The organism is Citrobacter sp. Cpo100, assembly GCF_030332595.1.
Classification (GTDB): domain Bacteria; phylum Pseudomonadota; class Gammaproteobacteria; order Enterobacterales; family Enterobacteriaceae; genus Citrobacter; species Citrobacter portucalensis.
Map to the genome: position 1 here is coordinate 1 of NZ_JAOWHM010000022.1, position 57,671 is coordinate 57,671.

Here is a 57,671-nt window from a genome sequence, read left to right on the forward strand (position 1 = left end):
CGGTAGTTCAGTTGGTTAGAATACCTGCCTGTCACGCAGGGGGTCGCGGGTTCGAGTCCCGTCCGTTCCGCCACTTATTAGAAAATTAAGCCTGCTACTAAGCAGGCTTAATGATAAGAAGATTTAGGGGCGTAGCTCAGTTGGTAGAGCACCGGTCTCCAAAACCGGGTGTCGCGAGTTCGAGTCTCTCCGCCCCTGCCAGAAACAATCCTTAGCATTATTGCTAAGGATTTTTTTTTACCTGTAATTTGAGTTTTTCCTTCTTTCTATTTTACTCCCGGCATCCTTGCCAGCGTTTTCCTTAATCTTCCAGAATATTCGTTCTCAGCAGATCGCAAATCAGCGCATGTTTATCGCTATTTTGCAGCCAAACTGCATATAACGGGCGTGAAAGCGTTGTACTGTCGGTAACCGTATGGAGATCGCTTTTACCTTTAGCCCAGCTGACCGGTAGCCAGCTAAAACCTTTGAGGACTGAAAGTTGCTGCCTGGCTAATTCTGCCGAACTGGTGGTAAGTACCGGCACTTCATCTCCCGCAATCAATCCAGCCTCGTGTTGCTGAAAGTCAGGTCCCCATTCCAGACGCAGATAATTCAGTTCATCTTTGGTTTGTGAAGGAGAACTGCAATAGAGCGCCAGCGTGAAATATCCCAACAGTTGGCTGCTAAATTCGTCCATTTTGGGCGTTTCGGTAGTAATCAATAGATCAAGCTGTCGTTCATGAAGCTGTTTTACTAACGACTGTCGCTGCGCGATCCTCGCTTCAAATTGCAGGCTGGATTGCGGCTCCTGGGATTGGTACAAACGCCCCAGCCAGCCATTAAGCATGCATTCCCAGAGGGATGCGCTGGCACCAATAGAAAACTCGTTATGCCGCGAGGTATTCGCAACCTCCTTACGTGCTGCTTGCCACGTATTCATCAGCGTTTCAGCGTAAGGTAATAATTTTTCACCTGCAGCGGTTAAACGGATATTGTTTCTGTGTCGGGTGAACAGGTTTACACCCAATTGATTTTCCAGTTGTCTGATCCGAAAACTAACCGCTGATTGGGTCAGATAGAGCGCTTCAGCAGCCCTGCCAAAGTGGCGTGTCCGGCTAACTTCCAGGAAAGTTTTTAACAATTCCGTATCCACAACTCGCTCCATAAAATTATTTGTCGTTATGATTTAAATCTTTTGTTTGACGCTCTGTCAAGCGTAACTAATACTCCGCGCCATAAATAGCTCGGCCAAAGAATTAGGAGCGTGCAGGATGGCGGAAAGCTTTACGACGACTAATCGATATTTCGATAATAAATATTATCCCCGCGGATTCTCCCGTCATGGTGATTTCACCATTAAAGAAGCACAACTGCTTGAGCGTCACGGTTATGCTTTCAACGAGCTGGATCTGGGCAAGCGTGAGCCGGTAACGGAAGAAGAAAAACTGTTTGTTGCGGTATGCCGTGGTGAGCGCGAACCGGTTACCGAAGCTGAACGTGTGTGGTCCAAATACATGACGCGCATTAAGCGTCCAAAACGCTTCCACACGCTGTCTGGTGGGAAACCTCAGGTGGAAGGTGCGGAAGACTACACCGAATCTGATGATTAATAAAAAAGGGCGAAAGCCCTTTTTTTATGCCAGTAGTTTCTGCAAATGAATGAGTAATCTGTCTATCGCCCGATACCCAACAGCCTCCTGTAAGTGCTGGCGAGAGATATGGTCAGATTGTTCTATATCCGCGATCGTTCGAGCGACCTTTATCAGGCGTAACCATGCGCGGATGGATAATCCGAGATGCGCGAGCGTTTCTTCAAGCCATTGCGCATCGTCGCTACGCAATGGACAGTATTTATGGATATCCTGACTGTCCAGGTGCGCATTTAACTTATTCTGCCGCTGATACTGACGCTCTCGTGCTGCCATAACGCGTTGCTTCACCGTTGCGCTATCTTCCCCTTTTACCTGGCTCTGGCTGAGTATGCCGGGCGGCGGTAAGGGGATTTCGAGGGAGAGATCGAAGCGGTCAAGAAATGGACCTGATAATCGATTGAGGTAGCGTAGCGTCTGCTCTGGGGTACAGCGGTTATGGTTCCCCTGATAATGTCCTGTTGGGCTGGGATTCATGGCAGCAATAAGCTGAAAACGCGCGGGGTAAGTTATTTTTGCCCGAGTGCGGGATAAATGAATCTGCCCGGACTCAATGGGCTCTCGCAGTGCATCCAGCGTGCGCCGCTCAAACTCGGGAAGTTCATCCAGAAACAGTATGCCGTTATGCGCCAGAGATATCTCGCCTGGCGCAGGAATAGAGCCTCCACCGACCATGGCGGTTAATGAAGCACTGTGATGCGGCGAACGAAAAGGGCGTTGTTTCCACTGTTTTTGTAGCGTGTCGGAATTGACCAGACTTAGAATCGCGGCGCTTTCCAGTGCCTCATCATTACTCAGTGGCGGAAGCAATCCTCTCAGGCGACTGGCCAGCATGGTCTTACCCGTTCCCGGCGGCCCGATGAGTAAGAGGTTATGACCGCCAGCTGCGGTAAGTTCCAGTCCGCGTTTACCCTGTTCCTGGCCGATAACATCGCTCAGATCATCTGCTAATGCGCAGGGGGTAAAATCTGCCGATGATGGTCTGTCTAAATCATGCTTACCTTCGAGAAATGCGCATACGGCCTGTAGATGATCGGCTATCAGGCACCCTTCACCGTGTATCAGTCCCACTTCAGCTGCATTCTCTTTTGCGACAATAATTCTCCTGCCTGCGCGAATAGCTTCAGTTGCACTTGATATCGCACCGGGAACGCCGCGTAACGCGCCTGTAAGCGCTAATTCGCCTACCAGCTCATATGTATCGAGGTTATGGGTTGTAAGCTGCTCAGACGCTGCCAGAAGCGCAACTGCGATAGGTAAATCATATCGTCCCCCTTCTTTCGGGAGATCGGCCGGAGCGAGGTTTATGGTTATCTTCTTTGCCGGGAATTCATAACCGCTATTAATAATCGCACTGCGAACTCGATCGCGAGCCTCTTTTACCGTTGTTTCGGGTAATCCCACCATGGTTAAACCAGGCAAACCATTGCTGATATGTACCTCGATGGTAATGGCTGGCGCATTCACGCCCAGCGCAGCGCGTGTGTGAACAATCGATAGTGACATAAGCCCTCCTGATGAAAGCATTATGTCGCAATACATCGCGGCAAGATTTCACATAATTACGGTTTTTAGAGGCTTATTCCCGTGTTTTTATGTAGCTCAATACTGCTTGCATAAAGCCTGGAATAGCGCTCGCAAACACTTTTGAATAACGTTTTTAGTAGGAAACGGGTTGCCGAGAATCACCTGAGACGTGAAATATTTTCACTTTTGATTTTTTGTATAAAAAACAATGATATTTATCTAAACCGTTAACGGCGTCAGAAAAACGAATAAAAAAATATCTTGTGTCATTTGCAAATTCTATGGTAACTCTTTAGGTATTCCTTCGAACAAGATGCAAGAAAATACAAAAATGACAGCCCTTCTACGAGTGATTAGCCTGGTCGTGATTAGCGTGGTGGTGATTATTATCCCACCGTGCGGGGCTGCACTTGGACGAGGAAAGGCTTAGAAAACAAGCCTTAACGAACTAAGACCCCCGCACCGAAAGGTCCGGGGGTTTTTTTTGACCTTAAAAACATACATGAGGAGCAGAAAGTGAACGGTAGCATAAAATTCTGTTTCTCAAGATTTACGGCGGGGATGTAACTATGAATGGGGCACAGTGGGTGGTACATGCGTTGCGTGCACAAGGGGTTCAAACCGTCTTTGGTTATCCTGGTGGCGCAATTATGCCGGTTTACGATGCGTTGTATGACGGCGGCGTAGAACACCTGTTGTGCCGACACGAGCAGGGCGCGGCAATGGCGGCAATTGGCTATGCCCGTGCGACCGGTAAAACCGGCGTGTGTATCGCCACTTCCGGACCTGGTGCTACTAACCTGATCACCGGCCTTGCCGATGCGCTGTTAGATTCTGTTCCTGTGGTGGCGATCACCGGTCAGGTGGCCTCACCTTTCATCGGAACGGATGCGTTCCAGGAAGTGGACGTTCTGGGTATGTCTTTGTCCTGCACCAAACACAGTTTCCTGGTGCAGTCACTGGAAGAGCTGCCGCGCATCATGGCAGAGGCTTTCGCTGTGGCGAACTCCGGTCGTCCGGGTCCGGTTCTGGTTGATATCCCGAAAGACATCCAGCTGGCCAGCGGTACGCTGGAGCCGTATTTTACGACCGTCGAAAACGTAGAGGATTTCCCGCACGCTGACGTTGAGCAGGCACGTAAAATGCTGGCGCAGGCGCAAAAACCGATCCTGTACGTCGGTGGCGGCGTTGGTATGGCGCAGGCGGTCCCGGCCCTGCGTGAATTTATCGCGGTAACCCAAATGCCGGTCGCCTGCACGCTGAAAGGTCTGGGCGCAGTAGAAGCTGACTACCCATACTATTTGGGTATGTTGGGAATGCATGGCACTAAAGCGGCAAATTTCGCGGTGCAAGAATGTGATTTACTGATTGCAGTGGGCGCGCGTTTTGATGACCGGGTGACCGGTAAGCTGAATACCTTCGCACCGAACGCCAGCGTGATCCACATGGATATCGACCCTGCGGAAATGAACAAGCTGCGTCAGGCGCACGTAGCATTGCAGGGTGATTTAAATTCTCTGCTGCCGGCATTGCAGCAATCTCTGAAGATTGACGCATGGCGTCAGCATAGCGCTGAACTGCGCACAGAGCATACCTGGCGCTATGATCATCCCGGTGAGGCTATCTACGCGCCACTGTTGTTGAAGCAGTTGTCCGATCGCAAACCCACGGACAGCGTAGTGACAACGGATGTTGGTCAGCATCAGATGTGGTCGGCGCAGCATATGACCTACACCCGCCCGGAAAATTTCATCACCTCGAGCGGTCTGGGTACGATGGGCTTTGGCCTGCCTGCAGCGGTTGGCGCGCAGGTTGCTCGCCCGAACGATACGGTAATCTGTATCTCCGGTGACGGCTCCTTCATGATGAATGTACAGGAGCTGGGCACCGTAAAACGCAAGCAGTTGCCGCTGAAAATAGTTTTACTCGACAACCAGCGGTTAGGCATGGTGCGACAATGGCAGCAGCTGTTTTTCCAGGAACGTTATAGCGAAACCACCCTTACTGATAACCCCGATTTCCTCATGTTGGCCAGCGCCTTCGGCATACCAGGTCAACACATCACCCGTAAAGACCAGGTTGAAGCGGCACTCGACACCATGCTGAACAGCGAGGGGCCATACCTGCTTCATGTCTCAATCGACGAACTTGAGAATGTCTGGCCTCTGGTACCGCCAGGTGCCAGTAACTCAGAAATGCTGGAGAAATTATCATGATGCAACATCAGGTCGCCGTTGAGGCTCGTTTCAATCCGGAAACGTTAGAACGTGTTTTACGCGTGGTACGCCATCGCGGTTTTCAGGTGTGCTCCATGAATATGGAAGCCGCCAGCGATGCGCAAAATATAAATATCGAATTGACCGTTGCCAGCCCCCGGTCGGTCGACTTACTGTTTAGTCAGTTAAGTAAACTGGTAGACGTTGCACATGTTGCTATCTGCCAGAGCACAACCACATCACAACAAATCCGCGCCTGAGCGCAAAAGGAAGAAAAATGACGACGAAAAAAGCTGATTACATTTGGTCTAATGGCGAGATGATTCGTTGGGAAGACGCGAAGGTTCACGTGATGTCCCACGCGCTGCACTACGGTACTTCAGTATTCGAAGGCATCCGTTGCTACGATTCTCACAAAGGGCCGGTGGTGTTCCGTCATCGCGAACATATGCAGCGTCTGCGTGATTCAGCCAAGATCTATCGTTTTCCGGTTTCTCAGAGCGTTGATGAGCTGATGGAAGCTTGCCGCGAGGTGATTCGTAAAAACAATCTGACCAGCGCCTATATCCGTCCGCTGGTGTTTGTTGGTGACGTGGGGATGGGCGTTAACCCGCCAGCGGGATACACCACCGACGTGATCATCGCCGCGTTCCCGTGGGGTGCTTACCTTGGTGCAGAAGCGCTGGAGCAGGGGATCGACGCGATGGTTTCATCCTGGAACCGCGTGGCGCCGAACACCATCCCTACTGCTGCTAAAGCGGGCGGTAACTATCTGTCTTCGCTGCTGGTGGGTAGCGAAGCGCGTCGTCATGGCTATCAGGAAGGCATTGCGCTGGACGTGAATGGCTACATCTCCGAAGGTGCGGGCGAAAACCTGTTTGAAGTAAAAGACGGCATTCTGTTTACCCCGCCGTTTACCTCTTCTGCACTGCCGGGTATTACCCGTGACGCGATCATTAAGCTGGCGAAAGATCTCGATATCGAAGTCCGTGAGCAGGTGTTGTCCCGTGAATCACTGTACCTGGCTGACGAAGTGTTCATGTCCGGTACCGCGGCTGAAATCACCCCAGTACGCAGTGTCGATGGTATCCAGGTGGGCGAAGGCCGCTGCGGTCCGGTCACCAAACGCATCCAGCAGGCCTTCTTTGGGCTCTTCACCGGTGAAACGGAAGATAAATACGGCTGGTTGGATTCAGTAAACCAATAACAAAATTAATATTTCCCCAAAATAATTCACGTTGCAGGAAGACGGCAACGCAGCAAGTCCCAGGAGCTTACTGCAGTAAGTGACTGGGGTGAGCGAGGCGGCCAACGCACCTGCGGCGTGAAGTATGCAGGGGAAAGACAGACGGGAGTTAATCAAGCATGCCTAAGTATCGTTCTGCTACCACCACCCACGGTCGCAATATGGCGGGTGCCCGCGCATTGTGGCGCGCCACCGGGATGACCGATGATGACTTCGGTAAACCGATTATCGCTGTGGTGAACTCCTTTACCCAGTTTGTGCCGGGTCACGTCCACCTGCGCGATCTCGGTAAGCTGGTTGCCGAACAAATCGAAGCCTCAGGCGGCGTGGCGAAAGAGTTCAACACCATTGCTGTGGATGATGGTATCGCCATGGGTCATGGCGGCATGCTGTATTCACTGCCGTCGCGTGAGCTGATCGCTGACTCCGTTGAGTACATGGTTAACGCCCACTGCGCCGATGCGATGGTCTGCATCTCCAACTGCGACAAAATCACCCCCGGGATGTTAATGGCCTCTTTGCGCCTGAATATTCCGGTGATCTTTGTTTCCGGCGGTCCGATGGAAGCCGGGAAAACCAAGCTCTCTGACCAAATCATCAAGCTCGACCTGGTTGATGCGATGATTCAGGGTGCTGACCCGAAAGTTTCCGACTCACAAAGCGAGCAGGTTGAACGTTCCGCCTGTCCGACCTGCGGCTCCTGTTCCGGTATGTTCACCGCTAACTCGATGAACTGCCTGACTGAAGCGCTGGGCCTGTCGCAGCCGGGTAACGGTTCACTGCTGGCGACTCACGCCGACCGTAAAGAACTGTTCCTCAACGCAGGTAAGCGCATCGTCGAGCTGACCAAACGCTATTACGAGCAGGACGATGCTTCCGCGCTGCCGCGCAACATTGCCAGCAAAGCGGCATTTGAGAACGCCATGACGCTGGATATCGCCATGGGTGGCTCCACCAACACCGTTCTGCACCTGCTGGCAGCCGCGCAGGAAGCGGAAATCGACTTCACCATGAGTGATATCGACAAGCTGTCCCGCAAAGTCCCGCAGCTGTGTAAAGTGGCGCCGAGTACGCAGAAATACCATATGGAAGACGTGCACCGCGCAGGCGGCGTACTGGGTATTTTAGGCGAACTGGATCGTGCTGGACTGCTGAACCGCGACGTGAAAAACGTGCTGGGGCTGACTCTGCCGCAAACGCTCGATCGGTATGACGTGATGTTGACCAAAGACGACGCGGTGAAAAAAATGTTCCGTGCTGGCCCGGCCGGCATTCGTACAACCCAGGCATTCTCACAGGATTGCCGTTGGGATACGCTGGATGACGACCGCGCTGAAGGCTGCATTCGCTCGCTGGAGCACGCTTACAGCAAAGACGGCGGTCTGGCAGTTCTGTACGGTAACTTCGCGGAAAACGGCTGTATTGTAAAAACCGCAGGCGTGGATGACAGCATCCTGAAATTCACCGGCCCGGCAAAAGTGTACGAAAGCCAGGACGATGCGGTTGAAGCCATCCTCGGCGGTAAAGTGGTGGCTGGTGATGTGGTTGTCATTCGCTACGAAGGGCCGAAAGGCGGGCCAGGCATGCAGGAAATGCTCTACCCAACCACCTTCCTGAAATCGATGGGCCTCGGTAAGGCTTGCGCGCTGATTACCGATGGTCGTTTCTCCGGCGGTACTTCGGGGCTTTCCATTGGTCACGTTTCTCCGGAAGCGGCCAGCGGCGGTAATATCGCGATTATCGAAGATGGTGACATGATTGCCATCGATATCCCGAATCGTGGCATTCAATTGCAACTGAGTGATGCGGAAATCGCTGCGCGCCGTGAAGCGCAGGAAGCTCGAGGTGACAAAGCCTGGACGCCAAAAGATCGTCAGCGTCAGGTCTCCTTCGCACTGCGCGCCTACGCCAGCCTGGCAACCAGTGCCGACAAAGGTGCGGTGCGCGATAAGTCGAAGCTCGGGGGATAATGACCATGGCGGATTCACAACCTCTATCCGGCGCTCCTGAGGGCGCCGAGTATCTCAGAGCGGTACTGCGTGCGCCGGTATACGAAGCGGCACAGGTAACGCCGCTACAGAAAATGGAAAAACTCTCTTCGCGCCTCGACAACGTCATTCTGGTGAAGCGCGAAGACCGTCAACCTGTTCACAGCTTCAAGCTACGCGGTGCCTATGCCATGATGGCGGGCTTGACCGAAGAGCAAAAAGCGCATGGCGTCATTACCGCATCGGCTGGTAATCATGCTCAGGGCGTCGCTTTCTCTTCTGCGCGATTAGGCGTGAAGGCGCTGATTGTCATGCCAACGGCTACCGCGGATATCAAAGTCGATGCCGTTCGCGGCTTCGGCGGAGAAGTGCTGCTGCACGGCGCGAACTTTGATGAAGCCAAAGCCAAAGCGATTGAATTGTCGCAGCAGCAGGGGTTTACCTGGGTGCCGCCGTTCGATCATCCGATGGTGATTGCCGGGCAGGGCACGCTGGCGCTGGAGCTGCTCCAGCAGGATGCGCATCTCGATCGCGTATTTGTGCCAGTTGGTGGTGGCGGATTAGCGGCAGGCGTGGCAGTGCTAATTAAACAGCTGATGCCGCAAATCAAAGTGATTGCCGTGGAAGCGGAAGATTCGGCCTGTCTGAAAGCGGCGCTGGATGCCGGTCATCCGGTGGATCTGCCGCGAGTGGGTCTCTTTGCCGAAGGCGTGGCGGTGAAACGTATTGGTGATGAAACCTTCCGTCTGTGCCAGGAATATCTCGACGATATTATCACTGTCGATAGTGATGCTATTTGCGCGGCAATGAAAGACCTGTTCGAGGATGTACGTGCGGTGGCGGAGCCTTCCGGGGCACTGGCGCTGGCGGGGATGAAAAAATACATCGCCCAGCATAATATTCGCGGCGAGCGCCTGGCGCATGTTCTTTCCGGCGCTAACGTTAACTTCCACGGCCTGCGCTACGTTTCCGAACGTTGCGAGCTGGGGGAACAGCGCGAAGCCTTGCTGGCCGTGACCATCCCGGAAGAAAAGGGCAGCTTCCTGAAGTTTTGCCAACTGCTGGGCGGGCGCTCGGTGACCGAGTTTAACTACCGCTTTGCTGATGCGAAAGACGCCTGCATTTTTGTCGGCGTACGTCTGAGTCGTGGGCTGGAAGAGCGTAAGGAAATCCTGCAACTGCTCAATGAGGGCGGCTATAGCGTGGTGGATCTGTCTGATGACGAGATGGCGAAGCTACACGTGCGCTATATGGTCGGTGGACGTCCGTCGAAACCCTTACAGGAACGTCTTTATAGCTTCGAATTTCCGGAGTCGCCGGGGGCGTTGCTCAAATTCCTGCATACCCTGGGGACGCACTGGAATATTTCATTGTTCCACTATCGCAGTCACGGCACTGACTATGGTCGTGTGCTGGCAGCGTTTGAGTTGGGTGAACACGAGCCTGATTTCGAAACGCGGCTGAATGAACTGGGTTATGACTGTCATGATGAAACACATAACCCGGCATTCAGGTTCTTCCTGGCGGGTTAACGACAGCCATTAAAAAAGGGTTCATGTAAAAACATGAACCCTTTTTGCTACTGTATCAGCAGATTACAGCGTGATAACGTCGAATTCGACTTCGGTATTCACGTCAGCATCGTAATCCACACCGTCGAGGGCAAAACCGAACAGGTTCAGGAATTCCTGCTTGTATCCTGCATAGTCAGTTTCTTGCGCCAGGTTTTCGGTAGTGATCAGCGGCCACAGATCGCGACATGCCTGCTGAATGTCGTCACGCAGTTCCCAGTCATCCATACGGATACGCTGGTTGTCATCAAGCGCCACTTTATCGCCGTACAGGCTGGTGGTCATCAGACGGTTGATCTGCTCAATACAACCTTCGTGAATCCCCTGCGCTTTCATCAGCTTGAAGACCATGGAGATGTACAGCGGCATTACCGGAATCGCAGAAGATGCCTGGGTGATGACGGACTTCAGTACGGCAACGTTAGCGGAACCGTTTAGCGGTGCCAGCTGGTTACGCAGTTCACCCGCCGCGCGATCGAGGTCTTCTTTCGCTTTGCCCAGCGCGCCGTGCCAGTAGATTGGCCAGGTCAGGTCGGTACCGATGTAGGAGTAGGCTACGGTTTTCACGCCATCAGCCAGCACGCCCGCTTCGCTCAGCGCGCCCATCCACAGTTCCCAGTCTTCGCCGCCCATGACGGTGACGGTGTTCTGAACTTCTTCTTCGGTAGCCGGCTCAATGCTGGCGGTGATGATCTGATCTTTGTTGGTATCGATCGCTTTAGAAGTGTAAACCTCACCGATTGGCTTCAGCGCTGAACGGACGATTTCACCGGTTTTCGGCATTTTACGCACTGGGGAAGCCAGTGAGTAAACCACCAGGTCAATCTGACCCAGGTCTTCTTTGATCAGTTTGATCACTTCATCACGGCATTCGTCAGAGAACGCATCGCCGTTAATGCTTTTGGAGTACAGACCTTCACGCTTGGCCGCTTCGTCGAAAGCTGCAGAGTTATACCAGCCTGCGGAACCTGGTTTGGTATCCGTGCCCGGTTTTTCGAAAAATACCCCGATAGTGGCGGCACCGCTGCCAAAGGCGGCGGAAATTCTGGAAGCCAGACCGTAACCGGTGGAAGCACCGATCACCAGCACGCGAGACGGGCCGTTCTCGATTTTCCCGTTCTGCTTAACATACTCGATCTGCTTTTCCACGTTGACTTTGCAGCCAGTCGGATGGGTCGTTGTACAGATGAATCCACGAATTTTTGGTTTGATTATCATAATGATGGCTAATTAAGTTTGTATTTTCGCTGTCAAGTGCGCAATGACACCGTCTGTTCTGGCCTGCTTAACGCGATGGTTAACAAGCCCCCCACTACAATGGATCACGACATTATACAGAAAAGGAGCGCCAATACTGAATCTACCACTGATTTTAGACCTGACGCTGGCGCTACTCTGCGGATTTACGTTCCAGAACAATCTTCCAAAACGCGTCGATCAGCGGTTCATGCAGCCGCTTTTTCGGCGCGCAGACGCCAAGCTCGAACGGTGTTTTTTCGTCACTGCGCTCTAAAATCATCACGCGATTACGTACCGGCTCCGGGCTGTTTTCTAGCACCACTTCCGGCAGCAGCGCCACGCCGCAGCCCAGTGCTACCATTGAGACCATCGCTTCGTGGCCACCCACCGTGGCGTAAATCGATGGGTTGCTGATTTTGTGACGACGGAACCACAACTCGATGCGGCGGCGTACCGGACCCTGATCGGCCATGATAAACGGCACCGTTGACCAGTCCGGCTTATCGACCGATACCTGATTTCGCACCGGGCAGGGCAGCGCTGGAGCGATCAACACAACCGTCAGATTCTCCAGCATCGAGAACGCCACCGCGCCAGGCAGCGTTTCGGGCTTACCGGCAATTGCCAGATCGGCTTCACCAGTGACCACTTTATCCATCGCATCGGCGGCGTCGCCGGTGGTGAGCTTAATTTCCACTGACGGATGCTCGGCGCGGAAACGGTCAAGGATTGGCGGCAGATGGCTGTAGGCGGCAGTTACCGAACAGAAGATATGCAGTTCGCCCGACAGCGACGGCCCTTGTTGATCTAGGGTGTGGCGTAACTGCTGGTACTGCAACAGCGTCTGTTGGGCAAACACGCGCAGCTCTTCACCTGCTTCGGTCAGTGTAACCGTGCGGTTATCGCGCACAAACAGCGGCTGGCCGAGGTCTTCTTCGAGGCGCTGAATCTGCCGGGAAAGCGTGGATGGGCTGACGTGCATTGCCCGCGCGCTGCGGCCAAAGTGACGACTTTCAGCCAAATGCAGGAACATTTTCAGATCGCGTAAATCCACAGACGAGCCTCCGATTTTCTACGTTGCATAAATTGCAATGTGACGTTGTGAATATATCAATTTCCGCAATAAATTTCCTGTTGTAATGTGGATTCAATCTCGCAAATACAAATCTGCGAACCGAATAATAAGCACCACAACACAACATCACGGAGTACACCATCATGGCTAACTACTTTAATACACTGAACCTGCGCCAGCAGCTGGCACAGCTGGGTAAATGTCGCTTTATGGGTCGCGACGAATTCGCCGATGGTGCGAGCTACCTTCAGGGTAAAAAAGTGGTCATCGTCGGCTGTGGCGCCCAGGGTCTGAACCAGGGCCTGAACATGCGTGACTCCGGGCTGGATATCTCCTACGCACTGCGTAAAGAAGCCATTGCTGAGAAGCGTGCTTCCTGGCGTAAAGCGACCGAAAACGGCTTCAAAGTGGGTACCTACGAAGAGCTGATCCCGCAGGCTGATCTGGTGGTTAACCTGACTCCGGACAAGCAGCACTCCGACGTTGTGCGTTCTGTACAGCCGCTGATGAAAGACGGCGCAGCGCTGGGTTACTCCCACGGCTTCAATATCGTGGAAGTGGGTGAGCAGATCCGTAAAGACATCACCGTTGTGATGGTGGCACCGAAATGCCCGGGTACTGAAGTTCGTGAAGAGTACAAACGTGGTTTCGGCGTACCTACGCTGATCGCCGTTCACCCGGAAAATGATCCGAAAGGCGAAGGCATGGCGATTGCTAAAGCCTGGGCTGCGGCTACTGGCGGTCACCGTGCGGGTGTGCTGGAGTCCTCCTTCGTTGCGGAAGTGAAATCTGATCTGATGGGTGAGCAGACTATCCTGTGCGGTATGCTGCAGGCCGGTTCTCTGCTGTGCTTCGATAAGCTGGTAGAAGAAGGTACTGACCCGGCATATGCTGAAAAACTGATTCAGTTCGGCTGGGAAACTATCACCGAAGCGCTGAAGCAGGGCGGCATCACTCTGATGATGGACCGTCTGTCTAACCCGGCGAAACTGCGTGCTTACGCGCTGTCCGAACAGCTGAAAGAGATCATGGCGCCGCTGTTCCAGAAACACATGGACGACATCATCTCCGGTGAATTCTCTTCCGGCATGATGGCTGACTGGGCCAACGACGATAAGAAACTGCTGACCTGGCGTGAAGAGACCGGCAAAACCGCGTTCGAAACCGCTGCCCAGTTCGACGGTAAAATCGGCGAGCAGGAATACTTTGATAAAGGCGTTCTGATGATTGCGATGGTGAAAGCGGGCGTTGAGCTGGCGTTCGAAACCATGGTGGATTCCGGCATCATCGAAGAATCTGCTTACTACGAATCACTGCACGAACTGCCGCTGATCGCCAACACTATTGCCCGTAAGCGTCTGTACGAAATGAACGTGGTTATCTCTGATACCGCAGAATACGGCAACTACCTGTTCTCTTACGCTTGCGTACCGCTGCTGAAAGAGTTCATGACCACCCTGCAGACCGGCGACCTGGGCAAAGCGATTGCTGAAGGCGCGGTAGACAACGCGCAGCTGCGTGACGTGAACGATGCGATTCGCGGCCATGCTATCGAGAAAGTGGGCCAGAAACTGCGTGGCTACATGACCGATATGAAGCGCATTGCGGTCGCAGGATAATTCCTCATAGAGGAATGGCATATCAACAGCGCTTCGTAGGCCGGATAAGCGAAGCGCTATCCGGCAAAAAAAGCCCGGTGTTTAAACACCGGGCTTTCTATTAGTTACGGTACAGCACTTTAATGATGTGGTAACCGAACTGAGTGTGCAGCGGACCGGTTGGCTCCAGCACAGGGCAGGAAAAGACCACTTTATCGAACGCCGGAACCATCTGGCCCTGACGGAATTCGCCTAAATCACCGCCGCGTTTGCCTGATGGGCAGATGGAGTGTTTCTTCGCCAGTTTGCCGAAGTCGGCGCCGTTTTTAATCTGTTCCAGAAGATCCAGTGCCAGTTTCTCTTCTTTAACAAGGATATGCACTGCTGCTGCTGTTTTTGCCATGATCGTGCCTTCAAAAGGGGGTCTGTAAGGCTCGCGATTTTAGCATGGCTTACCGTCGATACAGCACTTTGATGATGTGGTAGCCAAATTTGGTTTTTACAGGCCCGTAAGGTTTAAGCAGTGGGCAGCTAAACACAGCGGCATCAAATGGCCCCACCATCATCCCCTGTTTGAACTCGCCCAGATCGCCTCCGTTGCGCCCAGAGGGGCAGCGAGAATAGCGTTTTGCCAAATGATCGAAGCTAATACCGCGATCCAGCTTGCTCAGGATCTCCAGAGCTAATTTCTCTTCTTTCACCAGGATATGTAGGGCTGCCGCGCTCTTAGCCATTATTTTGTTCTCATGTCTCAAAGATGTCCCATTACTTTATCACCCGTCTTAGTCGTGGACATATACTCTTCGCCATCGCGGGACAGATGTCTCGTCTGATGCATGGAAACGGGAGATGAGCGACATTTTCTCTGCCGCATTCCCTTTTGCCGGGGACCTCCGTCCTGTCCCTACAGCCATGGAGCGAGATATCATGGATACAATGAAAAAAACTGAATTTTCAGTCGGATGGCTTACCGGGCTGGGTGATATTGTTCGCGATCCACAGCTCTATGAATTATTGAAATATTGCCCTCTGGACATCATGCAGCGCTGGCGTTTTGAAGAGATCCAACGCGGTGCCTTTATCTGTCGGCAGGGGGAAATATGTCAGCGTTTTTCGCTGATTATTGCCGGTGAAGTCGATGTTTTCTATGAGGCTGAAGATGGACGTCGTTATCGTCAAGCCCGCTACCGGAAAGGCGATATGCTGGGCGAACTCGAGATTTTTGAGTCGCGCCATTACATCTGTTCGGTAGTGGCGGTAGGACATGTGCAGCTTCTGAGCTTATCGCAGGAATACTTCAGCCGCTGGCTGGCGTTAGATAACCATTTTAACCAGCGGATGCTGCGCTTCTTTAGTCAGCAATATTACCAGCTGTCGAAAAAGGCCAGCAGCGACAATCTTTACTCGCTGTATCAGCGAGTGTGCCAGGCGTTATGGCTGCGTTATCAACAAGATGGCACGAATGAAATTTTGCTGGATAAGCTAAACTTCAGTCAGGAACTGGCGGCGACGACACGCAGTATTAACCGTATTTTACATGACCTGAAAGCGCTACAGATTATTGATACCGATGGTGAAAGTATTGTGTTGTCAGCCCCTGAAAAATTAAAGCGGGAGGCTGATATCGGATAACCGCAAGAGTGAAGGAGGCGGGAGAATGTCGCTGCAACCCCATATCCAGTTAAGCAAGGAGATGACAGGCGCACGCTATGCGCTGCTGCCGGGAGACCCGTTGCGGGTAGATCGCATCGCCAATTTTCTTGATAACCCAGAATCGCTTGGTCAAAACCGTGAGTTTCGCGCCGCGCGAGGTTGGTATCAGGGGATCGAGATTTTAGTGCTCTCTACCGGAATCGGTGGACCGTCTACGGCTATTGCCATTGAAGAACTGCGTCAAATCGGTGTAAAGACCTTGATTCGTATCGGTAGCTGCGGGGCATTGCAGGATAATCTTGCGCTTGGTGACGTGATTATCGCCCATGCCGCGGTAACGGATGACGGGACCAGCCGTACCTATGCGCCTGCGGGCTATCCGGCCTGCGCCGACCCGCAGTTAACCTGGGAACTGATGGCGCAAGCGCGGCAGATGAATATTCCCGCCACATGCGGCCTGGTGCGCAGCCACGATAGTTTTTATACCGACCGGGAAGCGGAACTGGATGCGCAGTGGTCGGCACTCGGCGTTCTGGGTGCGGATATGGAAAGTGCCGCTTTGATGGCCATCGGTGCGCTGCGCGGGTTACGTACGGCATCATTACTCAATGTGGTGGTTGCCCACAACGGTTGTCTGGATAGCAGTATCAATGATTATGTCCAGCAGGAAACGTTGTGCCAACAGGGCGAAGAACGGCAAATTACTCTGGCGCTACGCTCCATTCATTCCGATAGTCAGCAAGGAGGTCAGTGATGGACTTTTTTAGCATTAACAATGTAATGGTCAACATTCCTCTCGGCGAAGGCGGCTATGCACTATCTTGGATTGAAGCCATTGGTACCGTATTTGGTCTGTTATGTATCTGGTGTGCCAGCCGGGAAAAAATCATCAATTACCTGTTTGGCCTGATTAACGTCACGCTGTTTGCAGCAATCTTTTTCCAGATTCAGCTCTATGCCAGCTTGTTGCTACAGGTGTTTTTCTTCGCCGCTAACATTTACGGTTGGTATGCGTGGAGCCGGCAAAATGAGGCGCAGGAAGCAGCGCTCAAAGTACGTTGGCTTTCCCGTCAGCAAACCCTGGTACTGGGCGGCGTTTGCGCGGTGGCGATAGTTTTGATGACGCTGTTTATCGATCCGGTGTTTGCAGCGCTTACCCGCATTATGATTGCACTGCTACAAATGATAGGTATACCGGTCGCGATGCCTGACCTTCAGCCCGATGCCTTCCCGTTCTGGGATTCCACCATGCTGGTGTTGTCGATTGCGGCCATGATTCTGATGACGCGTAAATATGTCGAAAACTGGCTGCTGTGGGTGCTCATCGACGTGATTAGCGTGGTTATTTACGCGGTGCAGGGCGTTTACGCCATGTCGCTTGAGTATGTCCTGCTGACGGCAATCGCGGTGATGGGATCCTACAGCTGGATCAAGAGCGCGCAGCGCAACGGCTATACACCACTAGCCGCGACAGCTTCCTGATTGACCCGATTTTCTGGCTACTCACAGGGGTAGCCAGTTACTCTTTTTCTCCCTCTTTCTGCTACAATCCACCTCCCCCGTGTTTACAGATTGAGCAATCCCTTATGCGTTTGAACCCCGGACAACAACAAGCCGTCGAATTCGTCACCGGACCTTGCCTGGTGCTGGCGGGAGCGGGTTCCGGCAAGACGCGTGTTATCACCAACAAAATAGCCCATCTGATCCGTGAATGTGGCTATCAGGCACGACATATTGCGGCAGTGACCTTTACCAATAAGGCTGCGCGCGAGATGAAAGAGCGCGTGGCGCAAACGCTGGGTCGTAAAGAGGCGCGTGGGTTGATGATCTCCACCTTCCACACCCTGGGACTGGATATCATTAAGCGTGAATACGCGGCGCTGGGGATGAAGTCTAACTTCTCGTTGTTTGACGATACTGACCAAGTGGCCTTGCTTAAGGAACTGACCGAAGGGCTAATCGAAGACGATAAGCTTATTCTCCAGCAGCTGATCTCGACGATCTCCAACTGGAAAAACGATCTGATGACTCCGGCGCAGGCGGCAGCCAGCGCAAAGGGCGAGCGCGATCGTATTTTTGCCCACTGCTATGGTCTGTATGACGCGCATATGAAGGCGTGTAACGTCCTCGATTTTGACGATCTTATCCTGCTTCCTACTCTGCTGCTACAGCGCAATGAAGAAGTGCGTGAGCGCTGGCAAAACAGAATCCGCTACCTGCTGGTGGATGAATATCAGGATACCAACACCAGCCAGTATGAGCTGGTGAAGTTGCTGGTAGGGAAACGTGCGCGCTTTACCGTCGTGGGCGATGACGATCAGTCGATCTACTCCTGGCGCGGCGCCCGTCCGCAGAACCTGGTACTGTTGAGCAAAGATTTTCCGGCTTTACAGGTGGTGAAGCTGGAGCAAAACTACCGTTCATCAGGTCGCATCCTTAAGGCGGCGAACATCCTCATTGCGAACAATCCACACGTCTTTGAAAAGCGGCTCTTTTCCGAGTTGGGTTACGGTGCTGAGCTGAAGGTACTGAGCGCAAATAATGAAGAGCATGAAGCCGAACGTGTGACCGGGGAATTAATTGCCCATCACTTTGTGAACAAGACGCAATATAAAGACTACGCCATCCTTTATCGCGGCAACCATCAGTCGCGCGTGTTCGAAAAGTTTCTGATGCAGAACCGTATCCCGTACAAAATTTCCGGTGGAACGTCGTTCTTCTCGCGTCCGGAGATTAAAGATCTGCTGGCCTACCTGCGCGTGCTGAGCAACCCGGATGACGACAGCGCATTTTTGCGCATCGTAAACACGCCAAAGCGTGAAATCGGTCCAGCCACGCTGCAAAAGTTGGGTGAATGGGCGATGACGCGTAATAAAAGCCTGTTTACCGCCAGCTTTGATATGGGGCTTAGCCAGACACTGACCGGGCGCGGGTATGACTCTCTGACCCGCTTTACGCACTGGCTGGGTGAAATTCAGCGCCTGGCGGAGCGCGAACCGGTTGCCGCCGTGCGCGATCTTATCCACGGTATTGATTACGAATCCTGGCTGTATGAAACCTCGCCGAGCCCGAAAGCGGCTGAAATGCGTATGAAAAACGTCAATACGCTGTTCAGCTGGATGACGGAGATGCTGGAAGGCAGTGAGCTGGAAGAGCCGATGACCCTGACCCAGGTAGTTACCCGCTTTACCCTGCGCGACATGATGGAGCGTGGAGAGAGCGAAGAAGAGCTGGATCAGGTGCAGTTGATGACGCTGCATGCCTCAAAAGGGCTGGAGTTCCCTTACGTGTTTATGGTGGGAATGGAAGAAGGATTTTTGCCGCACCAGAGCAGTATCGATGAAGACAATATCGACGAAGAACGTCGTCTGGCTTACGTAGGGATTACGCGTGCACAGAAAGAACTCATCTTCACTCTGTGTAAAGAGCGTCGTCAGTATGGTGAGTTGGTGCGTCCGGAACCGAGTCGTTTCCTGCTGGAGCTGCCACAGGATGACGTTATCTGGGAACAAGAGCGTAAAGTGGTGAGCGCTGAGGAGCGGATGCAAAAAGGGCAGGCAAGCATCGCTAATATTCGGGCAATGATGGCGAAAGCCAAAGCGAAGTAGGTATTTTGTAGGCCGGATACGTGTAAACGCGCGCTATCCGGCAACCAACATCTAATGAACGTCCAGCGGCCAGTGGACATAGCTTTGCCACTGACTTTCCTGATCGATTAACTCTTTACCCAGCGGATGATGTTCCAGCCAGCCTTCAGGTAGCGTGACCGTCAGGTGCTCGTTTCTTGCATCCATTTGAATTTCCGGCACAAGATCGTCACGGCGACGGCTGGCGAAGATGATCGCCAAACGTAGCAAACGGCAAAGATGCTCCGCGATGCGCGGTGGCACTGCGTTTTGCTGGTGGAGCGAAGAGAGATCGACGGGGTTGGTCTGGTTGAGTAACAGCGTTGCTAGCAGTTTCTTTTGCGCAGGGGTAAAACCCGGGAGATCGAGATTGCGCACCAGATAAGCGGCATGCTGTGGTGCCTGTTTAAAATCAACGCTCAGGCCAATTTCATGCAGCTGACAGGCACTAATCAGTAGTTCGCGGCTAATCGGTTCAAGATGCCACTTTTTTTCTACCTGATCGAGAAATTTAGTCGCTAAATTGGCAACGCGATGTGCTTGCTCTGTATCGACCATAAAGCGACGCTGGATATTGCGTAATGTGCGGCTACGAATATCCTGATCCACCGCCAGATGCAGCATGCCGTAGACCAGACCTTCACGTAATGCGCCGCCGGCCAGGGTCATGCATTGAATGTTCAGTTCGGTGAAAATAGCAATCAGAATGGCCAGCCCGCTGGGGAAAACCAGCGCACGTTCCAGCGTTAACCCTTCGATTTCCAGCTCTTCCAGACGACCGCAGTGAATGGCGCGCTGCTTAAGCTGCTGCAGTTTGGCCAACGTAATGCGCTCATCCATACCCTGCGCCATCATGATTTCCTGCAACGCCTGGACGGTACCAGAGGCACCAACGCAAACTTTCCAGCCATGAAAACGCAGTTTGTCGGCGACCGGGCGCAGAACTTCACGTGCGGCCTTCTCTGCCTCGTCAAAGTTTTCCTGTGCCAGATTACGATCGGTAAAATAGCGTTCGAGCCAGGTGACGCAGCCCATCGACAGGCTGAACAGAGAGGTGGTTTGTGCGCCGGATCCGGTGACTAATTCAGTGCTGGCGCCACCAATATCCACAACCAGACGCTGATCGGCACCGCCGGTTGTGTGGGCCACACCTTGATAAATCAGTCGCGCTTCTTCTTCACCGCTAATTACCTGGACAGGGCAGCCAAGGATCTCTTGCGCTTTAGCAATAAACACATCGGCATTTACGGCGATGCGTAATGTTGCCGTGGCGACCACGCGGATTTGAGGATGCGGAATATCCTGCAGACGTTCTGCAAACAAGCGCAAGCATTGCCAGCCGCGCTCCATCGCTTCAACAGAGAGCTCGTTGTCACCGTTGAGTCCAGCGGCCAGACGCACTTTGCGTTTGATACGCGTGAGCGTCTGGATGCTTCCTGCCACCTCGCGTACAACCAGCATATGAAAACTATTCGAGCCGAGATCGATTGCTGCATACAGCGAAGTAGAATTCATACACTTCATCCTTCAACCTGTATCTGTGTTGGCTGCGTTCTCTCACCCGAATCATTTACTAAAATAAGCTCATCGGGATTCGTTTTCTTGCCGCCTTGATACAGGCTGAATGATTTTGTGTATGGCATAACTTTTCTTAACCTGAACGACGACGATTACGCGGAGCACCACCGGTACGGCGTGGGCCATTGTCTGTACGCGGGCGCGTTAAGCGCAACGGCTTCGGCAGATCGGTCATCAGCGCATCCGGGTTATATTTGCTGACCGGAATCGAGTGGCCGATATAGGTCTCGATTGCGGGTAAATTCAGCGCGTACTCTTCACAGGCCAGGCTGATAGAGTGACCGCTTGCGCCAGCACGTCCGGTACGACCGATTCGGTGAACGTAATCTTCACAGTCATCCGGCAGGTCATAGTTAAATACGTGCGTTACTGCTGGGATATGCAGGCCACGCGCAGCGACATCCGTCGCAACGAGAATGTCGAGATCGCCACGGGTGAACTCATCAAGAATACGCAGACGTTTTTTCTGTGCTACGTCACCGGTCAGCAGACCGACGCGATGACCGTCCGCAGCAAGGCTGCCCCAGATATCTTCACAACGATGCTTGGTGTTAGCAAAAACAATGGCGCGATCTGGCCACTCTTCTTCAATCAGCGTTTGCAGCAAACGCATTTTCTCTTCGTTGGAAGGGTAGAAGAGCTCTTCTTTAATGCGGTGGCCAGTTTTCTGTTCCGGTTCGACTTCAACGTACTCCGCGTTATTCATCTGTTCGAACGCCAGTTCGCGAACGCGGTATGAGAGGGTTGCAGAAAACAGCATGTTCAGACGTTGGGTGGTTGGCGGCATACGACGGAACAGCCAACGGATATCTTTAATAAAGCCCAGATCGTACATACGATCGGCTTCATCCAGCACCACGACCTGAATCGCGCCCAGATTAATGTGGTTCTGTTTTGCATAGTCGATGAGACGACCGGTCGTGCCGATAAGAATATCGACGCCGCTTTCCAGCACTTTCAGCTGTTTATCGTAACCGTCGCCGCCATACGCCAGGCCTAATTTCAGACCAGTGGTCTGTGCCAGCGGCTCGGCATCGGCGTGGATCTGCACGGCTAACTCACGCGTTGGCGCCATAATTAACGCACGCGGTTGGTTCACCTTGCGATCGGCAATCGCGGGATGAGAGAGAAGATAATGAAACGTTGACGTCAGGAACGCCATCGTTTTTCCGGTACCGGTTTGCGCCTGCCCGGCAACATCACGACCAGCCAGCGTTAGCGGCAGCGCGAGGGCCTGAATGGGCGTACAGTTATGAAAGCCTTTATTTTCAAGGGCTTCTATCACCTTTGGGTGCAGGGCGAAGTCGGAAAACTTCTGTTCTGTTAAATGTGTTTTGCTCATAGTGTGGTAGAATATCAGCTTACTATTGCTTTACGAAAGCGTATCCGGTGAAATAAAGTCAACCTTTAGTTGGTTAATGCTACATCAACACGTCGTTGATTAATGCTACACCAATGCACCAGGCTTATTCCTGTGGAGTTATTATGAGCGATAAAATTATTCACCTGACTGACGACAGTTTTGACACGGATGTACTCAAAGCGGACGGAGCAATCCTCGTTGATTTCTGGGCAGAGTGGTGCGGTCCGTGCAAAATGATCGCTCCGATTCTGGATGAAATCGCTGACGAATATCAGGGCAAACTGACGGTTGCTAAACTGAACATTGACCAAAACCCAGGCACCGCGCCGAAGTATGGTATCCGTGGCATCCCGACCCTGCTGCTGTTTAAAAACGGCGAAGTTGCGGCGACGAAAGTCGGCGCGCTGTCCAAAGGTCAGTTGAAAGAATTCCTCGACGCTAATTTAGCATAAGGAAGTCTCATGATCGGGCGACCCTACTTCGAAATGATTCGGATGACTGGACGCCCGACTTGAGTCGTGCTAAGTTAGTGTTGACTTCGTATTAAACATACCTTATTAAGTTTGAATCTAGTTATATCCAATACTTCCCGTTGTTTCTCGCGCGAGGAGTGGACAGATTCCTGGCTTGTCACTCAATCCGTCTTGTCGTTTCAGTTCTGCGTACTTTCCTGTGACCAGACAGCGAACAGACATGAGTTGATGGCCGTAAACAGGCATGGATGACCCTGCCATACCATTCACAACATTAAGTTCGAGATTTACCCCAAGTTTAAGAACTCACACCATTATGAATCTTACCGAATTAAAGAATACGCCGGTTTCTGAGCTGATCACTCTCGGCGAAAATATGGGCCTTGAAAACCTGGCTCGTATGCGCAAGCAGGACATTATTTTTGCCATCCTGAAGCAGCACGCAAAGAGTGGCGAAGATATCTTTGGTGACGGTGTGCTGGAGATATTGCAGGATGGATTTGGTTTCCTCCGCTCTGCAGACAGCTCCTACCTCGCCGGTCCTGATGACATCTACGTTTCTCCCAGCCAAATCCGCCGTTTCAACCTCCGCACTGGTGATACCATTTCTGGTAAGATTCGCCCGCCGAAAGAAGGTGAACGCTACTTTGCGCTGTTGAAAGTTAACGAAGTTAACTACGACAAACCAGAAAACGCCCGTAACAAAATCCTCTTTGAGAACTTAACGCCGCTGCACGCAAACTCTCGTCTGCGTATGGAACGCGGTAACGGTTCTACTGAAGACTTAACGGCGCGTGTACTGGATCTGGCATCGCCGATCGGTCGTGGCCAACGTGGTCTGATTGTTGCTCCGCCGAAAGCGGGTAAAACCATGCTGCTGCAGAATATCGCGCAGAGCATTGCATACAATCATCCTGACTGCGTGCTGATGGTGCTGCTGATTGACGAACGTCCGGAAGAAGTTACCGAGATGCAGCGTCTGGTGAAAGGTGAAGTGGTTGCCTCTACCTTTGACGAACCAGCCTCCCGCCACGTTCAGGTTGCGGAAATGGTTATCGAGAAGGCGAAACGTCTGGTTGAACACAAGAAAGACGTTATCATTCTGCTTGACTCCATCACCCGTCTGGCGCGTGCATATAACACCGTGGTTCCGGCTTCCGGTAAAGTACTGACCGGTGGTGTGGACGCCAACGCCCTGCATCGTCCTAAGCGTTTCTTTGGTGCTGCACGTAACGTGGAAGAGGGCGGTAGCCTGACCATCATCGCGACTGCGCTGATTGATACCGGCTCTAAAATGGATGAAGTTATCTACGAAGAGTTTAAAGGTACCGGCAACATGGAACTGCATCTCTCTCGTAAGATTGCTGAAAAACGCGTCTTCCCGGCTATCGACTACAACCGTTCTGGTACCCGTAAAGAAGAGCTGCTCACTACCCAGGAAGAGCTGCAGAAAATGTGGATCCTGCGCAAAATCATCCATCCGATGGGTGAAATCGACGCAATGGAATTCCTCATTAACAAACTGGCGATGACCAAGACCAACGACGACTTCTTCGATATGATGAAGCGTTCCTGATTCGGGCATCATCTGAAAACGCCACGTTTTTACGTGGCGTTTTGCTTTTGTGGATGTAATCTTAACGACACAATAATAATAATCCGGTATGACATACCGCCTGGCGATGAAGGGTTGTAATTCGTATTTTGTGGTTAATAATCATACAGAACCACCTGATATGGAATCGGGTTTCTCTTCTGAATAATCGCCTGGATGGTTATACTTCATATATTGATATTCTTTGAGAGTATGTATAGTGAATTTACTGACAGCAAGTACTGATCTCATCAGTATTTTTTTATTCACAACGCTGTTTCTTTTCTTTGCCCGCAAGGTTGCGAAAAAGATAGGATTGGTGGATAAACCCAACTTCCGCAAACGTCATCAGGGACTGATTCCGTTGGTTGGGGGGATTTCGGTTTACGCAGGCATTTGCTTTACGTTCCTCATCGCCGATTATTATATCCCGCATGCAACTCTCTACCTGGCTTGTGCCGGTGTACTGGTGTTTATCGGTGCACTGGACGACCGCTTTGATATCAGTGTAAAAATCCGTGCGACCATCCAGGCTATCATCGGCATCATTATGATGGCGGTAGGTAAGCTCTATCTGTTGAGCCTTGGGTTCATTTTTGGCCCTTGGGAGATGGTGCTCGGTCCTTTTGGCTATTTCCTTACCCTTTTCGCCGTTTGGGCTGCAATTAACGCCTTTAACATGGTGGATGGGATTGATGGTCTGTTAGGCGGGCTATCCAGCGTATCATTCGCCGCAATGGGGCTTATCTTGTGGTTTGACGGCCAGACAAGCCTGGCTATCTGGTGTTTTGCCATGATCGCCGCCATTCTGCCTTACATCATGCTGAACCTGGGTATTCTCGGACGTCGCTATAAGGTCTTTATGGGCGATGCGGGGAGTACACTGATTGGCTTTACGGTCATCTGGATCCTGCTGGAGACCACTCAAGGTAAAACGCATCCTATTAGCCCGGTCACCGCACTGTGGATTATTGCCATTCCGTTAATGGATATGGTGGCGATCATGTATCGTCGTTTACGTAAAGGTATGAGCCCTTTCTCCCCGGACCGCCAACATATTCACCATTTAATTATGCGCGCCGGGTTTACTTCCCGACAGGCTTTTGTCCTGATTACGCTGGCTGCTGCGATCCTGGCTTCTATCGGCGTGTTGGCTGAATATTCTCGGGTCGTTCCGGAATGGGTGATGCTGGTGCTCTTTTTACTGGCATTTGTCTTGTACGACTATTGTATTAAACGTGCCTGGAAGGTAGCGAGATTTATCAAACGCTGGAAGCGCAAGTTGCGTAGAAACCGTGACAGTAAACCAAACTTAACCAAATAAATTGAGGGTACGATGACACAACCATTACCGGGGGAACATGCCATGAGCGCTGAAAATGAACTGGACATCCGTGGGTTGTTTCGTACTTTGTGGACAGGGAAGGTGTGGATCGTCGGTATGGCTCTCGCCTTCGCGTTAGTCGCTCTCGCCTATACGTTTTTTGCTCGTCAGGAGTGGAGCGCGACGGCGATTTCAGACAGGCCAACGGTTAATATGTTGGGCGGCTATTACTCTCAGCAGCAGTTCTTACGTAACCTGGACATCAAGGCCAGTCTCGCATCTGCGGATCAGCCGTCAGTGATGGATGAGGCCTATAAAGAATTTATCATGCAGCTTGCCTCATGGGATACGCGCCGTGAATTCTGGCAGCAGACTGATTACTACAAGCAACGTATGGTGGGGAACAGTAAAGCCGATGCGGCGATGCTGGATGAACTGATTAATAACATTCAGTTTATGCCCGGCGATGCGGTTCGTAATACTAATGACAGCGTGAAGTTGATTGCCGAAACGGCACCTGATGCCAACAATCTGTTGCGTCAGTACGTCGCGTTTGCCAGTCAGCGTGCGGCGCGTCATCTGAACGACGAGTTAAAGGGAGCCTGGGCTGCGCGCACTGTGCAGATGAAGGCGCAGGTTAAACGCCAGGAAGAAGTGGCGAAATCGATTTTCTCTCGCCGAGTTCACAACATTGAGCAGGCTCTCAAAATTGCTGAACAGCATAATATTTCGCGTACTTCCACTGACGTTCCGGCTGAAGAGCTACCCGATTCTGAACTGTTTTTGCTTGGACGTCCTATGCTGCAGGCACGACTCGAAAACCTGCAATCTGTTGGTCCCGATTTCGATCTGGACTACTTCCAAAACCGAGCCATGCTTAACACACTGAACGTTGGGCCAACTCTGGATCCGCGTTTTCAGACCTATCGTTATTTGCGTACGCCGGAGGAACCGGTAAAACGTGACAGCCCTCGTCGTGCCTTCCTGATGATTATGTGGGGCATCGTTGGGGCTCTGATCGGTGCTGGTGTCGCGTTAACCCGTCGCCGCACGATTTAGCAATATCGTTGCAGTGAGGGGCTGGGCCCTCACTGCCAATCCGAAGAGAATCGATGTGAAAGTACTGACTGTATTTGGCACGCGACCGGAGGCCATAAAAATGGCACCTCTGGTTCATGCGCTGGCAAAAGATCCTGATTTTGAGGCAAAAGTTTGCGTCACGGCGCAGCATCGGGAGATGCTCGATCAGGTGTTGAACCTCTTTTCCATTGTACCTGACTACGATCTCAATATTATGCAGCCAGGTCAGGGACTAACAGAAATTACCTGCCGAATACTGGAAGGATTAAAGCCAATTCTGGCTGATTTTAAACCTGACGTTGTGTTAGTTCACGGCGATACCACAACCACCATTGCTACTAGCCTGGCCGCGTTCTATCAGCGCATCCCGGTAGGGCATGTGGAGGCAGGCTTACGTACAGGCGATCTCTACTCTCCCTGGCCGGAAGAGGCGAACCGTACGCTGACCGGGCATCTGGCGATGTATCATTTTGCACCAACAGAAAACTCGCGCCAAAACCTGTTACGGGAAAACATTTCTGATAGCCGTATCTTCGTTACAGGTAATACGGTTATTGATGCGTTGATCTGGGTACGCGATCGCGTACTGGCGAGTGATGCATTACGAGCTGAACTGGCAGAGCATTACCCATTCCTGAGCTCGGATAAAAAGATGATACTGGTGACCGGTCATCGTCGGGAAAGCTTCGGTCGTGGTTTTGAACACATTTGTCATGCGCTGGCGGAAATTGCCGCGGCCAATCAGAACGTACAGATTGTCTATCCGGTGCACCTGAATCCTAACGTCAGCGAACCGGTTAATCGCATTCTGGGGCACGTTGAAAACATCATCCTGATTGAACCGCAGGATTATATGCCGTTTGTCTGGCTGATGAATCACGCCTGGCTGATCCTTACCGACTCTGGCGGGATTCAGGAAGAAGCCCCATCTCTGGGGAAACCGGTACTGGTGATGCGCGAAACGACGGAACGTCCGGAAGCGATTACTGCAGGCACAGTACGTCTGGTAGGGACCGACCCGCAGCGTATTGTCGAAGAAGTCACGCGTTTGCTGCATGACGACAATGAATATCAGACCATGAGCCGCGCCCATAATCCGTATGGTGACGGGCAGGCATGTGGCCGCATTTTACACGCGTTAAAAAATAATCGGATATCGCTATGAGTTTTACGACCATTTCTGTCATTGGGCTGGGTTATATCGGACTGCCGACGGCGGCTGCCTTTGCTTCCCGTCAAAAGCATGTGATTGGCGTAGATGTAAATCAACACGCGGTGGATACCATTAATCGCGGTGAAATTCATATCGTTGAGCCAGATTTGGGCGCCGTGGTGAAAACGGCGGTCGAAAATGGATTTCTGCGTGCGACCACAACCCCTGTAGATGCGGATGCCTATCTGATTGCTGTGCCTACTCCGTTTAAAGGGGAGCACGAACCCGATATGGTTTATGTGGAAGCCGCGGCTAAATCTCTTGCACCGGTGCTGAAAAAAGGCGCGTTGGTGATCCTTGAATCGACGTCGCCTGTCGGGGCCACTGAACAGATGGCCACATGGCTGGCTGAAATGCGTCCTGACCTGACTTTCCCACAGCAAGTCGGTGAACACGCGGACGTTAACATTGCTTATTGCCCAGAGCGAGTGCTGCCGGGCCAGGTGATGGTTGAACTGATTAAAAACGACCGCGTGATTGGGGGAATGACCTCCGTCTGTTCCGCGCGTGCTAGCGAACTGTACAACATTTTCCTGGAGGGCGAATGTGTCGTGACCAACGCCCGTACGGCGGAAATGTGCAAACTGACTGAAAATAGCTTCCGCGACGTCAATATCGCTTTCGCCAATGAGTTGTCGCTGATTTGCGCCGATCAGGGGATCAACGTCTGGGAACTGATTCGACTGGCAAATCGCCATCCGCGCGTGAATATTTTACAACCGGGTCCGGGGGTTGGCGGGCACTGTATCGCGGTTGATCCGTGGTTTATCGTGGCGCAGAACCCGCAGCAGGCGAAATTGATTCGCACCGCGCGTGAGGTAAACGACGGTAAGCCTCATTGGGTGGTTGATCAGGTAAAAGCTGCCGTGGCCGACTGTCTGGCGGATACTAATAAACGGGCCAGCGAAGTGAAAATTGCCTGTTTTGGTCTGGCATTTAAACCGAATATTGATGACTTACGTGAAAGCCCGGCGATGGGAATTGCGCAAAGCATCGCGCATTGGCACAAAGGCGAAACATTGGTGGTGGAACCGAACATCCATCAACTGCCGAAAAAACTGGACGGTCTGTGCCAACTGGCAGCGCTGGACGATGCCCTGGCTAGCGCCGATGTGCTGGTCTTGCTGGTCGACCATAATGAATTTAAAGCCATTAAAGGCGATGCGGTTCACCAGCAATATATCGTTGATACCAAAGGGGTCTGGCGCTAATGAAACGAATTCTGGTTACCGGTGGAGCGGGATTCATCGGCTCGGCGGTTGTACGGCATATCATTCAGGAGACTCAGGATGCGGCAATTGTGGTCGATAAGCTGACCTATGCCGGAAACCTGATGTCGCTGGAGCTGGTTGCACAGAATCCTCGTTTTACCTTTGAGAAAGTCGATATCTGCGATCGAGCTTCGCTCGACAGGGTGTTTCAACACTATCAGCCGGACTGCGTGATGCATCTGGCGGCAGAAAGCCACGTCGATCGCTCAATTGATGGTCCGGCCGCCTTCATCGAAACTAACATCGTGGGAACCTACACGCTGTTGGAAGCGGCGCGCGCTTACTGGAGTGATTTAACCAGCGAGAAAAAATCAGCGTTTCGTTTCCACCATATCTCGACTGACGAGGTGTATGGCGACCTGCATTCTACAGATGATTTCTTCACTGAAACCACACCGTATGCACCGAGCAGCCCTTATTCCGCGTCGAAAGCCAGCAGCGATCATCTGGTTCGCGCCTGGCTGCGTACCTACGGTCTGCCAACGCTGATAACCAACTGTTCTAACAACTATGGTCCGTACCATTTCCCGGAAAAACTGATTCCGCTGATGATCCTCAACGCATTGGCGGGGAAGCCGTTGCCGGTTTACGGCAATGGGCAACAGATCCGTGACTGGTTGTATGTAGAAGATCACGCCAGGGCGCTCTATTGTGTGGCGACAACGGGCGCGGTGGGAGAAACCTATAATATCGGTGGCCATAACGAGCGTAAAAACCTGGAAGTTGTCGAAACGGTTTGCAGCCTGTTGGAAGAGCTGGCACCGCAAAAGCCGCAGGGTATCGCGCAGTACCGCGACTTGATCGCTTTTGTGGACGATCGCCCGGGTCATGATTTGCGTTATGCCATTGACGCGTCGAAAATTGCGCGTGAACTAGGCTGGATGCCGCAAGAAACGTTTGAAAGCGGAATGCGCAAAACCGTGCAATGGTATCTGGCTAATCAGGCATGGTGGAAACCCGTGCAGGACGGCAGTTACCAGGGCGAACGTTTAGGTCTGAAGGGCTAACAGCCTGGTTTTGGCTCCCGGAGGAGACAACGCATGAAAGGTATCATTCTGGCGGGTGGCTCAGGTACTCGCCTGTATCCCATTACGCGTGGCGTATCGAAGCAGCTATTGCCTATTTACGATAAGCCGATGATTTACTACCCGTTATCAGTATTGATGCTGGCGGGAATTCGCGAAATCCTGATTATCACTACACCGGAAGATAAAGGCTATTTCCAGCGCTTACTGGGCGATGGATCTGAGTTCGGCATTGAATTGCACTATGCTGAGCAACCCAGTCCGGATGGATTAGCACAGGCGTTTATCATTGGTGAAACGTTCCTTAACGGTGAACCATCATGTCTGGTGTTAGGAGACAATATCTTCTTTGGTCAGGGATTCAGTCCAAAACTGCGTCACGTAGCCGCCAGAACGCAAGGCGCGACGGTGTTTGGTTACCAGGTGATGGATCCTGAACGTTTTGGTGTCGTGGAGTTTGACGACAATTTTCGAGCTATTTCGCTGGAAGAGAAGCCGAAAGCACCAAAATCCAACTGGGCAGTGACTGGTCTCTATTTCTATGACAGCAAGGTGGTGGAATATGCAAAACGCGTAAAACCTTCTGAGCGTGGGGAGCTGGAGATTACGTCTATCAACCAGATGTATCTTGATGACGGACATCTGACGGTAGAATTGCTCGGGCGTGGCTTTGCCTGGCTGGATACCGGTACGCACGACAGTCTTATCGAAGCGAGTACTTTTGTGCAGACGGTGGAAAAACGCCAGGGCTTTAAAATAGCCTGTCTGGAAGAAATCGCCTGGCGTAACGGTTGGCTGGATGACGAAGGCGTGAAGCGTGCTGCCAGTTCACTGGCCAAAACGGGTTATGGTCAATACCTGCTGGAGCTGCTCCGTGCTCGTCCGCGCCAGTATTGAGCCGCTTAGCTGGGAAAATACGTTCTTTGGCGTGAATAGCGCCATTGTGCGTTTTGACCAACACGCGCCGGTTCTGACTGCGGATATGTTGCAGCCCTGGTCGCGGGTACAGGCAAAAATTCCTGCCGCCAATACCCATGAATTAGACGCCCTGCAACAGTTGGGCTTCTCACTGGTTGAAGGTGAAGTGGATTTTGTGCTGCCGGTGATGTGTGCGCATGGCGACCCCGGTGCGCAGATCGCACAAACTACGGATATCCCTGCATTACGCCAACTGGCAGGGCAGGCGTTCGCGCAAAGTCGTTTTCGTACCCCGTGGTATGCCGCAGATGCCAGCACGCGTTTTTATGCGCAGTGGATTGAAAACGCGGTGCTGGGGACGTTCGATCATCAATGCCTCGTTTTTCGTACACCGGCAGGTGATATTCGTGGCTATGTCTCGCTGCGTGAACTGAATGCGACCGATGCGCGAATTGGCCTGCTGGCCGGGCGTGGGGCGGGAGCAGAATTGATGCAGGCTGCCCTTTGCTGGGCGCAGGCTCGCGGTAAAACAACATTGCGCGTGGCGACCCAAATGGGCAATACCGCCGCGCTTAAACGTTATATACACAGTGGTGCGAATGTGGAAAGCACCGCGTATTGGTTATACAGGTGACACGATGATTCCATTTAACGCACCGCCGGTGGTGGGCACTGAACTCGATTACATGCAGTCTGCGATGAACAGCGGCAAACTGTGTGGCGACGGTGGTTTTACCCGTCGCTGCCAACAGTGGCTGGAACAGCATTTTGGCAGCGAGAAAGTATTGCTGACGCCTTCCTGCACCGCATCGCTTGAGATGGCGGCATTGCTGCTGGATATCCAGCCTGGCGATGAAGTCATTATGCCGAGCTATACGTTTGTCTCCACGGCCAATGCTTTCGTGCTGCGCGGTGCGAAAATTGTCTTTGTTGATATCCGCCCGGATACCATGAACATTGACGAAACGCAGATTGAAGCGGCGATCACCGACAAGACCCGCGCTATTGTTCCGGTGCATTACGCGGGCGTAGCCTGTGAAATGGATACCATCATGGCGCTGGCGACCAAACATAACCTGTTTGTCGTGGAAGATGCAGCCCAGGGCGTCATGTCGACTTACAAAGGTCGGGCGCTGGGGACGATTGGTCACATCGGTTGCTTTAGCTTCCATGAGACCAAAAACTATACCGCAGGCGGTGAAGGTGGTGCGACGCTGATTAATGATAAAAAATTAGTGGAACGTGCAGAGATCATCCGTGAAAAAGGAACTAACCGCAGCCAGTTTTTCCGCGGTCAGGTGGATAAGTATACCTGGCGTGATATTGGCTCCAGCTATCTGATGTCCGATCTGCAGGCTGCCTATCTGTGGGCACAACTGGAAGCGGCTGACCGTATTAACCAGCAGCGTCTGGCGCTGTGGCAGAACTACTATGATGCTCTCGAACCGCTGGCGCGTGCCGGACGCATTGATCTGCCTTCTGTCCCGGAAAACTGCGTGCAGAATGCCCATATGTTTTATATCAAGCTGCGCGATATCGACGATCGCACGGCGTTGATTAACTTCTTGAAAGAAGCTGAAATTATGGCGGTGTTCCACTATATCCCGCTACATGATTGTCCGGCTGGCGATAAATTCGGCGTATTTGCCGGTGTTGATCGTTTCACCACTAAAGAGAGCGAGCGTCTGCTGCGCTTGCCGCTGTTTTACAACCTGTCGCCAGTAAACCAGCGAACGGTCATTTCGACCTTACTCAACTACTTCGCCTGATATGTCGCTTGCTAAAGCGTCCTTATGGACGGCAGCCAGTACGCTGGTAAAAATTGGTGCAGGTTTGCTGGTCGTGAAGCTGCTGGCGGTGTCGTTTGGCCCGGCAGGCGTGGGGCAGGCGGGTAACTTCCGCCAGATGGTCACCGTGCTTGGTGTCCTGGCGGGGGCCGGCATTTTCAATGGCGTCACGAAATACGTTGCGCAGCATCATGACGATCCGACCCGGCTCCGTAAGGTGGTCGGTACATCTTCCGCGATTGTGCTGGGATTCTCTACGCTGATGGCGGTGATTTTCCTGCTGGCGGCCGCGCCAATCAGTCAGGGATTGTTTGGCCATACTCATTATCAGGGGCTGGTAAGACTGGTTGCGCTGGTGCAGATGGGTATTGCCTGGGCGAACCTGCTGCTGGCGTTGATGAAGGGCTTTCGCGATGCGGCGGGTAACGCGCTGTCGTTGATTGTGGGTAGCCTGGTAGGCGTGGTGGCTTATTATGGCTGTTATCGCCTGGGAGGGTATGAAGGCGCTTTGCTGGGTCTGGCGTTAGTGCCCGCGTTGGTCGTTATCCCCGCCGCTATTATGCTGATTAAGCGTGGGGCGATTCCCCTGCATTACCTGAAACCCTCGTGGGATAACGGTCTGGCTGGACAGCTAAGCAAGTTTACCCTGATGGCGCTGATTACCTCCGTAACGCTGCCTGTGGCATACGTGATGATGCGAAACCTGCTGGCGGCGCAGTACAGTTGGGATGATGTAGGGATTTGGCAGGGAGTAAGCAGTATCTCTGATGCTTATCTGCAATTCATTACCGCCTCATTCAGCGTTTACTTGCTTCCGACGTTGTCGCGACTGACCGAAAAGCGCGACATTACGCGCGAGGTGATTAAGTCGCTGAAGTTCGTGTTACCGGCGGTTGCCGCTGCGAGCTTTACTGTTTGGTTGCTGCGTGATTTTGCGATCTGGCTGCTTTTCTCCGCAAAATTCACCGCCATGCGCGATCTGTTTGCCTGGCAACTGGTCGGCGATGTACTGAAAGTTGGGGCGTATGTCTTTGGGTATCTGGTGATCGCGAAAGCATCGCTGCGGTTTTATATTTTGGCTGAAATTAGCCAGTTCATGTTATTGACGGTGTTTGCTCACTGGCTGATCCCTGCACACGGTGCGCTGGGAGCGGCACAGGCTTATATGGCAACGTACATCGTCTATTTTTCTCTTTGTTGTGGCGTGTTTTTACTCTGGCGTAGGCGGGCATGACTGTACTGATTCACGTTCTGGGATCGGATATCCCTCACCATAACCAAACCGTGTTGCGGTTTTTCAACGACTCGCTGGCCGCGACGAGCGAGCATGCGCGCACGTTTATGGTTGCCGGTCAGGATGCGGGACTCAGTGAGAGCTGCCCGGCGTTATCGCTAAGCTTCTACAGCGGGAAAAAGGCGCTTGCTGACGCTGTGATCGCGAAAGCGAAAGCGGATCGCCAACAGCGTTTCTTCTTCCACGGTCAGTTCAACACCAGCCTGTGGCTGGCGCTGCTGAGTGGCGGGATTAAACCGGCGCAGTTTTACTGGCATATCTGGGGCGCTGATTTATACGAAGTCTCCAGTGGACTGAAATTCCGCCTGTTTTACCCGATTCGCCGCATGGCGCAGAATCGTGTGGGCTGCGTGTTTGCCACACGGGGCGATTTACGTTATTTCGCCGAGCAACATCCCCGTGTGCGGGGTGAGTTGCTCTATTTCCCAACGCGAATGGATCCTTCACTCAATAACATGAACAATGATTGCCAGCGCAGCGGCAAGATGACGGTGCTGGTTGGCAACTCTGGCGATCGCAGCAATGAGCATGTTGCCGCGCTTCGCGCCGTTCATCAGCAGTTTGGCGACACGGTGAATGTGATTGTGCCGATGGGTTATCCCGCCAATAATGCGGCCTATATCGACGAGGTTCGCCAGGCTGGCCTGGCGTTATTTAGCGCTGATAATCTGCAAATTTTGAGTGAAAAGCTGGAATTTGACGCTTATCTCGCGTTATTGCGTCAATGCGATTTGGGTTACTTTATTTTTGCCCGTCAACAGGGAATCGGTACCCTGTGTTTGCTGATCCAGGCGGGTATCCCATGCGTGCTCAACCGTGAAAATCCCTTCTGGCAGGATATGGTGGAACAAAATCTTCCGGTGTTATTCACCACTGATGATCTCAATGAAGGCGTCGTACGTGAAGCGCAGCGCCAGTTGGCATCGGTAGATAAAAATACTATTACCTTCTTTAGCCCGAATTATCTGCAGCCGTGGCACAACGCGCTGCGCATTGCTTCAGGAGAAACCGTATGAGCCTGATGCAATTCAGCGGTCTTCTGGTGGTCTGGCTGCTCTCCACCTTGTTTATCGCCACGCTGACCTGGTTTGAGTTCCGCCGCGTGCGTTTTAACTTCAATGTTTTCTTCTCATTGTTGTTCTTGCTGACGTTCTTCTTCGGATTCCCGTTAACCAGCATCCTGGTGTTCCGCTTTGATGTGGCAGTGGCTCCGCCGGAGATCCTGCTGCAGGCCTTGCTGTCAGCCGCCTGTTTCTATGCCGTCTACTACGTGACGTATAAAACGCGCTTGCGCAAACGAGTAGATGATAAGCCGCGCAGGCCGCTGTTTACCATCAATCGCGTTGAAGCCCATTTGACCTGGGTTATTCTGATGGCGATTGCGCTGGTGAGCGTGGGCATCTTCTTTATGCACAACGGATTCCTGCTGTTCAGACTGCAATCCTATAGCCAGATTTTTTCCAGTGAGGTCTCTGGCGTCGCTCTGAAGCGTTTCTTCTACTTCTTCATTCCGGCAATGCTGGTGGTTTATTTCCTGCGTCAGGACAGCAAAGCGTGGGTGTTCTTCCTCGTGAGTACCGTCGCGTTTGGTTTGCTGACCTATATGATTGTGGGTGGGACGCGCGCCAATATCATTATCGCGTTTGCCATCTTCTTGTTTATCGGCATTATTCGCGGCTGGATTTCGCTGTGGATGTTGGCCGCTGCAGGCGTGTTGGGCATTGTCGGGATGTTCTGGCTGGCGTTGAAGCGCTACGGAATGAGCGTTAGCGGCGATGAGGCGTTCTATACGTTCCTGTACCTTACGCGCGACACCTTCTCACCGTGGGAGAACCTGGCGCTATTGCTGCAGAATTACCACAATATTGAGTTCCAGGGGCTGGCGCCGATCGTCCGTGACTTCTACGTCTTTATTCCCTCCTGGCTGTGGCCTGGGCGGCCGAGTATTGTACTCAATTCAGCGAACTACTTTACCTGGGAAGTGTTGAACAACCACTCAGGACTGGCGATTTCGCCGACGTTAATTGGTTCACTGGTGGTGATGGGCGGGGCGCTGTTTATACCATTAGGCGCGATTGTTGTTGGGCTCATCATCAAGTGGTTCGACTGGCTGTATGAGCTTGGCAATCGCGAAACCAATCGCTATAAGGCGGCGATTTTGCACAGTTTCTGTTTTGGCGCCATTTTCAATATGATCGTTTTGGCACGTGAAGGGCTGGATTCGTTTGTCTCACGAGTGGTCTTTTTCCTCGTGATTTTCGGCGTTTGCCTACTGGTGGCAAAATTGTTGTTCTGGCTGTTTGATAGCGCGGGACTCATTCATAAACGAATCAAATCGCTGCCCCGGACACAGATTGAAGGATCGTAATGACAGATAACACAACTGCGCCGCTGTATTCGCTGCGCGGATTACAACTGATTGGCTGGCGCGATATGCAACATGCGCTGAATTACCTGTTTGCCGAAGGACACCTCAGGTCAGGAACGCTGGTGGCTATCAACGCTGAGAAGATGCTGACAGCAGAAGATAACCCTGAAGTGAGGGAGCTGATCAACGCCGCGGAGTTCAAGTATGCGGATGGGATTAGCGTGGTGCGTTCGGTGCGCAAAAAATTCCCACAGGCGCAGGTTTCACGCGTGGCCGGAGCTGACCTTTGGGAAGCGCTGATGGCGCGAGCTGGGCAAAACGGAACGCCAGTTTTCCTGGTTGGTGGCAAGCCTGAAGTTCTGGCACAAACAGAAGCAAAACTACGTGCGCAGTGGCGCGTGAATATTGTGGGTAGTCAGGACGGTTATTTTACCCCAGAGCAGCGTCAGGCGTTGTTTGAGCGTATTCACGCCAGCGGTGCGCAAATTGTGACGGTGGCGATGGGCTCGCCAAAACAAGAGATCTTTATGCGTGATTGCCGCAAGACTCACCCTGACGCGCTGTATATGGGCGTAGGGGGCACCTACGACGTCTTTACCGGTCACGTTAAGCGTGCGCCTAAAATCTGGCAAAATCTGGGGCTGGAGTGGCTGTATCGCTTATTGTCGCAGCCGAGCCGTATCACCCGTCAACTTCGTTTGTTGCGCTATCTCCGCTGGCACTATACCGGCAACCTCTGACGCTCTCTCCTCTGATAAGTAGCGTGATCTGCTAATTACGCTACTTATTCACAACATAATCGCTGCTTTCTCGCACAATCTATTCATTTTTTGAATGCTTTAATTGCCATTTAAGCGATTTTAGGAAACCATTCGCAACAATCATTGCAGTGCCGTGGTGTTTTTGGCGCCAACCGTAAAGCGGTCGGTGCCGCATGGCCTGTTATGGCATAACAAGATGTACCCATAACGAGAACCGGTAATACCGGACAGCATGCAAACACATCAAGAGGATTTATGGCTGAGAACAAACCTGAGCTACAGCGTGGGCTGGAGGCTCGTCACATCGAATTAATTGCCCTTGGGGGCACTATTGGCGTTGGGCTATTTATGGGGGCCGCCAGTACCCTTAAATGGGCGGGACCTTCGGTTCTGTTGGCGTATATCGTCGCCGGGCTGTTCGTGTTTTTCATTATGCGTTCTATGGGGGAGATGTTATTCCTCGAGCCGGTTGCAGGTTCATTCGCTGTTTACGCTCACCGTTATATGAGCCCCTTCTTTGGCTATCTCACCGCCTGGTCATACTGGTTTATGTGGATGGCTGTGGGGATCTCAGAGATTACCGCCATCGGGGTGTATGTGCAGTTCTGGTTTCCGGAAATGGCGCAATGGATACCCGCACTGATCGCGGTCGGACTGGTTGCGTTGGCAAACCTCGCTGCGGTTCGCCTGTATGGTGAAATTGAGTTCTGGTTTGCCATGATCAAAGTGACCACCATCATTGTGATGATTGTCATTGGGGTTGGGGTGATTTTCTTCGGCTTTGGCAATGGTGGCCAGGCGATTGGTTTTGGCAACCTGACCGAGCACGGTGGCTTCTTTGCTGGGGGCTGGAAGGGCTTCCTGACGGCATTGTGTATTGTTGTGGCGTCTTACCAGGGCGTGGAGCTGATCGGCATCACTGCAGGGGAAGCGAAGAATCCACAGGTCACGCTGCGTAGCGCGGTGGGTAAAGTGCTGTGGCGCATTCTGATTTTCTACGTTGGTGCGATTTTTGTCATCGTCACTATTTTCCCGTGGAATGAGATTGGCAGCAACGGCAGCCCGTTTGTTCTCACCTTTGCCAAGATTGGTATTACTGCTGCGGCAGGGATTATTAACTTTGTGGTGCTGACGGCGGCGCTGTCTGGCTGTAACAGCGGCATGTACAGCTGTGGGCGTATGCTCTACGCGCTGGCAAAGAATCGCCAGCTTCCTGCCGTTGTTGGAAAAGTATCACGCCATGGTGTGCCGGTTGCCGGAGTGGCTATTTCTATCGCGATCCTGCTGATTGGCTCATGCCTGAACTACATCATTCCTAACCCGCAGCGCGTGTTTGTTTATGTCTATAGCGCCAGCGTGTTGCCGGGGATGGTGCCGTGGTTTGTGATCCTGATAAGCCAGTTGCGTTTCCGTCAGGCGCATAAAGCGGCGATTGCCAGTCATCCATTCCGCTCCATTCTGTTCCCGTGGGCGAATTATTTGACGATGGCGTTCCTGATTTGCGTATTAATTGGCATGTACTTTAATGAAGATACCCGAATGTCGCTTTTTGTTGGCATGGGTTTCTTACTGGCCGTGACGCTCATTTATAAGGTTTTTGGTCTGAATCGTCATGGCACAGCCCATAAATTGCGGGAATAAGCGACAAAACGCACAAACCATGACCAAACGATAATTTATTTTAAAAAAGCACTAGACAGAAGACCGAGACCTCCGTAATATCCAGCCCCGCAACGGCGCTAAGCGCCCGTAGCTCAGCTGGATAGAGCGCTGCCCTCCGGAGGCAGAGGTCTCAGGTTCGAATCCTGTCGGGCGCACCATTTAGTAGGGTGCCAGAGCTGCGGTGGTTTTAATACCGCGTAAAAGATTTGCAGTGGTGGCTATAGCTCAGTTGGTAGAGCCCTGGATTGTGATTCCAGTTGTCGTGGGTTCGAATCCCATTAGCCACCCCATTAATTTAAAGTTGTGAAATGCGAAGGTGGCGGAATTGGTAGACGCGCTAGCTTCAGGTGTTAGTGTCCTTAGGATGTGGGGGTTCGAGTCCCCCCCCTCGCACCACGACTTAAAGAATTGAACTAAAAATTCAAAAAGCAGTAAAACGGCGAGTAGCGCAGCTTGGTAGCGCAACTGGTTTGGGACCAGTGGGTCGGAGGTTCGAATCCTCTCTCGCCGACCAATTTTGAACCCCGCTTCGGCGGGGTTTTTTGTTTTCAGATTTTCCCTTCTTAGCCTGCGCATCTGCGAATTTCCTGAAGTCTTAAAAAGTCCGAATACCTGGTTTTTGCAGTGCAATCGTGGCATGCGTTGTGCAATAATATGCGGGTAGATGCTCATTCCATCTCTTATGTTCGCCATCTGGCCTCATAAACTCAGGAATGATGCAGAGCCGTTTACGGTGCTTATCGTCCACAGACAGATGTCGCTCAGGCCTCATCAAACACCATGGACATAACGTTGAGTGAAGCACCCATTTATGTTGTCATACAGACCTGTTTAACGCCTGCTCCTTACCGAGCGGGCGTTTTTTTATGCATAAACAAAATCCTTCAAGTGACTTCTCGAAGGATTTTGTTTATGCGATTGAAAAATATGTAGGCCCGGTAAGCGAGGCGCCACCGGGCAAGAGGGAATTACTGCGGGGGATTGTTGTTCTGCAGCGTCAACATCAGGCCATCACGGCGCATGGTGGCGGCTTCTTCCGGCTGGTGCAGTCTGTCCAGCGCGTCAGCAAGCCAGGCGTAGTCATAGGCATCCGGGCGCTGTTTGAGAGCAGCACGGAAGGCGAGCGTAGCTTCCTGCCATTCCCCATGCTTCATTAACGACTGACCCAGCGTACTCCACAGCAACGGGCGATCGCCCACGGCTTTAATCTGCTGGCGCAGCACTTTTTCTATCTGTTCCGGATTATTGGTTTTCAGACGCGGGATCGGCAGCACCAGGCGGTCATCGTACTGACGTTTCAAACCATCAATGATGACCTGCTGCGCCGTATCGTGATCGTCACACTCAATCAGATGTTCAGCCATCGCTACCTGCAAAGCAACCTGATGACGGGTTTTACGGCTCTGGTTTTTCCACCATGCACGCAGCCCCTCGCTGCCCTGATCGGCGCGGACTTGATCCATCAAGCCAACCCATGCCTGTTGTTCCAGCATGGCGCGGTGCTCATCATCACCCACATGCGCTTTTGCCATGGATGGGATGATATCCAGCAAGGAACTCCATGCGCCGGTGCGAATGTAGGCCTGCTCAGCCAGACGCAGCACTTCCGGATGACGTGGCGTCACTTCCAGCAGTTTGTCTACGCTGTGGCGTGCGGCGTGATTTTCATTACGCGCCAGTTGCAGGCGAACGCGAGCGATTTCTACCGGGATCGTATCATTTCCGGCCAGTTCGGCAGCACGCTCAAGGTGTTGGTTGGCGCGCGCTTCGTCACCGCGCTGCTGAGCCGCTTCTGCCGCCAGCAGGTAATTCACTACCGGCTGTTCTGCATGATCGGCATTTTTCGACATCAGCTTCTCAACCTGCTGATAGTCACCTTCTGCCAGTTTGAGCAGCGCCTGTTCGGTCTGCTTACGGGCGCGACGTCGCTTACGACCCACAAACCACCCACGGGTATGTGCGCCGGTGCGGAAGATTCGGCGCAACAGCCATTCAATCGCAAACAGGACGACCATGGCGACGATAAGGATGATCACCAGGCCCGTAACGCTGGTTTCGATATTGTAGTTATCCGTCTGGATCAGCACGTAACCCTGATGACCGGCTATCATCGGACCGACGACGATCCCGGCGATCAACAGCACAAAGAGCAACAATACTTTTAGCATCATTATTCTCCTTGCGGCGCGGTTGCCGGAGCATCTGTCGAAGGCGCTGGCGCAGGTGCTACTGCTACCGGTGCTGTGGCAGGCTGCGCCAGTAAATTACGTACGCGGGTCTGCATTAACTTGTCGAGAATAGCCTGGCTCTGCAGCGTTTCCGGAACATCCATACTGATGCTTTGCTGGCTCAGTTGGTCTACTTCTTCAAGGAACGCTTTGGTCGCTGCATCGTCGGTGTCGTAGTAAGCACGCACCCATGTGGAGACATTTTCCAGCGCCTGGCGGTATGTTTCTTCCTGATGACGCGGCACGGCCTGTGCGGCCACTAACAGACGAGAACGGATGTTCTCACGTAAGTAAACATCCTGGTTCGGTGCCAGCAGCGGGACGGCGGTTTCATCACGACGGCGAATAGTGATAAAGCTGTCCATAAAGTTCTGCCAGCTTTTTTGCAGATTGACGCGCCATTCACTAATCGAACTGGAAAGCTCGCTGCTGTCAGAGTCCATTGGAGAATCGTCGGTGTCGTTGTCGGCCAGACGCAGGTTATCAATCTGATTAGAGAGCTGATTCACTTTCAGGATAATGCCGTCATAGTCGACCTGAGTCACCGCGGAGAGGCTCGCGATGTCGTCAGTAATCGCACGTCGCGCGGTAATTAAGCTCGGGTCGTTCATATCCGCCAGGCTGGCGTCGGCGCTTTTCAACAGCGCAGCGGCGGTGGTGACGTCCTGATCGCTCCATAATTTACGACCGGCCAGTTTCACCAGAAAATCAGCCTGCGCCAGCAGCCATGTGCCAGCATCGCTGCCGGAGATGGTGGCGACTTTTTGCTGGACTTCATCAAGCTGTTTGACCAGCGCGGCCTGCTGGCGAGTGGCTTCATCCAGCTGTGTTGCCTGCTGTTTAATAATGCCTTCCAGCTCAGCTTTTTGGCTTTCCTGCGCTTTTTGCAGCGCCGTCAGCTGGTTCGCCAGCGCATCGCTGGTTGCCGTTTGTGTTGTTGCCTGTTGTTTCCCCCAGCCGTACAGCCCAACGCCTGCAGCCAGCGCAATAGCAATCGCCACAGCGCTCAGAATCAGCGCCGTGCTGTTCTTACTCTTCTTTTCAGTATTGACTGGCTGTGACGTGGTTTCCACGGCCTCCCTGGTCTCTTCAACCACGGCGGAGGATTTTTCTTGTTCCGTCATTATGGCATCCCATTATGAGAGTTATTGTAATGCGCGTAGTAGCGCATCGTTGTCGGCGTTATCAGCGACCTTAATATCTTGCCAGCCCAGTTCCCGGGCGAGGTGCGCCAGACGCTCACTGACGACCAACAGCCGACAGCGTAGTAACCAGTGCTCACGATACCACTGCGGAATGAGCGACCAGAGCTGTTGTAGCATCTCTCCGCTGGTGACAACCACCGTGGTTACGCCACGGGATTGCCAGCGCATAGCTTCTTCCGCACCATCGTAATGTTTTGCACTGCGTTGATAACATTCACAAAAATCGACATCGGCTCCGCGTGCCGTCAGGGTTTCACCTATCAGCTCCCGGCCACCGTTGCCGCGTAATATAAGCGCGCGTTTTCCCGCAATATTTTGTAATTCAGGTAATTGTAGCAAGACTTCGCTAATTTCCCGATCCAGAGGGTAGTGAATATTGAAGCCGCTAACAGTATGCAGCGCCAGCGCCGTTGTACGGCCAATGGCAAAATAACGCGGAAGGGATGGCCAGCTTTTCTCTTGCTGGCGAAGCTCGGCATCTGCAAAGGTGACGGCGTGCTGCGAGAGAGCGAAGACCAGATCGTTCTCCGTCAGCGCCGACAGTCGGGAAGCAACCGTTGCCAGTTCCCGACCAGGTGAAAACTCGATGAGCGGAAAACTCCAGGCCACCTGCCCCAGTGTGCGCAGTCGGCTCACTAACTCTTCCCCTGCGGGAGACGGGCGGGTGACCAGAATACTCATGCGGGGGCTTCTCCGTTATAAACTTCCGCCAGAATGGCGCGCGCACCGTTCTCCAGCAGTTCTTCTGCCAGAGAGATGCCCATCTGTTCGGCATCTTGTGTAGCGCCGCGACGTTCTCCGCATACCATCTGTGAACCGTCTGGCGCGCCGACCAGCGCACGTAGCCAAATCTCACCGTCGATGATTTCGGCATAGCTACCAATAGGTACCTGACATCCCCCTTCCAGGCGGGTGTTCATGGCGCGTTCTGCTTTGACGCGTAGCGCGGTCTCTTCATGGTTGAGCGGCGCTAACAGCGCCTGAGTGCGCATATCATCCAGTCGACATTCTATGCCTACTGCGCCTTGCCCGACAGCGGGCAGGGAGACTTCCGGCGGCAGAGCGGTGCGGACTCGCGACTCAAGACCTAAACGTTTTAATCCGGCGACCGCCAGAATAATGGCGTCATAATCGCCGTTATCCAGTTTGCTGAGGCGCGTGCCTACGTTGCCGCGCAGCGAACGGATGACGAGATCCGGGCGACGCTTCGCCAACTGGCACTGGCGGCGCAAACTGGATGTCCCGACGATGCTGCCTGCGGGGAGTTCATCCAACGTGTTGTACTTATTTGAGACGAAAGCATCGCGCGGATCCTCTCGCTCACAAATGGTGACCAGCCCAAGACCGTCAGGGAATTCAACCGGCACATCCTTCATGGAATGCACGGCGATATCGGCGCGTTTTTCCAGCAGCGCGACTTCCAGCTCTTTAACAAACAACCCTTTCCCCCCGACCTTCGCCAGTGGGGTATCAAGGATCACATCGCCACGGGTTACCATAGGAACCAGTTCCACGATCAGACCGGGGTGGTTTGCCATTAAGGCGTCTTTGACATAATGTGCCTGCCAGAGCGCAAGGGGGCTTTGGCGTGTGGCAATTCTCAAAACATTGTCTAACATGCTTGTTACCGTCATTATCAATCATTGACCATCCTAACATCCTTATCAAAGGGATGTCAGCGTTACGCTCAAACGTAAGTGAGAGGAAAAGGCGCTGCATCATCACTGGCAGTGAATAATGACGAGAAACCTCCCGACCGTATGAAGGAATTTACACGTAACGAACGGTGCTACACTTGTATGTAGCGCATCTTTCTTTACGGTCAATGAGCAAGGTGTTAAATTGATCACGTTTTAGACCATTTTTTCGGCTGAACAGCATTAAAAAATATGGGCGAAAAACAGGTAACGGTTATTTTTGACATACGGTTTATCCGAATTGATGGCGATTATTGTGAGCGCTTGCGCCGCGGCAATCGACAACATGACGGATAGCAACATCAGGCGATACGTCTTGTACCTCTATATTGAGACTCTGAAACAGAGACTGGATGCCATAAATCAACTGCGTGTGGATCGCGCGCTTGCTGCCATGGGACCTGCCTTCCAGCAGGTATACAGTCTGCTGCCGACATTATTGCACTACCACCATCCGCTGATGCCGGGTTACCTCGATGGTAACGTTCCCAAAGGCATATGCTTTTACACGCCTGATGAAACCCAACGCCACTACCTGAACGAACTGGAACTGTACCGCGGTATGTCGCCGCAGGATCCTCCCAAGGGCGAACTGCCGATCACCGGCGTTTACTCAATGGGCAGCACCTCTTCGGTAGGGCAAAGCTGTTCCTCTGACCTTGATATCTGGGTCTGCCATCAATCCTGGCTGGATAGCGAAGAGCGCCAGCTGCTGCAGCGTAAATGTAGTCTGCTCGAAAGCTGGGCCGCCTCGTTGGGCGTGGAAGTCAGCTTCTTCCTGATTGATGAAAACCGTTTCCGTCACAATGAAAGCGGCAGTCTCGGTGGCGAAGACTGTGGCTCGACGCAGCATATCCTGTTGCTTGATGAATTCTATCGCACCGCTGTGCGCCTCGCGGGTAAACGTATTCTGTGGAATATGGTGCCGGGAGATGAAGAAGAGCATTACGACGATTACGTCATGACGCTCTACGCTCAGGGGGTGTTAACGCCAAATGAATGGCTGGATCTCGGCGGACTCAGTTCGCTCTCCGCCGAAGAATACTTTGGCGCCAGCCTGTGGCAGCTGTACAAGAGTATCGACTCCCCTTACAAGGCGGTGCTGAAAACGCTGCTGCTGGAAGCCTATTCCTGGGAATACCCCAATCCGCGCCTGTTGGCGAAAGATATAAAACAGCGCCTGCACGATGGCGAGATCGTCTCTTTTGGTCTCGATCCTTACTGCATGATGCTGGAGCGCGTTACCGAGTACCTCACGGCGATCGAAGATCCGACGCGCCTGGATTTAGTGCGTCGATGTTTCTACTTAAAAGTGTGTGAGAAACTGAGCCGTGAGCGCGCCTGCGTGGGCTGGCGTCGTGAAGTATTAAGTCAGTTAGTGAAAGAGTGGGGCTGGGATGACGCCCGTCTGACCATGCTGGATAACCGCGCTAACTGGAAGATTGACCAGGTACGCGAAGCGCATAACGAACTGCTCGATGCGATGATGCAGAGCTATCGTAATCTGATCCGCTTTGCGCGGCGCAATAACCTCAGCGTCAGCGCCAGCCCGCAGGATATCGGCGTGCTGACCCGTAAGCTGTATGCCGCGTTTGAAGCGTTGCCGGGTAAAGTCACGCTGGTGAACCCACAGATATCTCCGGATCTCTCGGAACCGAATCTGACCTTTATCCATGTACCGCCGGGTCGTGCCAACCGTTCAGGTTGGTATCTCTACAACCGCGCGCCTAACATGGACTCGATCATCAGCCATCAGCCGCTGGAATATAACCGCTATCTAAATAAGCTGGTGGCGTGGGCTTGGTTCAATGGCCTGCTGACCTCGCGTACGCATTTGTTTATTAAGGGCAACGGCATTGTTGATTTGCCGAAGCTGCAGGAAATGGTCGCCGACGTATCGCACCACTTCCCGCTGCGACTGCCTGCGCCAACGCCGAAAGCGCTGTATAGCCCGTGCGAAATTCGCCATCTGGCGATTATCGTTAACCTCGAATATGACCCAACGGCAGCGTTTCGCAATCAGGTGGTACATTTTGATTTCCGTAAGCTGGACGTCTTCAGCTTTGGCGAAGAGCAAAATTGCCTGGTGGGAAGCGTCGACCTGCTGTACCGCAACTCGTGGAATGAAGTGCGTACGCTGCACTTCAACGGCGAGCAGGCGATGATTGAAGCGTTAAAAACGATTCTGGGCAAAATGCACCAGGATGCCGCGCCGCCAGATAGCGTCGAGGTGTTCTGCTATAGCCAGCATCTGCGCGGTTTAATTCGCACCCGCGTGCAGCAACTGGTGTCTGAGTGTATCGAATTACGCCTCTCCAGCACTCGTCAGGAAACCGGACGCTTCAAAGCGCTGCGCGTTTCCGGGCAGACGTGGGGACTGTTCTTCGAGCGCCTGAACGTTTCGGTACAGAAGCTGGAAAACGCAATTGAATTCTATGGCGCGATTTCACATAACAAACTGCACGGGCTTTCCGTCCAGGTTGAGACCAACCATGTGAAACTGCCGTCGGTGGTCGACGGTTTTGCCAGCGAAGGGATTATTCAGTTCTTTTTCGAAGAAACGGGTGATGAGCAGGGCTTTAATATCTACATTCTGGACGAAAGCAATCGGGCCGAGGTGTATCACCACTGCGAAGGTAGCAAAGAGGAGTTGGTACGCGACGTCAGCCGTTTCTACTCATCGTCGCACGATCGTTTTACCTACGGCTCCAGCTTCATCAACTTTAACCTGCCGCAGTTCTATCAGATTGTGAAAACCGACGGGCGCGCGCAGGTGATTCCGTTCCGCACCCAGCCGATTAGCGCTGTTCCGCCAGCCAGTCAGGACAACGACACGCCGCTGTTACAGCAGTATTTCTCGTGAGTTAACTTACCCGGTGGCGCGACGCTTACCGGGCCAAAGTAGGCCGGATAAGCGAAGCGCATCCGGCACTAAAGCTTAGCGGAAGCTCACCTCTTCACCCGCCTGCTGCGTTGCCGCTTGTTCCAACAGATCCCAGAACGTTTCGCCGCTTCGGTCGCAGATCCATTCGTCGCCTTTCAGGTCAAAGTGGTAGCCGCCCTGTTTGGTCGCCAGCCACACCTGGTGGAGCGGCTCCTGACGGTTAATGATAATTTTGCTGCCGTTTTCGAAGCTGATGGTCAGCACGCCGCCGTTGATCTCACAATCGATATCGCTGTCGCCATCCCAGTCATCCAGACGTTCTTCAATGGTCATCCAAAGGGTGTCAGCAAGGCGATGAAATTCACTGTCGTTCATTTTCTTATCCTATTTTTCGTGATGCCCGCAGTATAACGTGGAATAAATCGCGATGCAGTTTTTAGCCAAACTCTTGCTTTTACGCCTTCTCCTGCGATGATAGAAAACAGAAAGCATGAACTTTACAGGCAATCCATAATGAAAAACGTGTTAAAGCCACTCGCTGTCATTTTTACTCTGTTCAGCCTGACGGGCTGTGGGTTAAAAGGCCCGCTCTATTTCCCGCCAGCTGATAAAACCGCGCCGCCTCCGACCAAGAGCGTTCAGCCGCAATCGCAATCCACCACGCCTGAGAAAAACGATCGTGGGATTAGTGATGGGCCTTCTCAGGTGAATTACTAACGGCAGGAATAGATTTTACATTTCTGTACCCGCGTGAACGGAGTGAATGATGCAATTCTCTAAAATGCATGGCCTTGGCAACGATTTTATGGTCGTCGACGCGGTAACGCAGAATGTCTTTTTCTCACCAGAGCTGATCCGCCGCCTGGCCGACAGACATCTCGGCGTTGGATTTGATCAACTGCTGGTGGTTGAGCCTCCGTATGATCCGGAGCTGGATTTCCACTACCGTATTTTTAATGCCGACGGCAGTGAAGTGTCACAGTGTGGCAATGGCGCCCGCTGTTTTGCCCGTTTTGTTCGCCTGAAAGGGCTGACCAATAAACGTGATATTCGCGTCAGTACCGCGAATGGTCGTATGGTATTAACCGTAACCGACGACGAGCTGGTGCGGGTGAATATGGGCGAACCCAATTTTGAACCCTCGCAGGTTCCTTTTCGCGCTAACAAAGCAGAGAAGACCTATATTATGCGCGCGGCTGAACAGACAGTATTGTGCGGCGTGGTTTCAATGGGGAACCCGCACTGCGTGATTCAGGTTGATGATGTTGATACGGCCACGGTAGAAACACTGGGACCGGTTCTGGAAAGCCACGAACGCTTCCCTGAACGCGCCAATATCGGATTTATGCAGGTGGTAAAACGCGAGCATATCCGACTGCGCGTCTATGAGCGCGGCGCGGGTGAAACGCAGGCCTGCGGCAGCGGTGCGTGCGCTGCCGTTGCGGTCGGTATCCAGCAGGGTCTGCTGGCAGAAGAAGTGAGGGTGGAATTACCGGGCGGTCGACTTGATATCGCCTGGAAAGGTCCGGGTCATCCGCTGTATATGACTGGCCCGGCGGCACATGTCTACGACGGATTTATTCACTTATGAAGCAACCAGGGGAAGAACTACAGGAAACGCTCATGGAGCTGGACGACCGGGCGGTCGTCGATTACCTGCAACGTAATCCTGAGTTTTTTATCCGTAATGCCCAGGCCGTTGAAGCGATGCGAGTTCCGCACCCAGTGCGGGGCACGGTCTCTTTAGTGGAATGGCATATGGCGCGGGCACGTAATCATATTAACGTGCTGGAAGAGAACATGGCGTTGTTGATGGAACAAGCCAACGCCAATGAAAGCCTGTTCTATCGTCTGTTAAATCTGCAAGGACGGCTGGTGTCGGCCAGCAGTCTTGACGACATGCTGATGCGATTTCATCGCTGGGCGCGTGAGTTAGGGCTGGCCGGAGCGACGGTTCGTCTGTTCCCGGATCGCTGGCGACTTGGCGCGCCATCAAAATTCACCCATCTGGCATTAAGCCGTCAGGCTTTTGAACCGCTGCGTATCCAGCGTCTGGGTCAGTCACAGCACTATCTTGGGCCGCTCAATGGTCCGGAATTGCTGGTCATGATGCCGGAGGCGAAAGCCATAGGCTCGGTGGCGATGTCGATGCTCGGGCAAGATGGCTCTCTGGGCGTGATGCTGTTTAGCAGCCGTGACGTTAATCATTACCAGCAGGGGCAAGGCACGCAATTGCTGCAGGAAATCTCGCTGATGTTGCCGGAACTGCTGGAGCGCTGGATTGAACGCGTATGACCGATTCACCCCTTTCTCAGGATGTGGCGCGCTTTTTGCGCTATCTGGGCGTTGAGCGTCAGCTTAGCCCGGTCACATTGCTTAATTATCAGCGTCAGCTTGATGCCATCATTGCGTTAGCCGGAGAGACCGGTCTGCAAAGCTGGCAACAATGTGATGCTGCGATGGTACGTAGTTTTTCTGTTCGCAGCCGTCGTAAAGGACTGGGGCCGGCGAGTCTGGCGCTGCGTCTCTCTGCGTTACGCAGTTTCTTCGACTGGCTGGTTAATCAGGGCGAGCTGAAAGCTAATCCGGCAAAAAGCGTTTCCGCGCCGAAAGCACCGCGTCATCTCCCTAAAAATATCGATGTCGACGATGTTAATCGTCTGCTGGATATCGATCTCAACGATCCCCTTGCCGTGCGCGATAGAGCAATGCTGGAAGTGATGTACGGCGCGGGTCTGCGTTTATCTGAGTTGGTTGGGCTGGATATTAAACATCTTGACCTCGACACCGGCGAAGTGTGGGTGATGGGTAAGGGCAGTAAAGAGCGTCGCCTGCCGATTGGCCGCAACGCGGTGGCGTGGATTGAGCACTGGCTGGATCTACGCGGGCTATTTGGCAGCGATGACGATGCGCTATTTCTGTCCAAATTGGGCAAACGCATCTCGGCGCGTAATGTGCAGAAACGCTTTGCTGAATGGGGTATCAAGCAGGGGCTGAACAGCCACGTACATCCCCACAAATTGCGTCACTCCTTTGCGACGCATATGCTGGAGTCGAGCGGCGATCTGCGCGGAGTGCAGGAGTTATTGGGTCATGCCAATCTCTCCACGACTCAAATCTATACCCATCTTGATTTTCAACACCTGGCTTCAGTGTACGATGCGGCGCATCCGCGCGCCAAACGGGGGAAATAATGCGTTTTTACCGGCCTTTGGGGCGCATTTCTGCGCTCACCTTTGACCTTGATGACACCCTTTACGATAACCGTCCCGTTATCACACGCACCGAGCAGGAAGCGCTCGCGTTTGTACAGAATTACCATCCGGCGTTGAATTCGCTGCAAAATAGCGACCTACAGCGCTTACGTCAGGCCGTTCGCGACGCCGAGCCGGAAATCTACCACGATGTTACCCAATGGCGTCACCGTGCCGTAGAGCGCGCTATGCTGGAGGCGGGGTTGTCAGCGGCAGAAGCCAGAATGGGGGCGAATGCGGCGATGATGAATTTTGCCAAATGGCGTAGCCGCATTGAAGTCCCGCAGACGACGCATGACACGCTGAAGGCGCTGGCCCGCAAATGGCCGCTGGTGGCGATCACCAACGGTAACGCGCAGCCGGAACTGTTTGGGCTGGGTGATTACTTTGAGTTTGTGCTGCGCGCCGGTCCCGACGGGCGATCAAAACCCTTTAGCGACATGTACACCTTGGCGGCGGAAAAACTGAAAATGCCTGTGGGTGAGATTCTGCACGTGGGTGATGACCTGACGACGGACGTCGCGGGCGCCATCCGTTGTGGTATGCAGGCCTGCTGGATCAAACCGGAAAATGCCGACCTGATGCAAACCGCAGACAGTCGTTTGCTTCCGCATATCGAAATTTCACAGTTGGCATCTCTGACCTCGCTGATATAATCACCAGCAGAACTCTGTATATATACCCAGCTTTTTGGCGGATGGCGCTACGCTAATCCGCCTTACCTACTTTTACGCGGCGGTGCCAATGGACGTTTCTTACCTGCTCGACAGCCTTAATGATAAACAGCGTGAAGCGGTGGCCGCGCCACGCAGCAACATGCTGGTTCTGGCAGGCGCGGGGAGTGGTAAAACGCGCGTGCTGGTGCACCGTATCGCCTGGTTACTGACGGTTGAGAATAACTCGCCGTACTCCATTATGGCGGTGACCTTCACCAACAAAGCGGCGGCGGAAATGCGCCACCGTATCGGCCAGATCATGGGAACCAGCCAGGGCGGTATGTGGGTGGGGACATTCCACGGTCTGGCCCACCGCCTGCTGCGCGCGCACCATATGGATGCGAACCTGCCGCAGGATTTTCAGATCCTCGATAGTGAAGACCAACTGCGTTTGCTCAAGCGTCTGATCAAGGCGATGAACCTTGATGAGAAGCAGTGGCCACCGCGTCAGGCGATGTGGTTCATCAACAGCCAGAAAGACGAAGGGCTGCGTCCGCATCATCTGCAAAGCTACGGCAACCCGGTTGAGCAAACCTGGCAGAAAGTGTATCAGGCTTACCAGGAAGCGTGTGACCGCGCTGGGCTGGTGGATTTCGCCGAGCTGCTGCTGCGCGCCCACGAGCTGTGGCTCAACAAACCGCATATCCTGCAGCACTACCGCGAACGTTTTACCAATATCCTGGTGGACGAATTTCAGGATACCAACAACATTCAGTACGCGTGGATCCGCCTGCTGGCGGGCGATACCGGCAAGGTAATGATCGTCGGCGATGACGATCAGTCGATCTACGGCTGGCGCGGAGCTCAGGTGGAGAACATCCAGCGCTTCCTTACGGATTTCCCCGGCGCAGAAACTATTCGCCTGGAGCAGAACTACCGCTCGACTAACAATATCCTCAGCGCGGCCAACGCCCTGATTGAAAACAACAACGGGCGTCTGGGTAAAAAGCTGTGGACCGATGGCGTCGACGGCGAACCGATCTCGCTGTACTGCGCGTTCAACGAACTCGATGAAGCGCGCTTTGTGGTCAATCGTATCAAGACCTGGCAGGACAACGGTGGTGCGCTGGAGCAATGCGCTATTCTTTATCGCAGCAACGCCCAGTCGCGCGTACTGGAAGAGGCGTTGTTACAGGCCAGCATGCCGTATCGGATTTATGGCGGGATGCGCTTCTTCGAACGCCAGGAAATCAAAGATGCACTTTCCTACCTGCGTCTGATCGCCAACCGCAATGACGACGCCGCATTTGAGCGCGTGGTGAATACGCCCACCCGCGGGATTGGCGATCGTACTTTGGATGTGGTGCGTCAGACCTCCCGTGACCGCCAGCTAACGTTGTGGCAGGCCTGTCGTGAGCTGTTGCAGGAAAAAGCCCTCGCGGGTCGCGCCGCCAGCGCCTTACAGCGCTTTATGGAGCTGATTGACGCACTGGCGCAGGAGACCTCCGATATGCCGCTGCACGTGCAGACTGACCGGGTGGTTAAAGACTCCGGCCTGCGCATGATGTACGAGCAGGAAAAAGGCGAGAAAGGCCAGACGCGTATCGAAAACTTAGACGAACTGGTGACGGCAACGCGCCAGTTCAGCTACAACGAAGAAGACGAAGACTTAATGCCGCTGCAGGCGTTCCTGTCTCACGCTGCGCTGGAAGCGGGCGAAGGGCAGGCGGATACCTGGCAGGACGCGGTACAGCTGATGACGCTGCACTCGGCGAAAGGTCTGGAGTTCCCGCAGGTGTTTATCGTGGGGATGGAAGAAGGCATGTTCCCCAGCCAGATGTCGCTGGACGAAGGTGGTCGCCTCGAAGAAGAGCGCCGCCTGGCTTACGTAGGCGTGACCCGCGCAATGCAAAAGCTGACGCTGACCTACGCCGAAACGCGTCGTCTGTACGGCAAAGAGGTTTACCATCGTCCGTCGCGCTTTATCGGCGAGCTGCCGGAAGCATGCGTTGAAGAGGTTCGCCTGCGCGCCACGGTCAGCCGCCCGGTGAGCCATCAGCGGATGGGTACGCCAATGGCGGAAAATGATACCGGCTACAAGCTCGGCCAACGCGTGCGCCACGCTAAATTTGGCGAGGGCACCATCGTCAACCTGGAAGGAAGCGGCGAACATAGTCGTTTGCAGGTCGCGTTCCAGGGGCAGGGGATCAAATGGCTGGTTGCCGCCTACGCCAGACTGGAAACGGTATGATCGCCTGATGTCGCTGCGCTTATCAGGCCTACGCGGAACGTAATATTTTGATTTGTAGGCCGGATAAGGCGAAGCCGCCATCCGGCTATCTGTCGGTTAATATTCTGAAATCATAGATAAATAATTCCCCTCTGCTAACCTTTCTGTATAAGGGGAAATTATTACTTTTTCGCCATCCGTTGCGTGTTGACGTCAAAATTTTGCTGGCGTAACATGCGCGCACGATTACGCTAAGAGGACATTCGCCTTGGACACACCCAGTAGATACTGGCTCATTATCCTGTCATCCAGGATCAACTCCTAAGGCTATCCCTTTTTGCTGATAGCCTTCGCGGTTGTCAGCGACCTTCTGTTTTTTCCTGTCGCGCTGAGTCAGGCTGTTTAATGGTCTGAAACCCAATTTGTTTCTGTGTGCCCTCCGAACTGTCCGATAATTTTTTGCATTGGGAGTCCCGGTCATGCTGAGCGCATTTCAACTGGAAAACAATCGTTTAACTCGCCTTGAGGCAGACGAGATCGAGCACCTGGCCAGTTCGGTTTGGGTCGATTTAGTCGAGCCCGATGACGAAGAACGAAACCGTGTGCAAAAGGACTTGGGCCAGAATCTGGCTACGCGCCCTGAACTGGAAGACATCGAAGCATCCGCACGTTTTTTTGAAGACGAAGACGGTCTGCACATCCACTCCTTCTTCTTTTACGAAGACGCCGACGATCACGCGGGTAACTCAACCGTCGCATTTACAATTCGCGAAGGCCGCCTGTTTACTCTGCGCGAGCGCGAACTGCCGGCTTTCCGCCTGTACCGCATGCGTGCGCGTAACCAGGCGATGGTGGATGGCAACGCCTACGAGCTGTTGCTCGACCTGTTCGAAACCAAAATTGAACAGCTGGCAGATGAAATCGAAAACATCTACAGCGACCTGGAAAAACTCAGCCGTGTGATCATGGAAGGGCGTCAGGGCGATGAGTATGACGAAGCGCTGTCGACGTTGGCGGAACTGGAAGATATCGGCTGGAAAGTACGTTTGTGTCTGATGGATACCCAGCGCGCACTGAACTTCCTGGTACGTAAAGCGCGTTTGCCGGGCAGTCAGCTGGAGCAGGCGCGTGAGATCCTGCGCGATATCGAATCCCTGCTGCCTCATAATGAATCGCTGTTCCAGAAGGTTAACTTCCTGATGCAGGCGGCGATGGGCTTTATCAACATCGAGCAGAACCGCATCATCAAGATCTTCTCGGTGGTTTCTGTGGTATTCCTGCCGCCGACGCTGGTGGCTTCCAGCTACGGGATGAACTTTGAGTTTATGCCGGAATTGCACTGGAGCTTCGGTTACCCGGGCGCGATTGTCTTTATGATGCTCGCGGGACTGGCGCCGTATCTGTACTTTAAGCGCAAGAACTGGCTGTAATCACTGTACTTTATCCGGCCTACGGCGATGTGCTTTTGTAGGCCGGATAAGCGAAGCGCCATCCGGCACTCCCCTAGCTCCGACGAACCCGTCGTTGCGTATAAATCGCATCCATCACGAAAATCGCCAGTGCCACCCAGATAAACGCAAACGTGACCATTTTATCCGTTCCCGGAACTTCACCATAGAAGGTGACGGCCAGCAGGAACATCAGCGTAGGCCCGATATACTGGAAGAATCCCAGCGTGGACAGACGCAGGCGGGTTGCCGCGCCGGTAAAGCACAGCAGCGGAATGGTGGTCACGACACCCGCGGCAATCAGCAGCAGGTTGAGCGACATGGGGTTTTGCCCCATATGGCTGGTTGAGCTGTCCGCAATGCCAAACAGATAGATGGCGGCGACAGGTAAAAGCCACAGGGTTTCGATCAGCATGCCGGTTTGTGCTTCGACGGCAATCTTCTTGCGCACCAGCCCATAGAACGCAAAGCTGAACGCCAGTCCCAGCGCGATTATTGGCAGCGATCCGAAGGTCCACAGCTGTACCAGCACGCCGCAGGCGGCTAACAGTACCGCCAGCCACTGCATGCGACGAAAGCGCTCACCGAGGAATAGCATTCCCAGCACAATATTCACCAGTGGGTTAATAAAATAGCCGAGGCTGGCTTCCAGCATATGGTGATTATTGACCGCCCAAATGAACAGCAGCCAGTTTCCGCCGATGAGCACTGCAGAGAGCGCCAGCAGGAAGATCTTCTTTGGCGTTTGTAGCAGCGTTTTGACGCCTGACCACTGGCGGCTGATGCTTATCAGTACCACCATAAAGAAAAATGACCAGATGACGCGGTGCGTCAGGATCTCATCCGCCGGAACATAGTAAATCAGCTTGAAGTAGGCGGGAGCGATACCCCAAATAAAATAAGCAGCAAGAGCGAGTAGCACGCCCTGCCGCGTTTGTTTAGCATCCATCGGGAAAACTCATTGCAGAAATGTAACAGCAGTTTACCTTTTTTTAGGCACTTACCCCACCATATAAGTGGCGGTTGCGCTGGCAATATAAAGCTGTTCTTCGTTATGCAATTCCACACGCGCAACAGCGACTTTATTACCCGCCCGCAGCAGGCTACTGGTGGCGGTAAAGCGGTTCCCTCTTCCGGGGCGCAGATAATCAACACGCAAATCGATTGTGCCCATGCGTGACATCCGCTGACGCAGTTCGTCCTCGCTGATCGTTTCATGGCGGGTCAGCGTACTCCCAACGCATACCAGCCCGGCGGCGACGTCCAGCGCCGAGGCGATCACGCCGCCATGCAGAATGCTTTGCGCCCAGTTGCCGACCATCATCGGTTGGTTATTAAAGGCTAATTGAGCAAATTCTTTCTCATAGCGTTCGAGCTCCAGTCCCAGCGCCCGGTTAAACGGCATATGATAGACAAACATTTCACCCACTAACTTCAGCGCTTCCTCAGCAGTAAGTACGGCAGACATACGATCCCTACATCTCGGTAGTTAATGAAATGTTGATATTATGCTTATTATTTGTTGTTTTCTACTTTAGGACGGGATAACTAACGAGTAACTAGCTAAGTATGTAGAATACTTGCCAGATAATTATACAATTCATCAATATTTTGGTTCAGGAGAACATTACCGATGCGGGCGATTCTGGGATGGTTACTACCAGCAATTATGCTGCCGTTGACCGCGTATGCGCAGGAAGCGACAGTGAAAGAGATTCATGATGCACCGGCGGTTCGTGGCAGTATTATCGCCAATATGCTGCAGGAACATGACAACCCTTTCACGCTTTATCCTTATGATACCAACTATCTTATTTACACCAATACCAGCGACATGAACAAAGAGGCGATCAGCAGTTATAGCTGGTCCGAAAATGCGCGCAAAGATGAAGTTAAGTTTCAGTTAAGCCTGGCGTTTCCGCTCTGGCGCGGGATATTAGGCCCAAACTCGGTACTTGGCGGTTCCTATACCCAGAAGTCCTGGTGGCAGCTTTCGAACAGTGAAGAGTCTTCACCGTTTCGCGAAACCAACTACGAACCGCAATTGTTCCTCGGTTTCGCCACCGACTATCGCTTTGCCGGTTGGACTCTTCGTGATGTCGAAATGGGTTATAACCATGACTCCAACGGCCGTTCCGATCCCACGTCACGTAGCTGGAACCGTCTTTATACCCGTCTGATGGCTGAAAATGGTAACTGGCTGGTGGAAGTTAAGCCGTGGTACGTGATTGGTAGCACCGACGATAACCCTGATATCACTAAATACATGGGCTACTATCAGCTGAAAATGGGGTATCACCTGGGTGACGCGGTTATCAGCGTGAAAGGCCAGTACAACTGGAATACCGGCTACGGCGGCGCAGAGCTGGGGGCCAGTTATCCCATCACGAAACATGTGCGTCTATATACTCAGGTCTACAGTGGTTACGGCGAATCGCTGATTGACTACAACTTCAATCAGACGCGTGTCGGTGTGGGCGTGATGCTCAACGATATCTTCTGATAAGTATTGAGAGTATTTTAATCATTGCAGTTTCTCTCTCAGGCGCTGAAAATAGCGCCTGTTTTTATTTCGGGCGAATGGGGTTAATGTGGCGCAGGCGGAAGTGTTGAATCTGGAAATGGGCGCTAAACAGGTTTTGCAGGAAACCTTTGGCTACCAACAGTTTCGCCCCGGTCAGGAAGAAATCATTGATACCGTGCTCTCTGGTCGCGACTGCCTGGTCGTTATGCCGACCGGCGGCGGTAAATCCCTGTGCTATCAAATTCCCGCATTATTGCTAAACGGACTCACCGTTGTTGTTTCCCCGCTGATTTCCCTGATGAAAGATCAGGTCGATCAACTGCTGGCCAACGGCGTGGCGGCGGCGTGCCTGAATTCTACTCAAAGTCGTGAACAACAGCTTGAGGTGATGGCGGGCTGTCGCAGCGGGCAGATTCGCTTACTGTATATTGCGCCCGAACGCCTGATGCTGGATAACTTCCTTG

The 57,671-nt window shown here is 52.9% G+C and carries 54 protein-coding genes and 5 tRNA genes (1 of these 59 running past the window's edge); 44 read left to right on the forward strand and 15 right to left on the reverse strand.

The window, feature by feature from the left end:
- Window positions 1–125: 125 nt before the first annotated feature.
- Window positions 126–201: transfer RNA gene (locus OGX96_RS00765), tRNA-Trp, on the forward strand.
- Between the two features lie 100 nt (window positions 202–301).
- Here the strand turns inward: OGX96_RS00765 and hdfR are convergent.
- On the reverse strand, window positions 302–1,147 hold the full coding sequence (gene hdfR / locus OGX96_RS00770) for an HTH-type transcriptional regulator HdfR (RefSeq protein ID WP_008787063.1): 846 nt from the start codon (window positions 1,145–1,147) through the stop codon (window positions 302–304).
- Between the two features lie 106 nt (window positions 1,148–1,253).
- On the opposite strand from hdfR, the gene maoP reads away from it, so the two are divergent.
- Entirely contained in the window at window positions 1,254–1,592 is a 339-nt protein-coding gene (maoP, locus tag OGX96_RS00775) for a macrodomain Ori organization protein MaoP (RefSeq protein ID WP_003018025.1), read from the forward strand.
- A 24-nt stretch (window positions 1,593–1,616) separates the two neighbouring features.
- Here maoP and OGX96_RS00780 read toward each other — a convergent pair whose 3' ends face one another.
- The gene (locus tag OGX96_RS00780) at window positions 1,617–3,137 is read right to left on the reverse strand and encodes a YifB family Mg chelatase-like AAA ATPase (RefSeq protein ID WP_048237104.1); all 1,521 of its coding nucleotides are present in this window, start codon (window positions 3,135–3,137) and stop codon (window positions 1,617–1,619) included.
- A gap of 352 nt (window positions 3,138–3,489) precedes the next feature.
- Here OGX96_RS00780 and ilvL point away from each other — a divergent pair, with 352 nt between their 5' ends.
- From ilvL to ilvA, 6 genes are all read left to right on the forward strand, one after another.
- Complete coding sequence (ilvL, locus tag OGX96_RS00785; protein WP_001311244.1) at window positions 3,490–3,588, forward strand: ilv operon leader peptide; 99 nt, start codon at window positions 3,490–3,492, stop codon at window positions 3,586–3,588.
- Window positions 3,589–3,727: 139 nt separating this feature from the next.
- Window positions 3,728–5,374 (forward strand): acetolactate synthase 2 catalytic subunit, encoded by a 1,647-nt coding sequence (gene ilvG, locus OGX96_RS00790; protein ID WP_079935205.1) that lies wholly within the window; start codon window positions 3,728–3,730, stop codon window positions 5,372–5,374.
- On the forward strand, window positions 5,371–5,634 hold the full coding sequence (gene ilvM / locus OGX96_RS00795) for an acetolactate synthase 2 small subunit (protein WP_003018017.1): 264 nt from the start codon (window positions 5,371–5,373) through the stop codon (window positions 5,632–5,634). The genes ilvG and ilvM overlap by 4 nt, the downstream gene beginning before the upstream one ends.
- Window positions 5,635–5,651: 17 nt before the next feature.
- Entirely contained in the window at window positions 5,652–6,581 is a 930-nt protein-coding gene (locus OGX96_RS00800; protein ID WP_003829030.1) for a branched-chain amino acid transaminase, read from the forward strand.
- 158 nt (window positions 6,582–6,739) lie between these two features.
- Window positions 6,740–8,590, forward strand: a complete 1,851-nt coding sequence (gene ilvD / locus OGX96_RS00805) for a dihydroxy-acid dehydratase (RefSeq protein ID WP_003829028.1) — start codon at window positions 6,740–6,742, stop codon at window positions 8,588–8,590.
- A 5-nt stretch (window positions 8,591–8,595) separates the two neighbouring features.
- On the forward strand, window positions 8,596–10,140 hold the full coding sequence (gene ilvA / locus OGX96_RS00810; protein WP_003018007.1) for a threonine ammonia-lyase, biosynthetic: 1,545 nt from the start codon (window positions 8,596–8,598) through the stop codon (window positions 10,138–10,140).
- A gap of 63 nt (window positions 10,141–10,203) precedes the next feature.
- Here the strand turns inward: ilvA and fabV are convergent, their stop codons facing one another.
- Both fabV and ilvY read right to left on the reverse strand, forming a co-directional pair.
- A complete protein-coding gene (gene fabV, locus OGX96_RS00815; protein ID WP_008787067.1) occupies window positions 10,204–11,397 on the reverse strand; it encodes an enoyl-ACP reductase FabV in 1,194 nt (397 codons plus the stop codon).
- 172 nt (window positions 11,398–11,569) lie between these two features.
- Window positions 11,570–12,472 carry an HTH-type transcriptional activator IlvY gene (ilvY, locus tag OGX96_RS00820; protein ID WP_003829023.1) on the reverse strand — a complete coding sequence of 301 codons (903 nt, stop codon included), beginning with the start codon at window positions 12,470–12,472 and terminating at the stop codon, window positions 11,570–11,572.
- A gap of 164 nt (window positions 12,473–12,636) precedes the next feature.
- On the opposite strand from ilvY, the gene ilvC reads away from it, so the two are divergent.
- Window positions 12,637–14,112 (forward strand): ketol-acid reductoisomerase, encoded by a 1,476-nt coding sequence (gene ilvC, locus OGX96_RS00825; RefSeq protein WP_003829020.1) that lies wholly within the window; start codon window positions 12,637–12,639, stop codon window positions 14,110–14,112.
- A 100-nt stretch (window positions 14,113–14,212) separates the two neighbouring features.
- On the opposite strand, the gene ppiC (OGX96_RS00830) is transcribed toward ilvC, so the two are convergent.
- Both ppiC (OGX96_RS00830) and ppiC (OGX96_RS00835) read right to left on the reverse strand, forming a co-directional pair.
- Window positions 14,213–14,494, reverse strand: a complete 282-nt coding sequence (ppiC, locus tag OGX96_RS00830; protein ID WP_003017999.1) for a peptidylprolyl isomerase PpiC — start codon at window positions 14,492–14,494, stop codon at window positions 14,213–14,215.
- A gap of 49 nt (window positions 14,495–14,543) precedes the next feature.
- A complete protein-coding gene (gene ppiC, locus OGX96_RS00835) occupies window positions 14,544–14,825 on the reverse strand; it encodes a peptidylprolyl isomerase PpiC (protein WP_038634595.1) in 282 nt (93 codons plus the stop codon).
- A gap of 193 nt (window positions 14,826–15,018) precedes the next feature.
- Between ppiC (OGX96_RS00835) and OGX96_RS00840 the strand changes: the two genes are divergently transcribed.
- The 4 genes from OGX96_RS00840 to rep all read left to right on the forward strand — a co-directional run bounded on the left by OGX96_RS00840 (window position 15,019) and on the right by rep (window position 19,352).
- Window positions 15,019–15,723, forward strand: a complete 705-nt coding sequence (locus OGX96_RS00840) for a Crp/Fnr family transcriptional regulator (RefSeq protein ID WP_198803108.1) — start codon at window positions 15,019–15,021, stop codon at window positions 15,721–15,723.
- Between the two features lie 25 nt (window positions 15,724–15,748).
- Complete coding sequence (locus OGX96_RS00845; RefSeq protein WP_198803107.1) at window positions 15,749–16,498, forward strand: nucleoside phosphorylase; 750 nt, start codon at window positions 15,749–15,751, stop codon at window positions 16,496–16,498.
- Window positions 16,498–17,226 carry a nicotinamide riboside transporter PnuC gene (pnuC, locus tag OGX96_RS00850; RefSeq protein ID WP_060683009.1) on the forward strand — a complete coding sequence of 243 codons (729 nt, stop codon included), beginning with the start codon at window positions 16,498–16,500 and terminating at the stop codon, window positions 17,224–17,226. Before OGX96_RS00845 ends, pnuC begins: the two co-directional genes overlap by 1 nt.
- Before the next feature lie 104 nt (window positions 17,227–17,330).
- On the forward strand, window positions 17,331–19,352 hold the full coding sequence (gene rep, locus OGX96_RS00855) for a DNA helicase Rep (protein WP_003829018.1): 2,022 nt from the start codon (window positions 17,331–17,333) through the stop codon (window positions 19,350–19,352).
- A gap of 51 nt (window positions 19,353–19,403) precedes the next feature.
- On the opposite strand, the gene gppA is transcribed toward rep, so the two are convergent.
- Both gppA and rhlB read right to left on the reverse strand, forming a co-directional pair.
- A complete protein-coding gene (gene gppA, locus OGX96_RS00860; protein ID WP_003829016.1) occupies window positions 19,404–20,885 on the reverse strand; it encodes a guanosine-5'-triphosphate,3'-diphosphate diphosphatase in 1,482 nt (493 codons plus the stop codon).
- A gap of 136 nt (window positions 20,886–21,021) precedes the next feature.
- Window positions 21,022–22,290: an ATP-dependent RNA helicase RhlB gene (gene rhlB, locus OGX96_RS00865; RefSeq protein ID WP_286582019.1), complete on the reverse strand. Its 1,269-nt coding sequence runs from the start codon at window positions 22,288–22,290 to the stop codon at window positions 21,022–21,024.
- A 143-nt stretch (window positions 22,291–22,433) separates the two neighbouring features.
- Here rhlB and trxA point away from each other — a divergent pair, with 143 nt between their 5' ends.
- The 20 genes from trxA to OGX96_RS00965 all read left to right on the forward strand — a co-directional run bounded on the left by trxA (window position 22,434) and on the right by OGX96_RS00965 (window position 39,595).
- Window positions 22,434–22,763: a thioredoxin TrxA gene (gene trxA / locus OGX96_RS00870; RefSeq protein WP_001280776.1), complete on the forward strand. Its 330-nt coding sequence runs from the start codon at window positions 22,434–22,436 to the stop codon at window positions 22,761–22,763.
- Between the two features lie 130 nt (window positions 22,764–22,893).
- Complete coding sequence (locus OGX96_RS00875; protein WP_049259789.1) at window positions 22,894–23,013, forward strand: rho operon leader peptide; 120 nt, start codon at window positions 22,894–22,896, stop codon at window positions 23,011–23,013.
- An 87-nt stretch (window positions 23,014–23,100) separates the two neighbouring features.
- Complete coding sequence (gene rho / locus OGX96_RS00880; RefSeq protein WP_002437993.1) at window positions 23,101–24,360, forward strand: transcription termination factor Rho; 1,260 nt, start codon at window positions 23,101–23,103, stop codon at window positions 24,358–24,360.
- A 238-nt stretch (window positions 24,361–24,598) separates the two neighbouring features.
- Window positions 24,599–25,702, forward strand: a complete 1,104-nt coding sequence (gene wecA / locus OGX96_RS00885) for a UDP-N-acetylglucosamine--undecaprenyl-phosphate N-acetylglucosaminephosphotransferase (RefSeq protein WP_032945680.1) — start codon at window positions 24,599–24,601, stop codon at window positions 25,700–25,702.
- A gap of 12 nt (window positions 25,703–25,714) precedes the next feature.
- Window positions 25,715–26,761: an ECA polysaccharide chain length modulation protein gene (gene wzzE / locus OGX96_RS00890; protein WP_003829003.1), complete on the forward strand. Its 1,047-nt coding sequence runs from the start codon at window positions 25,715–25,717 to the stop codon at window positions 26,759–26,761.
- A gap of 55 nt (window positions 26,762–26,816) precedes the next feature.
- Complete coding sequence (gene wecB, locus OGX96_RS00895; RefSeq protein ID WP_048237107.1) at window positions 26,817–27,947, forward strand: non-hydrolyzing UDP-N-acetylglucosamine 2-epimerase; 1,131 nt, start codon at window positions 26,817–26,819, stop codon at window positions 27,945–27,947.
- Window positions 27,944–29,206 carry a UDP-N-acetyl-D-mannosamine dehydrogenase gene (gene wecC, locus OGX96_RS00900; protein ID WP_008787073.1) on the forward strand — a complete coding sequence of 421 codons (1,263 nt, stop codon included), beginning with the start codon at window positions 27,944–27,946 and terminating at the stop codon, window positions 29,204–29,206. The genes wecB and wecC overlap by 4 nt, the downstream gene beginning before the upstream one ends.
- Window positions 29,206–30,273 carry a dTDP-glucose 4,6-dehydratase gene (rffG, locus tag OGX96_RS00905; RefSeq protein ID WP_198803103.1) on the forward strand — a complete coding sequence of 356 codons (1,068 nt, stop codon included), beginning with the start codon at window positions 29,206–29,208 and terminating at the stop codon, window positions 30,271–30,273. The genes wecC and rffG overlap by 1 nt, the downstream gene beginning before the upstream one ends.
- Before the next feature lie 33 nt (window positions 30,274–30,306).
- Window positions 30,307–31,188: a glucose-1-phosphate thymidylyltransferase RfbA gene (gene rfbA, locus OGX96_RS00910; RefSeq protein WP_032945685.1), complete on the forward strand. Its 882-nt coding sequence runs from the start codon at window positions 30,307–30,309 to the stop codon at window positions 31,186–31,188.
- The gene (rffC, locus tag OGX96_RS00915; protein WP_198803101.1) at window positions 31,166–31,843 is read left to right on the forward strand and encodes a dTDP-4-amino-4,6-dideoxy-D-galactose acyltransferase; all 678 of its coding nucleotides are present in this window, start codon (window positions 31,166–31,168) and stop codon (window positions 31,841–31,843) included. Before rfbA ends, rffC begins: the two co-directional genes overlap by 23 nt.
- 4 nt (window positions 31,844–31,847) lie before the next feature.
- Window positions 31,848–32,978: a dTDP-4-amino-4,6-dideoxygalactose transaminase gene (gene rffA / locus OGX96_RS00920; RefSeq protein ID WP_048227519.1), complete on the forward strand. Its 1,131-nt coding sequence runs from the start codon at window positions 31,848–31,850 to the stop codon at window positions 32,976–32,978.
- A gap of 1 nt (window position 32,979) precedes the next feature.
- Window positions 32,980–34,230: a lipid III flippase WzxE gene (gene wzxE / locus OGX96_RS00925; protein WP_198803099.1), complete on the forward strand. Its 1,251-nt coding sequence runs from the start codon at window positions 32,980–32,982 to the stop codon at window positions 34,228–34,230.
- Window positions 34,227–35,306, forward strand: coding sequence for a TDP-N-acetylfucosamine:lipid II N-acetylfucosaminyltransferase (locus tag OGX96_RS00930; RefSeq protein WP_103284530.1), 1,080 nt, complete (start codon window positions 34,227–34,229; stop codon window positions 35,304–35,306). The genes wzxE and OGX96_RS00930 overlap by 4 nt, the downstream gene beginning before the upstream one ends.
- Window positions 35,303–36,658, forward strand: a complete 1,356-nt coding sequence (gene wzyE / locus OGX96_RS00935; RefSeq protein ID WP_020996101.1) for an ECA oligosaccharide polymerase — start codon at window positions 35,303–35,305, stop codon at window positions 36,656–36,658. Before OGX96_RS00930 ends, wzyE begins: the two co-directional genes overlap by 4 nt.
- Entirely contained in the window at window positions 36,658–37,398 is a 741-nt protein-coding gene (gene wecG, locus OGX96_RS00940) for a lipopolysaccharide N-acetylmannosaminouronosyltransferase (RefSeq protein ID WP_003017964.1), read from the forward strand. Before wzyE ends, wecG begins: the two co-directional genes overlap by 1 nt.
- A 276-nt stretch (window positions 37,399–37,674) precedes the next feature.
- The gene (gene thrP, locus OGX96_RS00945) at window positions 37,675–39,060 is read left to right on the forward strand and encodes a bifunctional threonine/serine APC transporter ThrP (protein ID WP_003828980.1); all 1,386 of its coding nucleotides are present in this window, start codon (window positions 37,675–37,677) and stop codon (window positions 39,058–39,060) included.
- A 102-nt stretch (window positions 39,061–39,162) separates the two neighbouring features.
- Window positions 39,163–39,239: transfer RNA gene (locus OGX96_RS00950), tRNA-Arg, on the forward strand.
- Window positions 39,240–39,295: 56 nt separating this feature from the next.
- Window positions 39,296–39,371, forward strand: a tRNA-His gene (locus tag OGX96_RS00955).
- Between the two features lie 20 nt (window positions 39,372–39,391).
- Window positions 39,392–39,477: transfer RNA gene (locus OGX96_RS00960), tRNA-Leu, on the forward strand.
- A 41-nt stretch (window positions 39,478–39,518) separates the two neighbouring features.
- Window positions 39,519–39,595: transfer RNA gene (locus OGX96_RS00965), tRNA-Pro, on the forward strand.
- Window positions 39,596–40,049: 454 nt separating this feature from the next.
- Here OGX96_RS00965 and hemY read toward each other — a convergent pair.
- The 4 genes from hemY to hemC are packed head-to-tail and all read right to left on the reverse strand — an operon-like array spanning window position 40,050 to window position 44,133.
- Window positions 40,050–41,249 (reverse strand): protoheme IX biogenesis protein HemY, encoded by a 1,200-nt coding sequence (hemY, locus tag OGX96_RS00970; RefSeq protein ID WP_048215221.1) that lies wholly within the window; start codon window positions 41,247–41,249, stop codon window positions 40,050–40,052.
- 2 nt (window positions 41,250–41,251) lie between these two features.
- The gene (gene hemX, locus OGX96_RS00975) at window positions 41,252–42,433 is read right to left on the reverse strand and encodes a uroporphyrinogen-III C-methyltransferase (protein WP_137377526.1); all 1,182 of its coding nucleotides are present in this window, start codon (window positions 42,431–42,433) and stop codon (window positions 41,252–41,254) included.
- A gap of 21 nt (window positions 42,434–42,454) precedes the next feature.
- Window positions 42,455–43,195: a uroporphyrinogen-III synthase gene (gene hemD, locus OGX96_RS00980; protein WP_003828974.1), complete on the reverse strand. Its 741-nt coding sequence runs from the start codon at window positions 43,193–43,195 to the stop codon at window positions 42,455–42,457.
- Entirely contained in the window at window positions 43,192–44,133 is a 942-nt protein-coding gene (gene hemC, locus OGX96_RS00985; protein ID WP_003841203.1) for a hydroxymethylbilane synthase, read from the reverse strand. Before hemC ends, hemD begins: the two co-directional genes overlap by 4 nt.
- A 394-nt stretch (window positions 44,134–44,527) precedes the next feature.
- Here hemC and cyaA point away from each other — a divergent pair, with 394 nt between their 5' ends.
- Complete coding sequence (gene cyaA, locus OGX96_RS00990; protein WP_032934207.1) at window positions 44,528–47,074, forward strand: class I adenylate cyclase; 2,547 nt, start codon at window positions 44,528–44,530, stop codon at window positions 47,072–47,074.
- A gap of 75 nt (window positions 47,075–47,149) precedes the next feature.
- On the opposite strand, the gene cyaY is transcribed toward cyaA, so the two are convergent.
- Window positions 47,150–47,470: an iron donor protein CyaY gene (cyaY, locus tag OGX96_RS00995; protein ID WP_003828967.1), complete on the reverse strand. Its 321-nt coding sequence runs from the start codon at window positions 47,468–47,470 to the stop codon at window positions 47,150–47,152.
- A gap of 138 nt (window positions 47,471–47,608) precedes the next feature.
- On the opposite strand from cyaY, the gene lptM reads away from it, so the two are divergent.
- From lptM to corA, 8 genes are all read left to right on the forward strand, one after another.
- Window positions 47,609–47,812 carry an LPS translocon maturation chaperone LptM gene (lptM, locus tag OGX96_RS01000; protein WP_003017937.1) on the forward strand — a complete coding sequence of 68 codons (204 nt, stop codon included), beginning with the start codon at window positions 47,609–47,611 and terminating at the stop codon, window positions 47,810–47,812.
- A 49-nt stretch (window positions 47,813–47,861) separates the two neighbouring features.
- Window positions 47,862–48,686: a diaminopimelate epimerase gene (dapF, locus tag OGX96_RS01005; protein ID WP_003017933.1), complete on the forward strand. Its 825-nt coding sequence runs from the start codon at window positions 47,862–47,864 to the stop codon at window positions 48,684–48,686.
- Window positions 48,683–49,390 carry a DUF484 domain-containing protein gene (locus OGX96_RS01010; protein WP_008787084.1) on the forward strand — a complete coding sequence of 236 codons (708 nt, stop codon included), beginning with the start codon at window positions 48,683–48,685 and terminating at the stop codon, window positions 49,388–49,390. The genes dapF and OGX96_RS01010 overlap by 4 nt, the downstream gene beginning before the upstream one ends.
- Entirely contained in the window at window positions 49,387–50,289 is a 903-nt protein-coding gene (gene xerC / locus OGX96_RS01015; protein WP_286582022.1) for a tyrosine recombinase XerC, read from the forward strand. The genes OGX96_RS01010 and xerC overlap by 4 nt, the downstream gene beginning before the upstream one ends.
- Entirely contained in the window at window positions 50,289–51,005 is a 717-nt protein-coding gene (gene yigB, locus OGX96_RS01020) for a 5-amino-6-(5-phospho-D-ribitylamino)uracil phosphatase YigB (protein WP_032945701.1), read from the forward strand. The genes xerC and yigB overlap by 1 nt, the downstream gene beginning before the upstream one ends.
- 88 nt (window positions 51,006–51,093) lie before the next feature.
- Window positions 51,094–53,256: a DNA helicase II gene (gene uvrD / locus OGX96_RS01025; RefSeq protein WP_198803097.1), complete on the forward strand. Its 2,163-nt coding sequence runs from the start codon at window positions 51,094–51,096 to the stop codon at window positions 53,254–53,256.
- 247 nt (window positions 53,257–53,503) lie between these two features.
- Window positions 53,504–53,560: a YsgD/CorL family protein gene (gene ysgD / locus OGX96_RS01030; protein WP_212723238.1), complete on the forward strand. Its 57-nt coding sequence runs from the start codon at window positions 53,504–53,506 to the stop codon at window positions 53,558–53,560.
- 154 nt (window positions 53,561–53,714) lie between these two features.
- On the forward strand, window positions 53,715–54,665 hold the full coding sequence (corA, locus tag OGX96_RS01035) for a magnesium/cobalt transporter CorA (RefSeq protein ID WP_003017920.1): 951 nt from the start codon (window positions 53,715–53,717) through the stop codon (window positions 54,663–54,665).
- 73 nt (window positions 54,666–54,738) lie between these two features.
- Here corA and rarD read toward each other — a convergent pair whose 3' ends face one another.
- Both rarD and yigI read right to left on the reverse strand, forming a co-directional pair.
- Window positions 54,739–55,632: an EamA family transporter RarD gene (rarD, locus tag OGX96_RS01040; protein WP_286582025.1), complete on the reverse strand. Its 894-nt coding sequence runs from the start codon at window positions 55,630–55,632 to the stop codon at window positions 54,739–54,741.
- A gap of 51 nt (window positions 55,633–55,683) precedes the next feature.
- Complete coding sequence (yigI, locus tag OGX96_RS01045) at window positions 55,684–56,151, reverse strand: acyl-CoA thioesterase YigI (RefSeq protein WP_003017917.1); 468 nt, start codon at window positions 56,149–56,151, stop codon at window positions 55,684–55,686.
- Between the two features lie 165 nt (window positions 56,152–56,316).
- On the opposite strand from yigI, the gene pldA reads away from it, so the two are divergent.
- Both pldA and recQ read left to right on the forward strand, forming a co-directional pair.
- Complete coding sequence (gene pldA, locus OGX96_RS01050; protein WP_003828947.1) at window positions 56,317–57,186, forward strand: phospholipase A; 870 nt, start codon at window positions 56,317–56,319, stop codon at window positions 57,184–57,186.
- Window positions 57,187–57,274: 88 nt separating this feature from the next.
- Window positions 57,275–57,671 carry the 5' portion of an ATP-dependent DNA helicase RecQ gene (gene recQ, locus OGX96_RS01055; protein ID WP_008787089.1) on the forward strand. 1,433 nt of this gene lie beyond the right edge of the window, so only the first 397 of its 1,830 coding nucleotides appear in the window; it begins with the start codon at window positions 57,275–57,277; its stop codon lies beyond the right edge, outside the window.

Coding starts and splice junctions, on each gene's coding strand:
- OGX96_RS00845 (WP_198803107.1), top strand. CDS start 15,749: ATGTCGCTGCAACCCCATATCCAGTTAAGCAAGGAGATGACAGGCGCA.
- maoP (WP_003018025.1), top strand. CDS start 1,254: ATGGCGGAAAGCTTTACGACGACTAATCGATATTTCGATAATAAATAT.
- OGX96_RS00780 (WP_048237104.1), bottom strand. CDS start 3,137: ATGTCACTATCGATTGTTCACACACGCGCTGCGCTGGGCGTGAATGCG.
- xerC (WP_286582022.1), top strand. CDS start 49,387: ATGACCGATTCACCCCTTTCTCAGGATGTGGCGCGCTTTTTGCGCTAT.
- uvrD (WP_198803097.1), top strand. CDS start 51,094: ATGGACGTTTCTTACCTGCTCGACAGCCTTAATGATAAACAGCGTGAA.
- rffG (WP_198803103.1), top strand. CDS start 29,206: ATGAAACGAATTCTGGTTACCGGTGGAGCGGGATTCATCGGCTCGGCG.
- wecC (WP_008787073.1), top strand. CDS start 27,944: ATGAGTTTTACGACCATTTCTGTCATTGGGCTGGGTTATATCGGACTG.
- ilvM (WP_003018017.1), top strand. CDS start 5,371: ATGATGCAACATCAGGTCGCCGTTGAGGCTCGTTTCAATCCGGAAACG.
- dapF (WP_003017933.1), top strand. CDS start 47,862: ATGCAATTCTCTAAAATGCATGGCCTTGGCAACGATTTTATGGTCGTC.
- wzzE (WP_003829003.1), top strand. CDS start 25,715: ATGACACAACCATTACCGGGGGAACATGCCATGAGCGCTGAAAATGAA.
- OGX96_RS00800 (WP_003829030.1), top strand. CDS start 5,652: ATGACGACGAAAAAAGCTGATTACATTTGGTCTAATGGCGAGATGATT.
- cyaY (WP_003828967.1), bottom strand. CDS start 47,470: ATGAACGACAGTGAATTTCATCGCCTTGCTGACACCCTTTGGATGACC.
- hemX (WP_137377526.1), bottom strand. CDS start 42,433: ATGACGGAACAAGAAAAATCCTCCGCCGTGGTTGAAGAGACCAGGGAG.
- rho (WP_002437993.1), top strand. CDS start 23,101: ATGAATCTTACCGAATTAAAGAATACGCCGGTTTCTGAGCTGATCACT.
- corA (WP_003017920.1), top strand. CDS start 53,715: ATGCTGAGCGCATTTCAACTGGAAAACAATCGTTTAACTCGCCTTGAG.
- wzxE (WP_198803099.1), top strand. CDS start 32,980: ATGTCGCTTGCTAAAGCGTCCTTATGGACGGCAGCCAGTACGCTGGTA.
- rffA (WP_048227519.1), top strand. CDS start 31,848: ATGATTCCATTTAACGCACCGCCGGTGGTGGGCACTGAACTCGATTAC.
- yigB (WP_032945701.1), top strand. CDS start 50,289: ATGCGTTTTTACCGGCCTTTGGGGCGCATTTCTGCGCTCACCTTTGAC.
- fabV (WP_008787067.1), bottom strand. CDS start 11,397: ATGATAATCAAACCAAAAATTCGTGGATTCATCTGTACAACGACCCAT.
- ilvL (WP_001311244.1), top strand. CDS start 3,490: ATGACAGCCCTTCTACGAGTGATTAGCCTGGTCGTGATTAGCGTGGTG.
- ilvD (WP_003829028.1), top strand. CDS start 6,740: ATGCCTAAGTATCGTTCTGCTACCACCACCCACGGTCGCAATATGGCG.
- rarD (WP_286582025.1), bottom strand. CDS start 55,632: ATGGATGCTAAACAAACGCGGCAGGGCGTGCTACTCGCTCTTGCTGCT.
- rfbA (WP_032945685.1), top strand. CDS start 30,307: ATGAAAGGTATCATTCTGGCGGGTGGCTCAGGTACTCGCCTGTATCCC.
- yigI (WP_003017917.1), bottom strand. CDS start 56,151: ATGTCTGCCGTACTTACTGCTGAGGAAGCGCTGAAGTTAGTGGGTGAA.
- pnuC (WP_060683009.1), top strand. CDS start 16,498: ATGGACTTTTTTAGCATTAACAATGTAATGGTCAACATTCCTCTCGGC.
- hemD (WP_003828974.1), bottom strand. CDS start 43,195: ATGAGTATTCTGGTCACCCGCCCGTCTCCCGCAGGGGAAGAGTTAGTG.
- ilvC (WP_003829020.1), top strand. CDS start 12,637: ATGGCTAACTACTTTAATACACTGAACCTGCGCCAGCAGCTGGCACAG.
- thrP (WP_003828980.1), top strand. CDS start 37,675: ATGGCTGAGAACAAACCTGAGCTACAGCGTGGGCTGGAGGCTCGTCAC.
- OGX96_RS00840 (WP_198803108.1), top strand. CDS start 15,019: ATGGATACAATGAAAAAAACTGAATTTTCAGTCGGATGGCTTACCGGG.
- wzyE (WP_020996101.1), top strand. CDS start 35,303: ATGAGCCTGATGCAATTCAGCGGTCTTCTGGTGGTCTGGCTGCTCTCC.
- hdfR (WP_008787063.1), bottom strand. CDS start 1,147: ATGGAGCGAGTTGTGGATACGGAATTGTTAAAAACTTTCCTGGAAGTT.
- gppA (WP_003829016.1), bottom strand. CDS start 20,885: ATGAATTCTACTTCGCTGTATGCAGCAATCGATCTCGGCTCGAATAGT.
- ppiC (WP_038634595.1), bottom strand. CDS start 14,825: ATGGCTAAGAGCGCGGCAGCCCTACATATCCTGGTGAAAGAAGAGAAA.
- hemY (WP_048215221.1), bottom strand. CDS start 41,249: ATGCTAAAAGTATTGTTGCTCTTTGTGCTGTTGATCGCCGGGATCGTC.
- trxA (WP_001280776.1), top strand. CDS start 22,434: ATGAGCGATAAAATTATTCACCTGACTGACGACAGTTTTGACACGGAT.
- lptM (WP_003017937.1), top strand. CDS start 47,609: ATGAAAAACGTGTTAAAGCCACTCGCTGTCATTTTTACTCTGTTCAGC.
- OGX96_RS01010 (WP_008787084.1), top strand. CDS start 48,683: ATGAAGCAACCAGGGGAAGAACTACAGGAAACGCTCATGGAGCTGGAC.
- ilvA (WP_003018007.1), top strand. CDS start 8,596: ATGGCGGATTCACAACCTCTATCCGGCGCTCCTGAGGGCGCCGAGTAT.
- OGX96_RS00930 (WP_103284530.1), top strand. CDS start 34,227: ATGACTGTACTGATTCACGTTCTGGGATCGGATATCCCTCACCATAAC.
- hemC (WP_003841203.1), bottom strand. CDS start 44,133: ATGTTAGACAATGTTTTGAGAATTGCCACACGCCAAAGCCCCCTTGCG.
- ppiC (WP_003017999.1), bottom strand. CDS start 14,494: ATGGCAAAAACAGCAGCAGCAGTGCATATCCTTGTTAAAGAAGAGAAA.
- ilvG (WP_079935205.1), top strand. CDS start 3,728: ATGAATGGGGCACAGTGGGTGGTACATGCGTTGCGTGCACAAGGGGTT.
- wecG (WP_003017964.1), top strand. CDS start 36,658: ATGACAGATAACACAACTGCGCCGCTGTATTCGCTGCGCGGATTACAA.
- pldA (WP_003828947.1), top strand. CDS start 56,317: ATGCGGGCGATTCTGGGATGGTTACTACCAGCAATTATGCTGCCGTTG.
- rep (WP_003829018.1), top strand. CDS start 17,331: ATGCGTTTGAACCCCGGACAACAACAAGCCGTCGAATTCGTCACCGGA.
- rhlB (WP_286582019.1), bottom strand. CDS start 22,290: ATGAGCAAAACACATTTAACAGAACAGAAGTTTTCCGACTTCGCCCTG.